Source organism: Streptomyces sp. NPDC088746, from assembly GCF_044751065.1.
Taxonomy (GTDB): Bacteria; Actinomycetota; Actinomycetes; order Streptomycetales; family Streptomycetaceae; genus Streptomyces.
In genome coordinates, this window is record NZ_JBIVLA010000008.1 from 338,575 (window position 1) to 384,238 (window position 45,664).

Below are 45,664 nucleotides of genomic sequence, written 5' to 3' on the forward strand. Positions count from 1 at the left end.
GCAATCTGACCCGCGCCTTCGCCGTGCACGCCCGCACGCTGGAGCTGCTCGACACGCGAGGTCTCGCCGACGCGCTGGTCGCGACCGGCACGCGTCTCAGCCGGATGCGGCTCTTCGGCAGACTCTCGCTCGACCTCACGCGGCTCCGCTCCCGCTTCCCCTTCCTCCTCATCACTCCGCAGTACGAGGTGGAAAACCTGCTGAGGGAGCGCGCGCTCAAGGCCGGCGTGGACTTCCGGTTCGGGACCGAGCTGCTCGGCCTGAACCACCCCGCCACCGGAGACACGGTCACCGCCGGGATACGCGACGCCGACGGCACCCGCTCCACCATCGAGGCCCGGTATCTCGTGGGCACGGACGGGGTGCGCAGCTCCGTTCGCCAGGCCCTCGGCCTGCCCTTCCCCGGCGAGGCCGTGATCAAGTCCATCGTCCTGGCCGATGTCCGGCTCAGCGAGGCACCCGCCGGGGTGCTCACGGTCAACGGCGCGGGCGACGCCTTCGCCTTCATCGCCCCCTTCGGCGACGGCTGGTACCGCGTCATGGGCTGGGACCGCACCCACCAGGCCGACGACAGCGACCCCGTGGAGCTCGACGAGCTGCGTGAGATCACGCGCACAGCGCTCGGCACCGACCACGGGATGCACGACGCCCGCTGGGTCTCACGGTTCCACAGCGACGAACGCCAGGTGCCCGCCTACCGCACCGGCCGGGTCTTCCTCGCCGGGGACGCCGCCCACGTCCATTCCCCGGCAGGGGGCCAGGGCATGAACACCGGACTCCAGGACGCGGCGAACCTCTCCTGGAAGCTCGCGGCCGTCCTGCGCGGGCACGCCACCGACCCGGAAGCACTGCTCGACAGCTACCACGCGGAGAGGCACCCGGTCGGCTCCCAGGTCCTGCGTGCCAGCGGCGCGATCATCCGTCTGGCCATGGCCAGGACCCCGTGGCAGCGGCTCCTGCGGACCGCCCTCACCAGGGCCCTCTCGGTCGCCCGCCCGGCCTCGGACCAGGTCATGGGAAGGATCTCCGGAGTCGGGATCTCCTACGGCGCACCGAAGGGCAGCCACCGCCTCGCGGGCACCCGCGCCCCCGACCTGCGGCTCACGGAAGGCCGTCTGGCGGAGCTCCTGCGCGAGGGCTCCTTCGTCCTGGTCACACCCCGCGACACCCCCGCCGCTCCGACCGGACCAGCCCCCCTCGTCCACGCTCACTGGGCGGGCGACCGCACGACCACGCTGCTCATCCGCCCCGACGGATACATCGCCTGGGCGGCCGAGCGCCCCGACTCCGACGCCCTGCGACGGGCCCTCGGCCGATGACCGGACCCGGACGGCCCGGCCCGCCCCCGCCCCGTCTCAGAAGGCGTACACGTCACCTGTGGAGAGGGCCAGCACCTCGTGCGTGTCGTTCCGCCGGTTCCGGTCGCTGGCGCCGCCGTTCCACAGCGTGTCCACCCGCACCACGACCTCGGCCGGCCGGCTCGCGAGGCGCAGGCCGAGGGCGGTGCGCCTGGCCTCCGCGGCCACGCGCAGCGGGCCGGTCCCGCACAGCACCGTCCGGCTGTCGCTGCGCAGACAGTTTTGGGGCAGCCTCTGCCAGGGCGCGAGCGGCACGGAGAAGCGCAGCCGGACGGTCGCGTCGTCGAGTGGCGACGGCCCCCGGTTCCCGGTCCGCAGCTGGATCCCGATCCGCTCCTCCTGGAGAGAGACCCGTCCGTGATGGGACACGTCCGCCTCCGGCGCGATCCCGCGCGGCGCCGGCTCGGCCACGGCGGAGAGCCCCGGCCCCAGCACCACAGCCGCCATCATCGCCGTCACGGCGGGCACGTTCAGCACTGCTCTACGCGTCAATCGCATCAGCCGAACATACCGACAGGACGCCAATCACCCCTATGTACGGACCCGTTCGCCGCGCTGCCCCACTCGCACGGCCCACCCTCACGGCCCGCTCACCGCCGCCCTCACGCACCGGCACCACCGGCCGGGCCTCCACCGCACACGGCCTCGCCCCCGCGTGACACGCTGGCCCCATGCTCGTCGCCCGTTCCGTAGCCCTCTTCGTCGTGGCCGCTCTCTTCGAGATCGGGGGCGCCTGGCTCGTCTGGCAGGGCGTGCGCGAGCACCGCGGCTGGATCTGGATCGGCGCGGGGGTCATCGCCCTGGGCGCCTACGGTTTCGTGGCCACACTCCAGCCGGACGGTGACTTCGGCCGGATCCTCGCGGCGTACGGCGGGGTGTTCGTCGCCGGTTCGATCGCCTGGGGCATGGTCGCCGACGGCTACCGCCCGGACCGCTGGGACGTGACCGGCGCGCTGATCTGCCTGGCCGGCATGGCGTTGATCATGTACGCCCCCCGCAACCACTGAACCCGCAAACCGCTGAAGCCGGGCCGGACGCCCACGCCTATCCTGGCCCCGTATCGATCAGCTGCCCGAGGAGTTCCCATGGCCGCCACCCCCATCGCCGTCATCACCGGCGCGAGCAGCGGCATCGGCGCCGCGACCGCCAGGCAGCTGGCCACGGCCGGATACCGCGTGGTGCTCACCGCACGCCGCAAGGACCGCATAGAGGCACTGGCCGCCGAGCTCACCGAAGCGGGCCACCAGGCGACGGCCTACACCCTGGACGTCACCGACCGCGCGGCGGTCGACGAGTTCGCCACCGCGTTCCGGTCCCTGGCCGTCCTGGTCAACAACGCCGGCGGAGCGCTGGGGGCCGACCCCGTCGCCACCGGCGACCCCGCCGACTGGCGCCAGATGTACGAGACCAATGTCATCGGCACGCTCAACGTCACCCAGGCCCTGCTCCCCGCCCTCACCGCGAGCGGCGACGGCACCGTCGTGATCCTCTCGTCGACGGCCGGGCTCTCCACGTACGAGGGCGGTGGCGGCTACGTCGCGGCCAAACACGGCGAGCACGTGCTGGCGGAGACCCTGCGGCTGGAGATCGTCGGCACCCCGGTCCGGGTGATCGAGGTCGCTCCCGGCATGGTCAAGACCGAGGAGTTCGCCACCACCCGCTTCCGGGGCGACACCGAGAAGGCCGCCAAGGTCTACGCGGGCGTCGACGCCCCGCTCTCCGCCGACGACGTGGCCGACACGATCACCTGGGCCGTCACCCGCCCCAGCCACGTCAACATCGACCTGCTGGTGGTCCGCCCCCGAGCCCAGGCCTCCAACTCCAAGGTGCACCGCACCCGCTGAACCCCCGGCGGGCCGGGGCCGGCGTCCGCTACCGGCGTCGGCCCCCGGCTCAGCCCTTCACGCACACGATCTGCTTGATCTTCGCGACGACCTCGACCAGGTCCCGCTGCTGGTCGATGACCTGCTCGATCGGCTTGTACGCCGCCGGGATCTCGTCCACCACACCGGAGTCCTTGCGGCACTCCACGCCCCGCGTCTGGTCCTCGAGGTCCTGCGTGGAGAACTTCCGCTTGGCGGCGTTCCTGCTCATCCGCCGGCCCGCACCGTGCGAGGCGGAGTTGAACGACTTCGCGTTCCCGAGCCCCTTCACGATGTACGAGCCGGTCCCCATGGAGCCGGGGATGATCCCGAACTCCCCCGAGCCCGCCCGGATCGCGCCCTTCCGGGTGACCAGCAGGTCCATGCCGTCGTACCGCTCCTCCGCCACGTAGTTGTGGTGGCAGGAGATGACCGGCTCGAAGGTGACCCTGGCCTTCTTGAATTCCTTCCGGACCACGTCCTGGAAGAGACCCATCATGATCGAGCGGTTGAACTTGGCGTACTCCTGCGCCCAGAACAGATCGTTACGGTACGCCGCCATCTGCGGGGTGTCGGCGATGAAGACCGCCAGGTCACGGTCGACCAGACCCTGGTTGTGCGGAAGCTTCTGGGCCTGCCCGATGTGGAAGTCGGCGAGCTCCTTGCCGATGTTCCGAGAGCCGGAGTGCAGCATCAGCCACACCGCTCCGGCCTCGTCGAGGCAGAACTCGATGAAATGATTACCTGATCCGAGCGTTCCCATCTGCTTTGTGGCGCGTTCCTGACGGAATTTGACCGCCTCGGCGATCCCGTCGAACCGCGACCAGAAGTCGTCCCAGCCGCTCGTCGGGAACCCGTGGAGCTTGCCCGGATCCACCGTGTCGTCGTGCATCCCCCGGCCGACCGGGATCGCCTGCTCGATCTTCGACCGCAGTCGCGAGAGGTCCCCCGGCAGGTCGTTGGCCGTCAGCGACGTCTTCACCGCCGACATCCCGCAGCCGATGTCCACACCCACCGCGGCCGGGCAGACCGCCCCGTGCATCGCGATCACCGAGCCGACGGTCGCGCCCTTGCCGAAGTGGACGTCCGGCATGACCGCGAGGCCCTTGATCCAGGGCAGCGTGGACACGTTCCGCAGCTGCTGCATCGCGACGTCCTCCACCGACGCCGGGTCCGCCCACATGCGGATGGGAACCTGCGCACCCGGTACCTCTACATACGACATAACTCCTCGATTCCCCCGAAAAGACTGAAAGCGCAAAACCGGTGCCTAGGTCGGCATACAGGTCGGCCGACCGGCATTCACAGCGGCGCGTGCGATACACATTGTGTCCATCGGCCGCTATCCAGCGGCAACCCGTTTTCGTACCGAAGGGAGCCTGGGACCGTGCGACACATGGCGTACGTACCCGGCGTCGCGCTTCTCGTGGCGCTCGTCGCCGGCTGCAGCGCCGGCTCCGACGCCGACGACCCCGCCGCCGACAGCAAGCCCGGCAGCCCGACGGTCACGGCCGCGCCTCCCGGGAAGTACCGGACGCTGCCCGAATCCTGCCGTGCCGTGCCGATCTCCACGCTCAAGGATCTGCTGCCCGGCGCCGCCGGACTGCCCGAGGACCAGCAGGAGAAGGTGTACGAGGGCACAGCCACCGTCACCTACGACACCGACCGCAAGGTCGGCTGCCGCTGGAAGTCGGACGCCCCGGACGCCTCCCGGAATCTGTCCATCGACTTCGAGCGCGTCGTGTCGTACGACCCCGCCGTGAGCGACGACGACCGCGCCCGGGACGTGTACGCGAAGAAGCAGGACGCCGCCGCCCTTCCCACCACCTCGACAGGTGCCACCCCCAGCGAGACTCCCAGCGGATCGGCCTCCGCGTCGGCCGGCGGCACACCGTCCGGCTCCCCGGGCGGCTCGTCGTCCGCCTCGCCCTCCGCCGACCCGTCGGGCAGCACCACCGACGCCGACCCCGACGAGGACCTCCGGCCGCGGCTGCTCGACGAGCTCGGGGACGCCGCGTTCCTGGACGACGCTCTCACCCGGGCCGGTTCCACCGCGCAGCTCCGCACCGTGAGCGTGGTATTCCGCACATCGAACGTCATCGTGACCGTCCACTACACGGAGCAGCCGGCCCGCGTCACCGAGGTTCCCGACAGCAGGGAACTGCAGGAGAAGGCCCAGGCCCTGGCCCGGAAACTGGACGAGGCCCTCAGCGACTGACCGGGCCCCGACGGCCTCCGGCCGGGGTTCGGTGCGCGCCCCCGGGCCTCCGGCCGAAGGCGGCATCAGGACGCAGTCCGTCGTACCGTGGCCCCCGACCGACGTACCGACCGACATAGCGCGAGACGCATCGCCGCCCGACCACCCGCACGACCGAGACCGCCGTGCCGTCCGAGTGAAGGAACCATGCACCGATCAGCCCCGCGACTGTCCCGCATACTCGCCTGCGCCGCCGTTCCGGTGATGCTCGTCGTCGCCGGCTGCTCGTCGGACTCCGACGACGCGAAGGGCTCCGCCTCCTCTGCCTCCCCGAGCGCGAAGAAGTCCGAGCCCACCGTCGAGCCCGCGAAGTTCTCCACGCTGCCCGACGCCTGCACCTCGATCGGGAAGAAGACGATCGAGGACCTGGTTCCGAAGGCCAAGACCAAGGGCGGCACCCCGGGCAAGTCCAGCGACACCGCGAGCCGTGGCGGCTGCTCCTGGAACGGCCTGGACGACAACGGCGTCAAGGGCTCGCAGTACCGCTGGCTCGACGTCGGCTTCACCCGCTTCGACTCGGACCAGTCCCTGGGCAGCGGCGCCAAGCGCGCGACGGACGAGTACACGAAGCAGGTCTCCAAGGCGCAGGCGACCGAAGGCGCCGAGAAGGCCTCGGCCAAGCCCGCCACCGGCCTCGGTGAGCAGGCCACCGCGGTCACGTACGGCCTGACCAAGTCGAAGGAAGACTTCGAGTACGCGACGATCGTCGCCCGCACGGGGAACGTCGTCGTCAGCGTCACCTACAACGGGGCCGGGTTCGCCGGCGCCAAGACGCCCTCCGCCGCCGACATCCTCAAGGACGCCCAGAAGGCAGCCAAGGAAGCCGTGGCCGCGGTCGGCGACGACGGTGAGGGGAAGTCCTCAGCCTCCCCCTCCGCCAAGGCGTCGTCCTCCCCGTCGTCCAAGTCGTCGGCGAAGGCGTCCGCGAAGTCGCCTTCCAAGTCGCCGTCGAAGTCGTCCTCCAAGGCCGTCGACAAGTCGTGACCTGAGCCGGGCAGGAGCGCCAACTCTCCTGCCCACAGGCGCTTTGACGTAGCCCGGTACTCCTGCGAGTACCGGGCTTCGGCCCCTCCCCACGCAACACGCCCGGCCGGCATGTGCCAGGCTGTGCGCGCGCCGGGTGCCGAAGTGGAACCGGTTCATCGAAGTCGGGAGGGGATTCGCGGGTGGCCGCCATGCAGCTGACACGCACACACCGCGTGCTCATCGGGGTCGTCGTCGCCGGGGCCGTGCTCATCGCCGCGATCGGTTTCGCGGGCTCGTACGCCGCGGTGCGCGAACTCGCGGAGGAGAAGGGCTTCGGAGAGTTCTCCGTCGTCTTCCCGATCGGCATCGACGCGGGCATCTGCGTCCTGCTCGCGCTGGACCTGCTGCTGACGTGGATGCGCATCCCCTTCCCGCTGCTGCGTCAGACCGCCTGGCTGCTGACCGCGGCGACGATCGCGTTCAACGGCGCCGCCGCCTGGCCCGACCCGCTGGGCACCGGCATGCACGCGGTGATTCCCATCCTGTTCGTCGTCGCCGTCGAGGCCGCGCGGCACGCGGTCGGCCGGATCGCGGACATCACGGCCGACAAGCACATGGAGGGCGTCCGCCTCACCCGCTGGCTGCTCTCCCCTGTCCCCACCTTCAAGTTGTGGCGCCGGATGAAGCTGTGGGAGCTGCGCAGTTACGAGCAGGTCATCAAGCTCGAACAGGACCGGCTGATCTACCAGGCCCGTCTCCAGGCCCGCTTCGGCCGCAACTGGCGGCGCAAGGCGCCCGTCGAGTCGATGATGCCGCTGCGTCTGGCGAAGTACGGCGTCCCGCTCGCCGAGACCGCCCCGGCCGGCCTCGCCGCCGCGGGCATCGAACCGGCCCTGCTGCCGCCCGCCCCGGCAGCCGTGGAGACCGAGCAGCAGCAACCCCAACTCCCGTACGCCCCGCAGCCGCAGGAGCAGCCGGCCCCGTACGACACGTACGACGCGTACGACCAGCAGCACCAGGAGCAGCACCAGCAAGCCCAGCAGCAGTACCCCCACGAGGACCCCGGTGCGCACGACAGCCCCTGGTTCGCGGCCTCCAGGGTCCTGGACGAGACGTACGAGGGTGCGTACGACCCGGAGTACGACGAGGGCATGGAGCCCGCCCCGGTCATGATCCCCTCGGGCGCCGGCAACCGGACCCGTCCGCTCGGCAACGTGGGCACGATCGGCGCGTTCCCACACCCCCGCTCCGCCGAGCCGGGCCCCGGACAGGAGCAGGAGCAGGACGTGGCCCAGGAGCCCGACCCGACCGAATGGGCCGAGGCCGAGGCCGAGTTCAGCAAGTTCGCGTACGAGGCGTACGCCGAGTACACGCACCAGCACCAGACCCACCCGAGTGCCGAGGCGCTCGACATAACCCTTTCGGACGTCCACAACGTCCACCACCCGCGCAGCGCCGCCCTGCTCCGCCGGCTGCTGCCCGGCTTCAAGCAGCGCTTCGACAGCGAGATGGCCGCGGACCACATCGCGTAGAAGCGGAAGCGGACAGAAGGAAACGGGCGGGCCGCTGAGCGGCCCGCCCGTTGTCGTATCCGTGGTGCTACGCGCCGAGCAGCGTCCGCACCCGGTCCGCGCCCACCGCCAGGAGGAGCGTGGGCAGGCGCGGCCCGGTGTCGCGGCCGACGAGCAGCCGGTACAGCAGCGCGAAGAAGGAGCGCTGGGCGACCTTCAGTTCGGGTGTCGGCTTGGCGTCCGGCTCCAGACCCTCCAGCACCTTCGGCACCCCGTAGACCAGCGTGGTCAGGCCGTCCAGCGACCAGTGCGAGTCGAGCCCTTCCAGCAGCAGCCGCAGCGACTCGCGGCCCTGCTCGTCCAGGGAGCCCAGCAGCTCCTTGTCCGGCTCGTCACGGACGATGGTGCGGGCCTCGGCCGGCACCTGGGTGGTGATCCAGTTCTCGGCGCGGTCGAGCCGGGGCCGCGCCTCGTCGAGCGAGGTCAGCGGGTTCTCCGGGTCGAGCTCGCTGAGGATGCGCAGCGTCTGGTCCTGCGCGCCGGCGGTGATGTCCGCGACCGAGGCGAGCGTGCGGTACGGCAGCGGGCGGGGGGTGCTGGGCAGCTCCCCGGCGGCCGTGCCGATGGCCCGGGCGTAGGCGGCGGCGTCGGCGGGCAGCACCGTGCCGTCGGCCACCTTGCGGGCCAGCGAGTCCCACTCGTCGTACAGCCGCTGGATCTCCTGGTCGAAGGCGATCTTGAAGGACTGGTTCGGCCTGCGGCGCGCGTACAGCCAGCGGAGCAGCGGCGCCTCCATGATCTTCAGCGCGTCGGCCGGGGTCGGCACGCCGCCCTTGCTGGAGGACATCTTCGCCATGCCGGAGATCCCGACGAACGCGTACATCGGCCCGATCGGCTGGACGCCGTCGAAGACCTCGCGCACGATCTGGCCGCCGACGACGAAGGAGGAGCCCGGCGAGGAGTGGTCCACGCCGCTGGGCTCGAAGATCACGCCCTCGTAGGCCCAGCGCATCGGCCAGTCGACCTTCCAGACCAGCTTGCCGCGGTTGAACTCGTTGAGCCGGACCGTCTCGGCGAAGCCGCAGGCCGAGCAGGTGTAGTTCAGCTCGGTCGTGTCGTCGTCGTAGGACGTGACGACGGTGAGGTCCTTCTCGCAGTTGCCGCAGTAGGGCTTGTACGGGAAGTAGCCGGCGGCGTTCGAGCTGCCGTCGTCCTCGTCCGCCGCGCCGGAGCCCTCGGCGGCCTCCAGCTCGGCCTCGTCGACCTTCTTCTGCTGCGGCTTCTTGCCGCCGCCCTTGGCGCCCGCCGCGCCGTCCTTCTTGGTGCGGTAGCGGTCCAGTACGGCGTCGATGTCGGCCCGGTGCTTCATCGCGTGCAGGACCTGCTCGCGATAGGTGCCCGCCGTGTACTGCTCGGTCTGGCTGATGCCGTCGTACTCCACGCCGAGCTCGTCCAGGGCCTGCGTCATCGCGGCCTTGAAGTGCTCGGCCCAGTTCGGGTACGCGGACCCGGCCGGGGCGGGCACCGAGGTCAGCGGCTTGCCGATGTGCGCCTGCCAGGAGTCGTCGACGCCCTCGACACCGTTCGGCACCTTGCGGTAGCGGTCGTAGTCGTCCCAGGAGATCAGGTGGCGCACGGTGTACCCGCGGCGGCGGATCTCGTCGGCGACCAGGTGCGGGGTCATGACCTCGCGGAGGTTGCCGAGGTGGATCGGGCCCGACGGGGAGAGCCCGGAGGCGACGACGACCGGTTTGCCAGGCGCACGTCGCTCCGATTCGGCGATGACATCGTCCGCGAAGCGGGAGACCCAGTCGGTCTCGGTGCTGCTCTGACTCGAAGCCACGGTCGGCACGTCCTTCTCTCGTGTAGGACTCGTAGGGGACGCCCACGGGGGGCACCCCCATTCTCCCAGGTACCACCCGCAGCGCGAAAACGGCTTTACACCCCGTGGGATACTGGACTGATCCTTTGTCTCCTACGGAAACGGCAGCCGGCTCATGGCTTCGGTCCATTCCCTCGCTTCCACGCTCCAGCAGCAGCTGGCGGACGCCCTGACGGCAGCACTGCCGGATGCCGGCACCGCGGACCCGCTGCTGCGCCGAAGTGACCGGGCCGACTTCCAGGCCAACGGGATCCTCGCGCTCGCCAAGAAGCTCAAGGGCAACCCGCGTGAGCTGGCCTCCCAGGTCACCGCGGCCCTCCCGGCGGGTGAGCTGATCAAGGACATCGAGGTGTCCGGCCCCGGCTTCCTCAACGTCACGCTCACCGACCGGGCGATCATCAGCACGCTCGCCGCGCGGGCCGCCGACGGCGACCGGCTCGGTGTGCCGCTGAAGTCCGCCCCCGGCACGACGGTGATCGACTACGCCCAGCCGAACGTGGCGAAGGAGATGCACGTCGGCCACCTGCGGTCGGCGGTCATCGGTGACGCGATGGTCCAGATCCTGGAGTTCACCGGCGAGAACGTCGTCCGGCGCCACCACATCGGCGACTGGGGCACCCAGTTCGGCATGCTCATCCAGTATCTCTTCGAGCACCCGGACGAGCTGAAGCACGAGGGTGACAAGGCGGACGGCGAGGCGGCGATGTCGTCGCTGAACCGGGTCTACAAGGCGTCGCGGGCCCTCTTCGACTCCGACGAGGAGTTCAAGGCGCGCGCCCGCGACCGGGTGGTGGCCCTCCAGGCCGGCGACCCGGAGACGCTGGCGCACTGGCAGCGCTTCGTCGACGAGTCGAAGATCTACTTCTACTCGGTCTTCAACAAGCTCGACATGGAGATCGACGACCCCGACATCGTCGGCGAGTCCGGTTACAACGACATGCTCGAGGAGACCTGCCGGATCCTGGAGGAGACGGGCGTCGCCGTCCGCTCCGAGGGTGCGCTGTGCGTGTTCTTCGACGACGTGAAGGGCCCGGACGGCAACCCGGTCCCGCTGATCGTCAAGAAGACCAACGGCGGCTACGGCTACGCGGCGACCGACCTCTCCGCGATCCGGGACCGCGTCCAGAACCTCAAGGCCGACAGCCTGGTCTACGTCGTGGACGCCCGGCAGTCCCTGCACTTCAAGATGGTCTTCGAGACGGCCCGCCGCGCCGGCTGGCTGAACGAGGACGTCAAGGCCCATCAGCTGGCCTTCGGCACGGTCCTCGGCAAGGACGGCAAGCCGTTCAAGACCCGTGAGGGCGTCACGGTCCGGCTGGAGGACCTGCTGGACGAGGCGGTCGAGCGGGCCACGGCCGTGGTCCGGGAGAAGGCCGAGAAGGTGGGCCTGTCCGAGGAGGAGATCGTCGAGAACGGCCGGTACGTCGGCGTGGGCGCCGTGAAGTACGCGGACCTGTCGACCTCCGCCGTACGGGACTACAAGTTCGACCTGGACCAGATGGTGTCGCTGAACGGCGACACGTCGGTGTACCTCCAGTACGCCTACGCCCGGATCCGCTCCATCCTGCGCAAGGCGGGCGAGGCCAGGCCCGCCGCGCACCCGGAGCTGGAGCTGGCCCCGGCGGAGCGTGCGCTGGGCCTGCACCTGGACCAGTTCGGTGAGGTCCTGGCCGAGGTGGCCGGGGGGTACGAGCCGCACAAGCTGGCCGCGTACCTCTACCAGCTGGCCTCACACCTCACGACGTTCTACGACCAGTGCCAGGTGCTCAGCGACGAGAACGCCCCGGAGGTCGTCGAGAACCGGCTGTTCCTCGTGGAGCTCACCGCCCGCACCCTGCACCAGGGCATGAAGCTGCTCGGCATCAGGACGCCCGAGCGCCTCTGACCCTCCGGCTGCCGCACGGGCCCGGCCGGGATCACTCGATCCCGGCCGGGCCCGTGCGCGTTCCCGCCGGTCAGCCGAACGCGGCGGCGAAGGCGCCGGGCTCGTAGGAGCCCCCCTTCTGGTGCGTGATCACGGCGAGCCGGTTGGCCGCGTTCATCAGGGCGACGAGGGAGATCAGCGCCGCGACCTGGTCGTCGTCGTAGTGCTTGCGCACCTGGGCCCAGGTCTCGTCGGACACGCCCGGCTGGGCGTCGGCGAGCCGCGTGCCCTCCTCGGCGAGCGCCAGCGCCGCCTGCTCGGCCTCGGTGAACACGGTGGACTCGCGCCAGGCGGCGACCAGGTGGAGCCGGACCGCGGTCTCACCGGCGGCCGCCGCCTCCTTGACGTGCATGTCGATGCAGTGCCCGCAGCCGTTGATCTGGCTGACGCGCAGCGACACCAGCTCCTGCGTGGCCTTCGGCAGCGCCGACTGCTGGACCACCAGGCCCGTGCCGGCGAACCGCTTGGCGAACTTCATACCGATCTCGTTCTCGAACAGGTTGAACCGTGCGTCCATGACGTCGTCCTCACTCGTTGTGGTCACTCGGACGAACACGAGATGCCGCCGGCACGCCCCCTGTGACGGGACACCTCTGTGACCTGCATCACCGCTCACCGATGTCACAGAGCGGCGGCGGCCGGCGTCTTGTGGGCGAGGCACCGTCGACAGCGAGCAGGCAGGAGCAGCCGGTGGAGAGCGAGCGAACGCACCCCAGGGACACGGCCGGGCAGCCGACCGGCGAGGGGCGCCCCGACCCCGCGACCGAGGCGTTCGTCGCCCACCGCAATCTGCTGTTCACCGTCGCCTACGAGATGCTCGGCTCGGCCGCCGACGCGGAGGACGCCCTCCAGGAGACCTGGCTGCGGTGGGCGGACGTCGACCTCGGCACGGTGCGCGACCCCCGGGCGTACCTCGTCAGGATCGCCACGCGGCAGGCACTGGGCCGGCTGCGCACGCTCGGCCGCCGCAAGGAGTCCTACGTCGGCACCTGGCTGCCCGAGCCCCTGCTCACCACGCCCGACGTGGCGGACGACGTCGAGCTGGCCGACAGCGTCTCGATGGCGATGCTGCTGGTGATGGAGACGCTCACACCGGCCGAGCGGGCGGTGTTCGTGCTGCGCGAGGTGTTCGCCCTCGATTACGAGGAGATCGCCGAAGCCGTGGGCAAGACCCCCGCCGCGGTCCGCCAGACCGCCCACCGGGCCCGGTCCCACGTCGCGGCGCGCCGCCCGCGCGGGACCGTCTCCCCCGCCGAGACCCGGGGCGCGCTCGACGCGTTCAGACGGGCCGTGGAAACGGGCGATCTGCAGGGCCTGCTCGACGTCCTCGCCCCGGACGCCGTCCTCCTCGGGGACGGCGGAGGAGTCAGGCAGGCCGTCCTCCGGCCCGTCGTGGGGGCCGACAAGGTGGCCCGCCTGCTGATCGGCGGGCTCGGCAAGGCCACCGCGCTGTCGCTGCGGACGGCGCACGTCAATGCCTGCCCGGCACTGGTCGTCAAGCTCGGCGGCGCGCTCGACACCGTGGTGACCGTACGCATCGACGACGGGCTCATCACCGGGCTCTACGCCGTGCGCAACCCCGAGAAGCTGTCACGCATGGAGCACGAGACCGTCCTGAGCCGCTGAGACCGCGGCCGGCCCGCCCCGTCACTGCCCTGCCATCACTGCCCTGCCGTCACTGGTCCTCCGGGCCCCACTCCTCCGGGACCCACTGCGCCGTGTCGGAACGGTAGTAGTACGACGGCCGGGCCTTGAGGCTGCTCGTACGGAAGGGCTTGCCCCCGTCGTCGATGCGCAGCATCCCGCTCCTGCCACCGCTGGTCCACTCCAGCTCCAGGTACCAGGTGACGTCGTGCCCCTCCACATGCGCGTCGAGGTGAAAGACCTCCACGTCGGTGGAGCTCACCCGGTACGGGAAGTCCTTCGCGGGGACGACCACGCCGGCGTCCTCGCCCGCGACGGGCTTCGTACGCGGCCGGCTGTCGTCCAGGTCGATGTCGAAGGTCTGCGGCGTGATGCCTCCTCCGCAGCCGTTCCCCATCGAGTACGCGCCCCAGGCGAGCGGCGCGTTGCGCCCCAGCACCCGTACGTGCAGCCCGTTCAGCACGACCGCCTCGCCGGACGTCCCCTGGAGGGTGAGTTCGAGCTTCATGTCACCCCCGTCCACACCGTCGAGGACCCGTGCCCAGCTACGGGTGTCCTGAGGCGGGGGCGCCGGCGGCAGGTCGTCGGGCGCCTGGTCGAACAAGTAGTACTGCCCGCAGGGCGATTCCCAGTTGTACGAACTGATGGTCGCGTGCACGGGTACGCCACCGCCGCTCTGCGTCCGGCGTGAGGACGGCGAAGGCGTGGCGCTCTTCCCGCCGGCCGTCGGCGAGGAGGCGGTCCGGCTGGCCCCGGCGGACGGACCGGCGCTCTTGCTGGGCTTCACGCTCCCGCTCACCCTGCCCGTGGGGACGACCGGCGCGAGGCTGAGCCCCGCGTCCACCCGTTTGTCGTCCGAGGGCTCATCGCTCCCGAGGCCGCGGACGGCGAAGGCGGCGGAAACGGTGAGTGCCACGACCGCCACCGCGGTGAACAGGACGCGCAGCTTCCTGCTGGTGCGACGGCGCGGAGCGGGTACGCCGTCAGGGTGTGGCCCCTGGGGCGTCACGTCCTCCGACACTGATTCCGGTTCGGGCCGCGACGGCGGTTCCGCTTCCGCCTGGGGAGCGGTGCCGTCGGCACGTGCGGGTCCGGAGGCCGCCGGCTCGGACGCGGCGGGCTCGGAATCCGCGAGCGCGGGAGCGGACGCGTCGGACGCGTCGGGCACGTCGGTCTTGTCAGGGGACCCCCCGGCGGCCCCGGCCGCTTGCGGCTTCCGAGGCACCCGCCGCTTCGCCTCGTCGGCCAGGATCCATTTCCGGTGAAGGGCCATCAACTCGTCGGAGGACGCCCGGCACACCCGCGCGAAGCGCTCGACGGGCGCGTAGTCATGAGGAACGGCGTCGCCGTTGCAGTACCGGTGCACGGTCGAGGTGCTCATGTGCAGCTTCTGGGCGAGCGCCCCGTAACTGAGCCCGGACCTCTCCTTCAGCTCCCTGAGCAGCGCCGCGAAGTCCTGGATCTCTGTGCCCACCTCGACCGTTCCCCTTCCGTGCGTTCCCGGAGCGCGTTCCAGGGACGTGGTGTATGCGCAGGTCAGAGTACGTGCAGACGTTCCAGCGTCCCGCGTGCCCCGCCAGCCGTTGCAGCGGGAATCCGGGCCTGGACAAGATGTGGACACACCGCGGCGTTCCCCGCGATCCGTACATCCCACCCTCGTCCGTCCCGGGAGCCGCCATGCGTACTCGACCTGCGCTCAGCCTGACCGACGCAGTCGCCGCAGCGGTGCTGATCGTCTGCATCGCAGTCGTCATCGCACTCCTGCAGAACCTCTGATCACGCGTCACCGACCAGTAGACCCGCCCGCACATCAGGGTGCCAAACGGCGCCCCGGGCACATGCCACCTTCGAACGGGGAGAACCACTCATGCGCAACCTTCACTTCCGCCGTGCCGCCCGTGCCTCCGTCCTGGGTACCGCGGCGCTGATCGCCGCCCTGTCCCTGACGGCCTGCCAGAGCGACAGCGCGGCCCCGGCGGCGTACGACGCCGAGGCCCCGGCGCCCCAGAAGCCGGCCGACGGCGCTTCGGCGGCCCCGGCATCGGACACGGCCCCCGCATCCGACACGGCCGACGGCAAGGAGACGGCCGGAGACGCCGGCACCTCTGGTTCCGGTTCCGGTTCCGAGAGCGCCAAGGGTTCCGGTTCCACCGCGGAGCAGCAGCGCAGCAGCACGTCCCTGCCCACCTGCACCGGCGAGAACACCAAGCTCACGATCACCAGCGTCCAGCGTCCGGTCAACCACATGCTGCTCACCGTGACCAACACGGGCTCGAAGGCGTGCAACGCCTTCTACTACCCGGTCCTGCGCTTCGGTGAGGCGCAGTCCGTCCCCCCGGTCGTCGAGGACAGCAAGCCGCAGGCCGTCGTCACCGTCGCGCCCGGCCAGTCCGCCTACGCCGGCGTCATGACCTCGTCCGCCAACGGCAGCGGCAGCGGCACGGGTGGCTACTCCACCCAGGACCTGAGCGTCGGCTTCCTGGACGCGGAGTCGGAGTCCGCGGGCGCCATGGTGAACGTCCCGCTGTCCAAGGACGTGTACGTCGACAGCACGCTGACCGTCACCTACTGGCAGACCGAGATGGACGACGCCCTCACCTACTGACCGTTCCCGCACCGAGGCTCCGCGGCCTCCGACGACGGGCGTGACACCGCAGCATCGGTGTCACGCCCGTTCGCCCGTGTCAGGGGCGTTCGGGCCGCTACGGTCCACGGATGCGTATGTATCTTTCGTCCTTCCGGACAGGGGACCACCCGGAGCAGATGCTGGCACTGCTGCACCGCCCACCCGCCTCCGAGATCACGGTCGCGGTCATAGCCAACGCGGTCGACGCACTGCCGGCCGACGAGCGCGAGGCGGCGGTCGAGCGGGAGCTCGGAGCGCTTTCCGGGCTCGGGCTGCGGCCGGTCGAGCTCGACCTGCGTACGTTCTTCGATCGCCCCGGGGCGCGGATCGCGGCCGCTCTCGCCCGGTTCCCCCTGATCTGGGTCCGCGGCGGCAATGTGTTCGTCCTGCGCCAGGCCATGGCCCGCAGCGGAGCCGACCGGGCCCTGGTGGACCTGCTGGGGCAGGACGCCTTCGTCTACGCGGGCTACAGCGCCGGCGCCTGCGTCCTGGCCCCCGCTCTGCGGGGCCTGGAGGAGTGCGACGCCCCGGAGGCGGTGGGCACCGCGTACGGCGACGAGGCCCGCTGGGACGGGCTGGCCCTTCTCGACTACGTCGTGGTGCCCCACATCGATTCGCCTGGGCACCCGGAGACGGAGATCCTCGGCACCGTGGCCGGCCGCTACCGGGCCGAGGGCATCCGCCACCGGACCCTGCGCGACGGCCAGGCCCTCGTGGTCGACGGTCGTGTCACCCGCGTCTACTGACCGGACGAGTCCGGTTTGGTGTGGAGGACGTCACGGGCCTGGTCGGCGGCGCGCATGATGTTCTCGGTGACGAACGCCATGAAGCGGGCGATGTTCTCGAGGCGGGTGGCGGCCGGGGTCCCGGCGCCGAGGATGCCGACACCCTGCTCCGCGGTCTCCACTATCTGGGCGCTGGACCGGGCGCTGGCGACCATCGACTGGTACCAGACGTCGTTGTCGACGATGTAGCGATCGCGGCGGCGTTCGTCCCGTTCCCTGCGGATGAAGGCCTGCTCCTCCAGGTAGGCGATCGCCTTGGAGACGGACGCCGGGCTGACCTGGAGGCGTTGGGCGAGTTCGGACGCGGTGAGGGTGCCCGTGTCGGTGACGATGAGGCAGACGAGCACCCTGGACATCATCTTGGGCATGCCCGACTGCACGAGGACGGTGGTGAACACCTCCTCGAACGCGAGCACCTCCCCGGCGTCGCGCCCCCCGGCCTGCCGGGGTTCTTGCATCCCCCGGCGCGCGGCCTGGCTCCGCCGGGCGGCCCGGTGCCCGGTGGCGCGGTGGGCGACATCGGCGCGGTAGGCGGTGGGCCCTCCGTTACGCATCACCTCCCGCGTGATCGTCGAGGTCGGACGGTCGAGGCCTCTCGCGATCTCCGCGTAGGCGAGGCCGTCGGCCAGTCCCAGCGCGATCTGCTGGCGTTCCTGCTGGGTGAGTCTGCCTCCGGGCATCGCGATGTCCCCTTCATGGTCCGTGAGAACGCCAGCATAGCGTTCACTTCCACTCCATTGCAACGCAACGAGGGCAGCCCGTTGCATTAGGCTTAAGCCCATTGCAATGAAATCCCCTAATCTACCTGCAATGACAAGGGGGATGAGCAACAAGGCCGTTGCCAGTGCAGTGAACGCAACGTAGCGTTTCTCTCATCGGAAACACGAACCGAAGGAGCGCACCATGCAGACGTTCACCACTCCCGCCCCGGTCGCGGCCATCCTCGACATCCCCGCGGGCCGCATCCAGTTCATCGCTGCGGACCGGGCCGACACCACGGTCGAGATCCTGCCCGCGAACGCCTCGAAGAGCCGCGACGTGAAGGCCGCGGAGCAGACCGAAGTCGCCTACAGCGACGGAGTCCTGCGCATCGAGGCCCCGGCAGCCACGAACCGGGTCCTCGGCAGCTCCGGATTCGTCGAGATCACCGTCCAACTGCCCGCCGGCTCCCGCATCGAGGCGAAGTCGGCCAGCGCCGACGTCCGGGGCGTCGGACGGCTCGGCGACGTCACCCTCGAGAGCGCGCAGGGCTCGGTCAAGCTCGACGAGACCGAAGGCGCCCGCCTCTCCCTCCAGGCGGGCGACATCTCCGTCGGCCGTCTGGGCGGCCCGGCACAGATCAGCACCGTGAAGGGTGACCTCCGCATCACCGAGGCCGTACGCGGCGCGGTCACACTGCGCACCGAGTACGGGGAGATCTCGGTCGGCGCCGCCCGCGGTGTCTCCGCCTCCCTCGACGCAGGCACCAGCCACGGCCGGATCCACAACACGCTCATGAACTCGGACGGCGCCGCCGCCGCCCTGAACATCCACGCGACCACCGCCCACGGCGACATCACCGCACGCAGCCTCTAAGGAGCCTCCTCATGACCAACTCGGCCATCGCAGCACACGGGCTGCGCAAGTCCTACGGCGACAAGACCGTCCTCGACGGCATCGACCTGGTCGTCCCCGCAGGGTCGGTGTTCGCACTGCTCGGTCCGAACGGCGCGGGCAAGACCACCGCCGTGAAGATCCTCTCCACGCTCATCACCGCCGGCCCGGGCACCGGCGCCGTCCACATCGGCGGCCACGACCTGGCCACCGCACCCCAGGCGGTCCGTGCCGCGATCGGTGTCACCGGGCAGTTCTCCGCCGTCGACGGCCTGATCACCGGCGAGGAGAACATGCTCCTCATGGCCGACCTGCACCACCTCTCCCGCAGCGAGGGAAGACGCGTCGCCGCCGAACTCCTGGAGCGCTTCGACCTGGTCGAGGCCGCGAAGAAGCCGGCGCAGAGCTACTCCGGCGGCATGAAGCGCCGCCTGGACATCGCCATGACGCTGGTCGGGGGCCCGAGGATCATCTTCCTCGACGAACCGACCACCGGCCTGGACCCGCGCAGCCGCCACAACATGTGGAACATCATCCGCGAACTCGTCTCCGACGGCGTCACCGTCTTCCTCACCACCCAGTACCTGGAGGAAGCCGACGAACTCGCCGACCGCATAGCGGTGCTGAACGACGGAAAGATCGCCGCCCAGGGCACCGCCGAAGAACTCAAGCGGATGATCCCCGGCGGACACGTCCGGCTCCGCTTCACCGACCCCGACACCTACCGCTCCGCCGCCTCTTCCCTGGGCGAGGTCACCAGGGACGACGAGGCACTCGCCCTGCAGATCCCGAGCGACGGAAGCCAGCGTGCACTGCGCTCCATCCTCGACCGGCTGGACTCGGCCGGCATCGAGGCGGACGAACTCACCGTCCACACCCCCGACCTCGACGACGTCTTCTTCGCCCTCACCGCAGGCACCGCCATCCCCGACCAGCCCAAGGAGAACGTCCGATGAGCACCCTCTCCCTCGCCGTGCGCGACTCGTCCACCATGCTGCGCCGCAACCTGCTGCACGCGAGGCGCTACCCCTCCCTCACCCTGAACCTGCTGCTCACCCCGGTCATGCTCCTGCTGCTCTTCGTCTACATCTTCGGGGACACGATGAGCGCCGGCATCGGCGGCGGGGACCGCTCGGCCTACATCGCCTACATCGTGCCCGGCATCCTGCTCATGACCATCGGCTCCACCGTGGTCGGCACCGCCGTATCGGTCTCCACCGACATGTCCGAGGGCATCATCGCCCGCTTCCGGACCATGGCCATCCACCGTGGCTCCGTCCTTTTCGGACACGTCGCCGGCAGCGTCCTGCAAGCCATCGGGAGCGTCGTCCTCGTCGGCGCCGTCGGCGTCGCCATGGGCTTCCGCTCCACCGACGCCACCCTCCTGGAATGGCTCGCCGCCATCGGGCTCCTCGCCCTGGTCTCCCTGGCCTTCACCTGGATCGCCGTCGGCATGGGCATGGGCAGCCCCAACGCGGAGGCAGCCAGCAACAACGCCATGCCGCTGATCCTCCTGCCCCTCATCTCCAGCGCCTTCACCCCGGTCGAATCCATGCCGGGCTGGTTCCAGCCCATCGCCGAGTACCAGCCCTTCACCCCCGCCATCGAGACCCTGCGAGGACTCCTCCTCGGCACCGAGATCGGCCACAACGGGTGGCTCTCGGTCGGATGGTGCCTGGCGCTCACGGTCCTCGGTTACCGCTGGTCCAAGGCCCAGTACGACCGCGACCCCAAGTAACCGTCGTGACCGCGCGGGCCATGCCCCGCACCGCGACCCGCCCAAGGCGGCGTACACCGGCAACACGCCGGAGTACGCCGCCTGTTCGTCTGTCAGCGCTCGGAGGAGGAGAGCTGTTCGCGGAGCCACGCGTGGTCAGGGTTGACGTGCGGCCGGCCCGCCACGAACACGGTCGGCACGGTCTCGTTGCCGTTGTTGACCTCTCGCACCGCTGCCGCGCCGGCCGGGTCACGCCAGATGTCGACCCAGTGCAACTGACGGGCCCTGCGGCCCAACCGGAAGCGCAACCGCATGCAGTACTTACAGCCGGCCCGCCAGTAGATGACCGGCTTGCCGTCGACCGCGCTGCGGCGTTGAGCTTCCAGCGCACTCATGGACCCGGGGAAGAACAAAGGTGAGTTCACGCCCGCGAGCAGCACGAACGCCAGGAGGAACACCGCGGCTTGGACAGGACTCCCCTGAAAGATCAGGCCGGTCGCAACGACCGAGCCACACAGCACCAGCAGTATCGGCAGTATCCACGCGCGTGTCATGAAGACGCAGGTTATCCGTGCTCAGGTGCCGGGGTGACCGCTGTGATGTGCGCACGCATCGAAGAGTGTCACTCTCTGTGTATATCCTCATGCGTTGAGTGAACCCGTACGGATTTCTTGTACGGGTCGCGCATGCGTGAACTACGTACGAGGGCGGGGAGTTCGACCGTATGCACCCCAGGAAACGGCAACGCAAGAACGCGTCCGCCATGAAGCTCGTCGGCAAGCTGGTCGGCCTGTTCCGCGTCGCAGCGGGCCTGACCCAGGTCCAGCTGGCCGACCGAGCAACCGTGCAACTGGAGACGATCGCCTCCATCGAGCAGGGCCGCCGCGCCCTCCTGCCCGACCTGGCCCGTCGCTTGGATCAACTCCTCGACACGAAGGGCGCGCTGGAGACGGCGGTGGACAACATGCCGGAAGTGGACCTGATCCCGGCGTGGGCGGAGCAGTACATGGACCTGGAGCGGGAGGCGTTGGCTCTGTCGTGGTACGAGAACCAGGTACTGCCGGGCCTGCTCCAGACGGAGAATTACGCGAAGGCCGTGTTCCGCTGCAAGGTTCCCGTCATCAGCACGGACGAGATCGATGCCCAGGTAGCGACGCGCACCGACCGCCAGAGCATCTTGTATCGCCCTGTGCCCCCGACCGTCAGCTTCATCGTCTCGGAGGCGATCCTCCGCGACCGCATCGGCGGCGATGCGGTGTACGCCGAGACGCTGCGCCACCTCCTCAGGTGCGCCGATCTGCCCGGCATCACGCTCCAGGTCATGCCGTTCGGCCGCCACTCGCACGCAGGCCTCGCAGGCCCATTCATCCTGCTCGAAACGCCGGACTACCAACGCCTCGGCTACACGGAAACCCAACGCGGAAGCCAGCTCGTCTCCGACCCCGACGAGGTCAGCATCCTGTCGCAGAATATGCGATGCTGCGCACGCAAGCCCTCAACACCGAGGACACGAAAGGTCTGTTGGACCGGCTGCTAGGAGAGTCATGAGCACCGCACACGCGTGGTTCAAATCGAGCTACAGCAGCGACGAGGGCGGCGCCTGCCTCGAAGTCGCCTACGACTGGCGCAAGTCCAGCTACAGCGGCTGCGAAGGCGGCCAGTGCGTGGAGGTCGCCACGCACCCCTCCGCAGTCCACGTCCGCGACTCCAAGAACACCGAAGGCCCCACCCTCACCGTCTCCCCCACCACCTGGTCGGCCTTCGCCGCCTTCGCCGCCCGGAGCTGACCGGGACCATCCAGCAGCCGCCGTCAGCCCTTGACGGTCACGCGCTCGGCACCGGGTATCCCCTTGTCCCACCAGTGCCCGTAACGCCCGTAGACCGCCGGATCGCGGTCGGCGACCAGCGCCGACAGCCTCTCCGCCTCCTCGGTCAGGCCCTGCCACGCCGCCCTGCTGAGCGCACGGAAGGCGGTCAGTTCCAGGCCGCCGCCCCCGGCCGCGCGCCACACACCGGCGACCTGACCGTCGACGAGGAGACAGGGCAGGACGTCGCCGTTGCGCCGGACGACCAGCGGCCGGTACTCCTCGGGTACGACGCGGCCCGCACCGGCGTGTGACAGCAGCGTGCTGTCCCACATCGGCAGCAGTCTCGGCGGCGCCGGGGTGTCCTCGGCGGGCACGGTGGCGCCCGCCAGGTCGTACAGGACGACACGGCCGGGGCCGGGCACCGGCACCACCTGGCCGTCGAGCCCGTTCAGCGCCTGCGTGATCGGCGGACGGTCCAGCATGGTGAACCGGGCGAAGTCCTGGGCCGAGGCCGGCCCGAACGCCCGCAGGTAGGAGAGGAGCAACCGCCGCACCCCGGCGGCCGCTTCCTGTGGCCCGCCCTCCGGGGCGGCGAGGTAGCTGTTGCGCTGCGCGAAGGACCACGGGCCACCGGCCGGCGCATGGTGCACGGGCCCGTACGTGCGCAGCGCCCACCACACGCGGTGCGCGTGCTCGCCGAACCGCCCCGTGAGCTCCTCCTCCACCTCGGCGGCGGTGCGGGGCCGGTCCAGGAACCCGGCGAGCTCCGGGAGCAGCGCGTCGGCATCGGTGTCCGCCAGTCCGGTCGAGGTGAAGCGGCGGTCGTAGAGCCGCGACGACCGCAGACGGCTCACCATCGCGGCGTGGTACGGCGCGTAGTCCTCGGCGTGGACGGCGTGCAGGGTGATCCGCATGAGGGACGCCTTCACGACCCGGCGGTCCGCGAACGCCGCGTCGAGGTCCTCGGGCACGAAGTCCCGCACGCGGTTCCACAGCGCGAGGTACGGCGACGCAGGGGACTGGGCCTGGAGCGCGCAGACCCGGCGCACCGCCTCCGCGACGTCGAGGTGCCGTCGTTCGAGCAGGAGCTGCCGGTCCAAGGTGGCCAGAGCGAGCTGGCGGGCGGTGAGGCTCATGGCCCGGGATTATGCCTCCGGCCCCCGGCCCCCGGCCCCAGGCCCCGGCACGGCTGAGTACGAGCGCTCATGTGCGGCTCCGACTGACGGAGTTGACTCGTACGCATGTCGGAAGACCTTCATAACCCCCGCTCCCCGCGCGCCTGGGCCGGACCGCTGATCTCCACGGTCGTCACGCTGCCCGCGGCGGCGCTCGCACTGTTCTTCGGCGGCCTGTCCCTCATGGCGTGCGACTCCTGCGACGGCGCACAGGCCGACCGCTTCACCGCCTCCTTCGACGCGGCATGGGCCGTGCTCTGCACCGGTCTCGTGCTGTCCCTGATCGTCCTCGTGGCGAGCTGGTCCCTGCCCTGGCGTCAGCGGCAGGCCGCGGCCCGGGTGCTCCTCTCCCTGGCCGCACCCGCCGTCGTCCTCACCGCCTACGTGGCGTTCACGGCCCTGGTCGACTGGCCCTGACCAGGCGGCCGGACGGCTCGGTGTCCGATCCGTTCAAGACGACGGCGCCCGGACTGGGTAGCGTCGCAGCCATGAGCACTTCGGACACCGGAACCCGTCACCTCAGCATCCGCATCGACCGCCCCGCCGACGAGGTCTACGACTACGCGTCGGACCCGGCCCACCTGCCCGAGTGGGCGGCGGGCCTGGGCAGGTCGATCGAGAGGACCGACAGCGGCTGGATCGCCGACTCGCCCATGGGGCGGGTCGTGGTCGACTTCGCGCCCAGGAACGACTACGGCGTGCTCGACCACCACGTCACCCTGCCGTCGGGCGAGACCGTCCACAACCCGGTGCGGGTGATCGCCGACGGCGCCGGGTGCGAGGTCGTGTTCACCCTGCGCCGCCGGCCGGACGTGAGCGCCGACGAGTTCCGGCGCGACGAGGCCGCGGTGACAGCCGACCTCGCGACACTCGCACGCCTCATGGAAGAGCGCTGACGCAGCGGCCTCGCCGCCTGGTCAGAGGAAGCGTGAACTGGTCACCGGGCCCGGTGACCGGAGTCCTGCCCGGTCTCCCCGGAGCCAGGTGCCGCGCACGGCCGAGACGAAGTCCGTCAGCTTCTCGACGGGGTCGGCGGGCGTCTCCCCGTCCCCGCCGTCCGGCGTCGGATCGGCGCCCACGATGTCGGCGGCGATCTCCGCCTCCGGCCTCCCGTCGGCCTCCCCGCGCTCCGCCTCGCCGTCGTCGCCCAACCGAAGGGTCTCCCCCCACGGGGGCACGACCGACTGATGAAGCAGCGTGACACTGTCGGCGGCGACGCCGGGCGGGTCGGTCCAGCAGCTCGCGTGCTCGTGCAGCACCTGGCCCGGCACCCGGTGGAGGAGCTGCCGGATCACCTCGGGTCCCTGGGCGGCGCGCGCGGTGTCGCCGAGGTCGTAGGCGATGACGACGGTGTCCTCCCGTCCGGCCGCGAAGGGCTCCGCCGGCAGGCCCAGCACCTCGGCCGCCGCCAGGCCCAGGATCCTGCTCCCCCGGTCCGGCAGCAGGGACACCGAGGCCGGCCGCGCCCCGGCGGCCCCCAGCACCGCCTTGAGCCGCAACAGGCCCTGAAGGCACTGGTCGTGGGAGTCCTGGAACCAGGCGTACCGGCCGGTCATCCCGGCGTCGTAACCGTGCGGGGACAGCGTGCCCAGCACGGTGCCGCCCATGACGTACTGCCAGCCGCGGAGGTCCGAGTGGTCCAGCGGACTCACCGGCCCCGCGGTCGCGGCACGCTCCAGCACCCGGTTCTGCCGGTCCCGCGCGCCGAGCCAGACATCCTCGTCCGGGCCGGGCAGACGGGCGTGCTGACGGCGGGCCAGCTCCAGGTCTCCGGCCAGGACGGCGTTGAAGACCAGGAGGTAGCGATCGGGCCAGTCGGCGAGGCCGCCCTCGTGTGCGAGCAGTGCGTCGGCCGCCTCGCGGTGCCGGCCCTCGTCCTCGTACGCCGAGACCAGTTCCCGCAGCGTGCCGGAGGAACCCGGCGCCAGGCGCAGCGCCTCCCGCAGCGCGGGTATCGCCAGGTAGGGCACGCCGCGCTCCACGCACGCGTACCCGTAGTCGTGGAGGAGCCGCACCCGGTCGGGGTGCGCGGCCAGCGCGACGGCAGCCCGCCGGAGGTCGTCGAACCCGGCCGCCCCGGCCGCCCCGGCGGCCCGGCCGACCACGGCGGCGACCTCCCCCAGCGGCGCCGACGGGGTCTGCCGCAGTCGGCGCAGCGCGCCCGGTACGTCACCTCCGTCGAGGCACTCCCAGGCCGCGGCGAGTTCGGGGGACGTGGGGCGGCGATTCCTGCGCGAGAACATGCGGGCGATCCTCCCCCTAGCAGGGAACGCCCTCAACCGAATTGATCGCCCCGCGGTGCCTGTCCCCCGTGCGAGCTACGCGCAGGTGTCCACCGTGAGGTGACGATCTCGGACCGCCCGATCCGTAGCGTTCGAGGCGCCGCGGCACCCCGGCCGCGGATCCGTCGGAGGAGCGTTCATGAGATTCGTATGGCAACTGCTGGCTGTCGTGCTGGTCACCGCGATCGGCGGTCAGGCCGTCGCCGCCGTGGAGGACAGTCCGTGGCTGCAGCTCGCCCTGGGGCTCCTGACCGCCGTGGCCGCCGTACTCGTCTACGGATGGGTGGTACGCAGGACGGAGCACCGCCCGCCCACCGAGGTGGCCCGCAAGGGTGCCGGGGCCGCGTTCGGCAGGGGTCTGCTGATCGGCGTCGCGATGTTCGGCGCCGTCATCACGAACATCTACTTCAACGCGCACTACGAGATCAACGGCCTGGGCTCCCTCACCGGCGCCGTCGGACTGGCCGGCTTCATGGCGGCCGCCGCCGCGACCGAGGAAGTGATGTTCCGTGGCGTCCTGTTCCGGATCATCGAGGAGCGCACCGGCACCTGGATCGCGCTGACCCTGACCGGAGTCCTGTTCGGCGCCTCGCACCTGCTGAACCCCCACGCCGACCTCTGGGGCGCCGTCGCCATCGCGATCGAGGCCGGCGGGATGCTCGCCGCCGCCTACGCCGCGACCCGCAACCTGTGGGTACCGATCGGCCTGCACTTCGGCTGGAACTTCGCGGCGGCCGGCATCTTCAGCACCGAGGTCTCCGGCAACGACACCCCGCAGGGACTGCTGGACACCGTCACCTCGGGCCCGGAATGGGTCACCGGCGGCGCCTTCGGACCGGAAGGCAGCGTGTACTCGGTGGTGTTCGGAGCCCTCATCACCGCCGCGTTCCTGTGGCTGGCCCACCGCCGCGGCAACCTGGTGCCCCGCCGCGGCGCCGACAAGACCGCCGCCGCCACTACACTCCCCCGATGACCGGACTCCCGCGCATCCCGGAACGGTGGCGCCGGCCGGACGCCGCACTCTGGTACGCCCCGCTGGCGCTGCTGCTCCTCACCGCCTCGTTCCTGCCGGGTTTCCGCAACAACGGTACGGAGCTCGGCGGCCTGCCGAACCGCCCCTTCGACACCCTGGCCGTCGTGGCGATCGCCCTCCAGTGCCTCCCGCTCGCCGGGCGCCGGCGGTGGCCGGTCATCTGCTTCAGCGCGGTGTCGCTCGGCTTCGCCCTCGACCAGCTCCGCGGCTACCACACGCTCGCGGGCACCGCGCTGCCGATCGCGCTGATCAGCGTGGCGTCCCTCGTGGAACACCACCGGCGGGCCACCGCGATCGTCTTCTCCGCGGCGTACGTCCCGCTCGCGGTCGCGCTCCACCGGCTCGGGCCGGGCGACCCGCCGAGCGAGTTCGTGACGTTCTACCTGGCCGTGGCACTCGCCTGGGGCGTCGGGGTATGGCTGCGCAACACCCGGGCCGTGGAGGCCGAGCGCCGCCGCCGCGTCGCCGAGGACACCCGCGCCGCCGAACGGGCGCGCATCGCCCGCGAACTCCACGACGTCGTGACCCACCACGTGACGGCGATGGTCGTACAGGCCGAGGCGGCCCGCTATCTGACCGCCGCACCCGACCGCCTCGACCAGAGCCTGACGGCCGTCACGGACACCGGCCGACGGGCCATCACCGACCTGCGGCACCTGCTCGACCTGCTCAACCCCGACCACGGCACCCGGCCCACACCGCCGCCCGTCGGCAGACTCCTCACACTCGTCGAACAGACGCGCCGGGCGGGGCAGCCGGTGGAGTTCACGGAGGAGGGCGCACCCGCCGAGTCGACCGGCAGCGCCGACCTCGTCGCCTACCGGGTGGTGCAGGAGTCCCTGACGAACGCCCTCAAGTACGCTCATGGCAGCGCCACTTCGGTCAGGGTGCGCCACAGCGAGAAGGAGATCTCCGTGGAGGTCAGCACGGACGGCTCCAGCTCGAAGACCGCACCCACCGGCGGCAGCGGGCGGGGCCTGGCCGGTCTCCGCGAGCGCGTCGACGTGCTGGGCGGCGACTTCAGCGCGGGCCGCCGGCCGGACGGCGGCTTCGTCGTCCGGGTCCGCATACCCGCCGGGAGCCCCTCGTGACCGAGCCGGTCCGTGTCCTGATCTGCGACGACCAGGTACTGATCCGCACCGGACTGGCGACGATCATCGACGCGCAGCCCGACCTGGAGGTCGCAGGCGAGTGCGGGGACGGGCGGACGGCGGTCGACCTCGCAGAGAGACTGCGCCCGGACGTCGTGGTCATGGACATCCGCATGCCGGTGCTCGACGGCATCGCGGCCACCCGCCTGCTGGCCGGCGCCGGAGTGCCCCGCCCCGTCAAGGTGCTCGTGGTGACGACGTTCAACCTGGACGAGTACGTCTACGAGGCACTGCGCGCCGGCGCGAGCGGATTCCTCCTCAAGGACGCCCCGCCGGACCGGCTGCTCCACGGCATCCGCACCGTGGCAGCGGGCGCTGCACTCCTGGACCCCGAGGTGACACGCCAGCTGGTGGGCCGGTACGCCGCCCGGATCCGGCCCACCGAGGACAAGGGCCACGACATCCCGCTGACCCCCCGCGAACTGGAGGTCCTGCGCCTCATCGCGGACGGCCTCTCCAACAACGAGATCGCCGCGTCCCTCGTGATCAGCCGGGAGACGGTCAAGACCTTCGTCTCACGCATCCTCACCAAACTCGGGCTCCGCGACCGCGTCCAGGCGGTCGTCTACGCCTACCGCCAGGGCCTGGTGTCCTGAACGGGCCCGGCCCGCTTCAGCGCCTCAGCTTCCGCGCGACCTCCGTCGCCCAGTACGTCAGGATCATCCGCGCACCCGCGCGACGGATACCCGTCAGGCTCTCCAGGATCGCCGCGTCCCGGTCGATCCAGCCCTTCTCCGCGGCGGCCTCGATCATCGCGTACTCGCCGCTGATCTGGTACGCCGCGACCGGCACGTCCACCGCGTCGGCGACCTTGGCGAGGACGTCCAGGTAAGGACCGGCCGGCTTGACCATGACCATGTCGGCGCCCTCCTCCAGGTCCAGCGCCAGCTCGCGCAGCGACTCCCGGAGATTCGCCGGGTCCTGCTGGTACGTCTTGCGGTCCCCCCGGAGCGAGGAGCCCACCGCCTCACGGAACGGACCGTAGAACGCCGAGGAGTACTTCGCGGTGTAGGCCAGGATCGACACGTCCTCGTACCCGGTCTGGTCCAGGGCGTCCCGGACCACACCGACCTGGCCGTCCATCATGCCGCTGGGGCCCACCACGTGCGCACCCGCGTCGGCCTGGACCTGGGCCATCTCGGCGTACCGCTCCAGCGTGGCGTCGTTGTCGACGCGGCCGTCCTCGGTCACCACCCCGCAGTGGCCGTGGTCGGTGTACTCGTCCAGACAGAGGTCGGACATGATCACCAGGTCGTCCCCGACCTCTTCCCGCACCGCCCGCAGGCCGACCTGGAGAATGCCCTCCGGATCGGTCCCCGCCGTGCCCCGCGCGTCCTTCTTCTCGTCCAGCGGGACGCCGAAGAGCATGATCCCCGAGACACCGGCCGCGACCGCGTCGACGGCGGCCTTCCGCAGCGTGTCCACGGTGTGCTGCTGCACGCCGGGCATGGCCGAGATGGCGACCGGGGCGTCGATGCCCTCGCGTACGAACGCGGGCAGGATCAGATTCGCCGGGTCGAGCCGGGTCTCGGCGACCATGCGCCGCATGACGGGGGTCGTCCGCAGCCGGCGGGGCCGCGAGCCGGGGAAGTTTCCGTAATCGGTCATCCTCCGAGACTAGACCCGTACACATCACCGATTTACCGACACCCGAGCCGGAAAAAGCGTGCCCTCGGAAGGTGGAACGGGACCGGCCGGATTCGAACCGGCGTCCTCCTACATGCCGTGAAGGCGCGACGACCACTGCGCTACGAGCCCCGTCCCGCCCGGGATCGTACGCGACGCGCGGACCCACCGGCCGGCGGGCAGGGAACAGGACGGGCCCGGCCGCTCCGCGAGGAAGCAGCCGGGCCCACACACCCGTTCCGGCCTGTCAGGTCGTCGTCCGGCGCCGGCGCGCGCCCGGACGCCGTTCGCTCGGCCGGGTCACCGGGTCACCGGCCTCCTTCGCCGCGTCCCGGCGCTGCGCGCCGAAGTCCGCCAGCGCCTGGGCCAGCTTGTGGACCGACGGCTCCGGGGACAGCACGTCGACCCGCAGGCCGTGCTCCTCGGCGGTCTTCGCCGTGGCCGGGCCGATGCACGCGATCACCGTGACGTTGTGCGGCTTGCCCGCGATACCGACCAGGTTGCGGACGGTCGAGGACGAGGTGAAGAGCACCGCGTCGAAACCGCCGCCCTTGATCGCCTCACGGGTGTCCGCCGGCGGCGGCGAGGCGCGGACCGTGCGGTACGCGGTGACGTCGTCGACCTCCCAGCCCAGCTCGATGAGCCCGGCCACCAGGGTCTCCGTCGCGATGTCGGCACGCGGCAGGAACACCCGGTCGATCGGGTCGAAGACCGGGTCGTACGGCGGCCAGTCCTCCAGCAGACCGGCTGCGGACTGCTCACCGGAGGGCACGAGATCCGGCTTCACACCGAAGTCGACCAGCGCGGCGGCGGTCTGCTCACCGACGGCCGCGACCTTGATCCCGGCGAAGGCACGGGCGTCGAGCCCGTACTCCTCGAACTTCTCCCGCACGGCCTTCACCGCGTTGACCGAGGTGAAGGCGATCCACTCGTAGCGGCCCGTGACCAGGCCCTTGACCGCGCGCTCCATCTGCTGGGGCGTACGCGGCGGCTCGACGGCGATCGTCGGGACCTCGTGCGGCACGGCACCGTACGAACGCAGCTGGTCGGAGAGCGACGCCGCCTGCTCCTTCGTACGCGGCACGAGCACCTTCCAGCCGAACAGCGGCTTGGACTCGAACCACGCGAGCTGGTCGCGCTGTGCGGCGGAGCTGCGCTCCCCGACCACGGCTATGACGGGCAGGTGCCCGTCCGGCGACGGGAGGACCTTGGCCTGCTTCAGGACCTGGGCGATCGTCCCGAGGGTCGCCGTCCACGTCCGCTGGCGCGTCGTCGTCCCGGCGATCGTGACCGTGAGCGGGGTGTCGGGCTTGCGGCCCGCCGAGACCAGCTCACCGGCGGCCGCGGCCACCGAGTCGAGCGACGCGGACACGACGGCCGTCGCGTCGCTCGCGCCGACCTCGGACCAGCAGCGGTCCGACGCGGTACGGGCGTCGACGAAGCGGACGTCGGCGCCCTGCGCGTCACGCAGCGGAACACCGGCGTACGCGGGCACACCGACCGCGTTCGCGATGCCGGGCACGACCTCGAAAGGCACACCCGCGGCAGCGCAGGCGAGCATCTCGGCACCCGTGTTGCCGTCCAGGCCGGGATCGCCCGTGACGGCACGCACCACCCGCCTGCCGCCCTTCGCTGCCTCCATGACAAGATTGGCGGCGTCCCTGAGGACGGGTACTCCGGCGGGTGTTGACGCCATGTCAACAACCGCCATCTCAGGCGTGCTTACCCCTGCCCGTGCGTGGCAGCGAACGACGTCGAGGACGTCCGGTTCGGCTACAAGGACGTCCGCGCTCGCGAGCGCCTCGACAGCGCGCAGAGTCAGCAGTCCCGGGTCGCCGGGACCGGCGCCGAGGAAGGTGACGTGCCCTGAGGACAGGACAGGGAAGTCGGATACGACAGGGCCGGTGGGGCTCAAAGTGCTCGCTCCCCCATAAGACCGGCCGCACCCTTGGCAAGCATCTCGGCCGCGAGCTCGCGACCGAGGGCCGCCGCGTCGTCGTGCGACGTGGGGACGGGACCGGTGATGGACAGCTGCACCAGGGAAGTGCCGTCGGTTGAACCGACGACACCGCGCAGGCGCAGTTCGTTGACAACCTGCCCGTCGGCCAGGAGGTCGGCGAGCGCACCCACAGGTGCGGAACAGCCGGCTTCCAGGGCGTTGAGCAGGGCGCGCTCGGCGGTCACGGCGACCCGGGTGTACGGGTCGTCGAGCTCGGCGAGCGCTGCGGCGAGGTCCGCGCTGCTTTCAGCGCATTCGATCGCCAGTGCTCCCTGGCCGGGAGCGGGAAGGACGGTGTCGACCGGCAGGAAGCCGGTGACCTCGTCCGTGCGTCCGAGGCGGCTGAGCCCGGCGGCGGCGAGTACCACCGCGTCCAGCTCCCCGCTTCGTACAAAACCGATGCGCGTATCGACGTTGCCGCGGATGGCGACGGTCTCTATGTCGAGACCGTGCGAGCGGGCGTACGCGTTGAGCTGCGCCATGCGCCGCGGCGAACCGGTGCCGACGCGGGCGCCGGCCGGCAGCTGCTCGAAGGACAGCCCGTCCCGCGCCACCAGCGCGTCGCGGGGGTCCTCGCGCACCGGCACGGCGGCCAGCACGAGGCCCTCCGGCTGCGTGGTCGGCAGGTCCTTGAGCGAGTGGACGGCGAAGTCCACCTCGCCGCTCAGCACCGCTTCACGCAGAGCCGCGACGAACACGCCCGTCCCGCCGATCTGCGCCAGGTGCTCCCGGGAGACATCCCCGTACGTGGTGATCTCGACGAGCTCGACGGCACGCCCGGTCACCTCGCGGACCGCATCAGCGACCATGCCGGACTGCGCCATGGCGAGCTTGCTGCGCCGGGTGCCTAGCCGGAGCGGTGTTGTGGTCTCCCCGCCCAGGAGTGAGTTGTCGGTCATGACCGCCCTCTATTCGGGTCGTTCAGGTCTGCCCGGGAGACGGCGGCCACCGTCTGCGGGTCGAGGTCGAAGAGTTCCCGCAGCGCATCGGCGTACCCGGCGCCGCCGGGCTCGCTGGCGAGCTGCTTGACCCGCACGGTGGGCGCGTGCAGGAGTTTGTCGACGACGCGGCGCACGGTCTGCGTGATCTCGGCGCGCTGCTTCTCGTCCAGGTCGGGGAGGCGTCCGTCGAGCCGCGCGATCTCGCCGGCCACCACATCGGCGGCCATGGTGCGCAGGGCGACGACGGTCGGGGTGATGTGCGCGGCGCGCTGGGCGGCTCCGAAGGCGGCGACCTCGTCGGCGACGATGGTGCGCACCTGGTCCACATCGGCGGCCATCGGGGCATCCGCGGACGCCTCGGCGAGCGACTCGATGTCGACGAGGCGCACACCGGCGACGCGGTGCGCCGCTCCGTCGATGTCGCGCGGCATCGCGAGGTCGAGCAGGTGGAGCCGGGCGGGGCCGGTGGAGGCGGGACGTACGGGGACCCGGCGCACGGCCCGGTCCTGGGCGGCAGCGGTGGCGGAACCGTTCTCCACCCACGCGGCGTGCTGGTCCAGCTCGTCGGCCACGGCGGCGGGGGCCTCGGCCGCCCGCTCCGCGGTGTCGAACTCGACGCCGAGGGCACCGGCGACGGCCTCCGCGGTCAGCACGAGACCGGTCGCACCCGTACAGGAGACGACGACATCGGCACGTGTCAGTTCACCCGCGACGCCGTCCATCTCCACGGCGCGCGCCGTCGGGACACCGGCCTGGCCGAGGATCTCGACGAGGCGGTCGGCACGCGCCCGGGTCCGGTTGGCGACGACGATCTCGTCGACGCCCGCACGGGCCAGGGTCGCGGCGGCGAGCGAGGACATCGAGCCCGCGCCTATCACCAGGGCGCGCTTGCCGGCCGCCCACTCGGTGACCTCGGCGCCGTCGGCCAGCTGCTCGAGACCGAAGGTGACGAGCGACTGCCCGGCACGGTCGATCCCCGTCTCGCTGTGGGCGCGCTTGCCGACCCGCAGGGCCTGCTGGAAGAGGTCGTTCAGCAGACGGCCGGCGGTGTGGAGCTCCTGCCCCAGCGCGAGCGCGTCCTTGATCTGCCCGAGGATCTGGCCCTCGCCGACGACCATCGAGTCCAGTCCGCACGCCACCGAGAAGAGGTGGTGGACGGCGCGGTCCTCGTAGTGCACATAAAGATAGGGAGTGAGCTCGTCCAGCCCGACCCCGCTGTGCTGCGCGAGAAGGGTGGACAGCTCGGCGACACCCGCGTGGAACTTGTCCACGTCCGCGTACAGCTCGATGCGGTTGCAGGTGGCCAGGACCGCGGCCTCGGTCGCGGGCTCTGCGGCGAGGGTGTCCTGAAGCAGCTTCGTCTGGGCCTCGGCCGCCAGGGACGCCCGCTCCAGCACGGAGACGGGGGCACTGCGGTGACTCAGCCCTACGACCAGGAGACTCATGCCGGCATCACGGCGGGCATGTCCCCGTCAGGTCCCTTCCGGCCGGAGGGCGTGGCACGCATCGGCGGCGCCTCGTCGGCTTCCTCGTCGCCCGCCCTGCCGTCGGCAACGGCCTCCTCGCCGGCCTTGCGCTGCTCGTGGAAGGCGAGGATCTGCAGCTCGATCGAGAGATCGACCTTGCGCACGTCGACACCGTCGGGCACGGAGAGCACCGTCGGCGCGAAGTTCAGGATGGAGGTCACACCCGCGGCGACGAGCCGGTCGCAGACCTGCTGGGCCGCGCCGGGCGGAGTGGTGATGACGCCGATGGACACACCGTTGTCACTGATGATCCGGTCCAGGTCGTCGGTGTGCTGGACGGCGATCCCGGCCACGGGCGTACCCGCCATGGCGGGGTCGGCGTCGATCAGCGCGGCGACCCGGAACCCGCGGGAGGCGAAACCGCCGTAGTTGGCGAGCGCGGCGCCGAGGTTACCGATGCCGACGATCGCGACCGGCCAGTCCTGGGTGAGCCCCAGCTCACGCGAGATCTGGTAGACGAGGTACTCGACGTCGTACCCGACACCACGCGTGCCGTAGGAGCCCAGGTAGCTGAAGTCCTTGCGCAGCTTCGCGGAATTGACTCCCGCCGCCGCGGCGAGTTCCTCGGACGAGACCGTGGGGACCGAGCGCTCGGAGAGCGCTGTCAGTGCGCGGAGATACAGCGGAAGCCGGGCGACGGTGGCCTCGGGAATTCCTCGGCTACGGGTCGCCGGTCGGTGAGTTCGGCCAGTTGCCACGGTGCTCCTGCGGGATGAGCGGGGCTGCAGGCGGCCGTATGTCCTATGACCGCCCCGTCGACAGCAGGCTATGTCTTTGTGAACGCGTGCACAAAGATAGTGTCCGTTTTGTCCGGTCAAAGTGACCGGGGTCACGCACATTCCCTGCGCGGCCCCGGAACCCGGGACGGCATCAGTCCGTTGCAGGCCCGAAGGGGGCAAGACGGTACACACTCCTCATGTCCACGCCCCCGAGACCACTCAAAACGCCCATGATGTTAACCGGGTTTCGCCCAGGAAGCCCCCTCACGTACGCAGTGCGGTGCGCAGCCGCGCCGGATCCACCCGCCAGAAGGTGTGCTGTTCGTCATCGATCAGGACCACCGGGATCTGCTCCCAGTACTCCTTGTACAGCGCCTCGTCCCGGGTGATGTCCTTCTCCACCCAGGACGCGCCGGTCTCCTCGCAGACCTCACTCACCACCAGCCGCGCATCGTCACAGAGATGACAGCCGGGCTTCCCCACCAGGGTCACCACCCGGTCCGCGGGCTTCTTCCTCGTACGACGCAGCAGAGCACTCATACCTTCATTCTGCTCCCCCCGGCGAACCCTTCCGGGCCTCCCGCGGACGCGGAATCACCCGTTTAACGCTCCGGCCCCGGAGAGTTCACACCGCCGCATCCCACCAGGTCGGGAAGAGCCGAACAGAATGGCTATGCTCACGACATGGCCGCTCTTGGATGGCTCACCCCCCGCAGGCGCCCCGCCACGGCACGCAGCGTGCTCGCAGGCGAGGCCGCAGCCGAGGCCGCGCAGAAGTCGGCACTGCCGGCCGGCGCCGAAGAGCTGCTCATCACCCCCGAAGAGGCCCGGGAGCCCGTCTTCCCGGTGGCCGGGGACACCCGCGCCGCGGCCTTCTTCGACCTGGACAACACCGTCATGCAGGGCGCCGCGATCTTCCACTTCGGCCGCGGCCTGTACAAGCGGAAGTTCTTCCAGCGGCGCGAACTCACCAGGTTCGCCTGGCAGCAGGCCTGGTTCCGGCTGGCGGGCGTCGAGGACCCGGAGCACATGCAGGACGCCCGCGACAGCGCCCTGTCCATCGTCAAGGGCCACCGCGTCTCCGAGCTGATGTCCATCGGCGAGGAGATCTACGACGAGTACATGGCCGACCGCATCTGGCCCGGCACCCGCGCCCTGGCCCAGGCCCATCTCGACGCGGGCCAGAAGGTCTGGCTGGTCACCGCCGCCCCGGTGGAGACCGCCACGATCATCGCCCGCCGCCTCGGACTCACCGGCGCCCTGGGCACGGTCGCCGAGTCGGTCGACGGCGTCTACACCGGCCGGCTGGTCGGCGAGCCCCTCCACGGCCCGGCGAAGGCCGAAGCGGTACGCGCGCTGGCGGCCGCCGAGGGCTTGGACCTGGAGCGCTGCGCCGCGTACAGCGACTCGCACAACGACATCCCCATGCTGTCCCTGGTCGGCCACCCGTACGCGATCAACCCGGACTCCAAACTGCGCAAGCACGCCCGCTCCCTGGACTGGCGGCTGCGCGACTACCGCACCGGCCGCAAGGCGGCCAAGGTCGGCATCCCCGCCGCGGCGGGTGTCGGCGCGCTGGCCGGCGGCACGGCCGCCGCCGTGGCGATCCACCGCCGCCGCCGCTGACCCCCTCTTCACGACGGCCTCCTGCGCGGAGGCCGCTCCCCTGCGGCACCCTTCTCGGCCGCGCAGCGGCACGCCCGGGTGCGTACGCCCGATCGGGAGCGGAACAGCGGCGCGGACACCCATCGCTCCGGCCAGTCGCGTTACGTACGGGCGACCACAACCCGTCGCCGCCGTAGGCAGATCCCGAAGCTATTCGATCAATAACCGGTCACGATGTGCCACTTGAACCGTCACTTAGAGGTTACGGAAGCGACCTAATCGGTGATTTGAGCAACTGGGTGTAGCACGGCCTGTACGAAGCGTTATTCTCCTCAGACGCACAAGGAACCCGTCACCCACTACCACGAGTGACGGTTTTCAACTGCACGTGATGGAAGCTCTGCCTCTGGGAGTCCCGTGTACCCACACGTCGGGGTTGACACCTCGGGCCTGGCTACGCTGCGCGCAACGGTCCTCGACCGCTTGCGCGGCTTCGTCCCCACCGCGTACGCCGTCCCCCAATTTGCCACCCCTGTACCTGCCGGCCCTTGCTATGCGCTGGCCGAACGCAGCGCGGCCGTCGGAAGACGAAGCAACCGCGGCGCTGCGGCTGCCGCGTCGTCGGCTCCCGTCCGCCGTCCGACAGCCGACAGCGACAGCGCGCGCATGATGGATCTCGTCGAGCGCGCGCAGGCCGGTGAGGCCGAGGCCTTCGGCCGCCTGTACGACCAGTACAGCGACACCGTGTACCGGTACATCTACTACCGCGTGGGAGGCAAGGCGACAGCGGAGGACCTCACCAGCGAGACGTTCCTGCGCGCACTCCGCCGCATCTCCACCTTCACCTGGCAGGGCCGTGATTTCGGCGCCTGGCTGGTCACGATCGCTCGGAACCTGGTCGCCGACCACTTCAAATCCAGTCGTTTCCGACTGGAAGTGACCACCGGCGAAATGCTCGACGCCAACGAGGTCGCACGGAGCCCGGAGGACTCCGTCCTGGAATCCCTCTCCAACGCCGCACTGCTGCAAGCCGTACGCCGGCTCAACCCGCAACAGCAGGAGTGCGTGACCCTGAGATTCCTGCAAGGTCTCTCGGTCGCCGAGACCGCCCGGGTCATGGGAAAGAACGAGGGCGCGATCAAAACCTTGCAGTACCGAGCCGTGCGTACGCTCGCACGACTACTGCCGGACGACGCCCGCTGACGTCACCATCCGTGACGTGTTCGTGACACACCGATCGGATCATCCGCTGTCCGTAACCCAACTGCCGCGCCACTCGTTGTGCCGGATGCAGGCCCCCTGTCGCCACACCTGACCGTTTCCACTCGCTCGTTCGTGTGGAATCGGCTCCGGTGGGCAACCTTCCGGACCCTCAGGGGAGTCGACCGTCATGACGAGAGGAGGTGCCGCCAGTGATCGCAAACGTTTCGGCACACCGGCGGGCGAACGCCTTCGCCCAGGCCCTGGAGGATCAGTCCCCCCAGGGTGCGGCGGCCGTACAGCCCGAGGACCCGGCCCAACCGGCCGACCACGGAACGCTGTTGGCCCTGGCGAACGGCCTCGGTGAGCTACCGGCGCCGGAATTCGATCCCGAGGTCAAAGTGGTGCAGCGAGCCCAGCTCCTCGCGGCCATGGAGACCATGTTCGCCGAAGGCGGTGCGTCCACGGGCCCTACAGTCCCCGAACAACGGAGCAAGGGAGCCCACCGGGCCTCCCCGATCCGGAAGCTGCGTCCCCGCTCCCGCTGGGCGAAGGGCCTCACCGCCGGCGGACTCACCGTCGGTGTGGCCGCGGGAGCCTTCGGCGGAGTGGCCGCTGCCAGTTCCGACGCCCTGCCGGGTGACTCCCTCTATCCGCTCAAGCGCGGCATGGAGGACATCAGCCTCGGTATGGCCAGCGGCGACGCCGACCGGGGGGAGGCCTACCTCGACCAGGCGTCCACCCGCCTCGGCGAAGCCCGCCGGCTGATGGAGCGGGCACGCTCCGGCGAGATGGACCACGAGTCGATCGGAGACGTCAGGCGCGCGCTCGACGGCATGACGCACGACGCCACCGAGGGCCACCGCCTGCTCCACACCGCCTACGAGCGCGACGGCGCCATCGGGCCCATCCAGACGCTGGACTCCTTCTCCCGCTCGCACCGCGCGAGCTGGAGCAGCCTCCGCGACCGGCTGCCCGTCCAGCTGACCGACATCCGCGACAAGGTCAGCTCCGTCTTCGCGGCCATGGACCAGGAAGTCGCACCCCTGAAGTCCCTGCTGCCCCGCACACCGGGCACCGAAGAGGACGCGCCCCCCGCCGGAGCCACGCAGGAGGGCCGGGACTCCAGGGCTCCGGAGAAGGCTCCTTCCTCCTCCGCGGCCCCGGACGACAGCGCGTCCACCAGCAGCACCCGGCCGAAGCCCTCGGGCTCGGGCTCCACCCCTGCCGACGGCCTGCTCGGCGGCGGCTCCGACGGCCTGCTGGACGACCTCCCGACGGACGGCACCACCCCGTCGTCCCCGGGTGGAGCGCCCGGCGCGTCCCCCGCGCCCGACGTCACCCTGCCGCCGCTGCTCCCGGGCCTGCTGCCCGGCCTGGGCATCGACAGCGAGGACGTCGAGCCGTAGGGACCACCGCATGTGAGGAGGGCGCCGTCCGGACCGGACGGCGCCCTCCTCACGCGCGCGCCCTGCGGCCGCGTGGCCGACGTACGGTCAGAAGAAGACCGACCGGCGCTGCACCAGCAGCTTGTAGAGCGTGTGCTGGATCTGCTCCCGCACCTGGTCCGTCAGGTTGAACATCAGCATCGGGTCCTCCGCGGCCTCCGGCGGATACCCGTCCGTGGGGATCGGCTCCCCGAACTGGATCGTCCACTTCGTCGGCAACGGCACCGCACCGAGCGGTCCCAGCCACGGAAAGGTCGGCGTGATCGGAAAGTACGGGACCCCCAGGACCCGTGCCAGCGTCTTGGAGTTGCCGATCATCGGGTAGATCTCCTCGGCGCCCACGATCGAGCACGGCACGATCGGCACCCCGGCGCGCAGCGCCGTCGACACGAAGCCGCCCCGCCCGAAGCGCTGGAGCTTGTAGCGCTCACCGAACGGCTTCCCGATGCCCTTGAAGCCCTCCGGCATCACCCCGACGACCTCACCGCTCTGCAGCAGCCGCTCCGCGTCCTCCGCGCACGCGAGGGTGTGCCCGGCCTTCCTCGCCAGCTCGTTGACCACCGGGAGCATGAAGACCAGATCGGCCGCGAGCAGCCGCAGATGCCGCTCGGCCGGGTGGTTGTCGTGGACCGCGACCTGGAGCATCAGTCCGTCCAGCGGCAGCGTCCCGGAGTGGTTGGCCACGATGAGCGCCCCGCCGTCGGACGGGATGTTCTCGATGCCCTTCACCTCGACCCGGAAGTACTTGTCCGCGAGGGGCCGCAGCATCGACATGAGGACCTGGTCGGTCAGCTCCTTGTCGTAGCCGAACTCGTCGACCTCGTAATCCCCCGTGAGCCGGCGCCGCAGAAAGGCGAGCCCGCCCGCGATCCGCCGGTCCCAGCCGCTCCCGGGGCCCTCCCCGCCGTCCGGGGAGGCGGCACCCGTGGCCTCAGCGGCCCCTTCAGGCACCTGACCGCCCGGCAGGGCGCTCACGGGCGCGGGACCGGCCGACGCGGGCTGCTGGGCCCTTCCGGCTCCCGGCAGTGCTCCTCTGCGCCGCCCCGCGCCGGAGCGCGAACGGTCGTCGTCGAAGGGAATGACCTTGGCGTCCGCCATCGTCGGTCGCGCTCCTCTACCTGGCGACGTGAGTCGAATGTGTGCTGCCTGCCCGTCCGCCGCCGAGCTGCAGCTCGGCCAGCCTCCCGACCGCCCTGCCCACCCGCTCGGGAGGCAGCAGCCCCGGTCCCCGGCTCCGGGCGAACTCCGCGAACGTCTCGGCCGTGGTGAACCTCGGCCGGAAACCCAGCGTCTCGCGCATCTGGACGGTCGAGACCACCCGGCCGTGCGTGAGGAGCCGGATCTGTTCCGGCGAGAAGTCCGTCATGCCGATCGTACGGAGCGCCGACCCCACCCAGGTGACGGCCGGCAGCAGCACCGGGACGGTCGGCCGCCCCAGCCTGCGCGAGCACTGCGAGAGCAGCAGCACCCCGGCGCCCGCGATGTTGAACGTGCCGCTGTTCAGCGTGCCGCGCCGGGGTTCGCGGGCCGCGATCTCCAGTACGTCGACGACGTCGTCCTCGTGCACGAACTGCAGCCGGGGGTCGTACCCCAGGACCGTCGGCAGGACCGGCAGCGCCAGGTAGTCGGCGAGCGGCGAGTCAGGCTCGGGGCCCAGGATGTTCGCGAACCTCAGCACGCACACGGCCACGTCCGGCCTGCGGCGCGCGAAGCCGCGGACATAGCCCTCGACCTCCACCGCGTCCTTGGCGAAGCCGCCGCTGGGCAGGGACTTGGGGGGCGTCGTCTCGGTGAAGACCGCGGGGTCGCGCGGGGCGGAGCCGTACACGTTGGTGCTGGACTTGACCACGAGCCGCTGGACGGTCGGGGACTTCTGACAGGCACCGAGCAGCTGCATCGTGCCGATGACGTTGGTCTCCTTGACCGTCGTCCGGCCGCCCGCGCCGAGCGCCTTCGCGGACACATCCAGATGGACGACCGTGTCGACGGAATGCTCCGCGAGGACCCTGGCGATCGCCGACTGCCGGATGTCCGCCAGGACGAATTCGGCGTCGCCCAGCTCATGTCCCGGCGCGACCGCGTCCACGGCGATCACCCGGTCCACACCGGGATCCCGCTGGACGCGCCGCACGAAACGGCCCCCCAGCTGCCGGGCCGCGCCTGTGACGAGCACGATCTTCCCCAAGATCAGCGCCTTCCGTCGATCGTTCACCGAGCGGGGTCTTCCCCTGGCCGTCACCGTAGTCGGTGGATGTTGCCCTGTGATGACCCCGGGCGGGCTTTACCGAAGCTGTGGCGGGAATACCACCGGATCCGCCGCACACGACCGGGCCCGGAACACCCGCCCGGAAACGCGCCGAGGCCCTCCCGCCAGGACGGCGGGAGGGCCTCGGACTCACGAACCGCGTTCGCTTACTTCTTGTTGCGACGCTGAACGCGCGTGCGCTTGAGCAGCTTGCGGTGCTTCTTCTTGGCCATCCGCTTACGCCGCTTCTTGATAACAGAGCCCACGACTACCCTCGCTCACTTCTTCTTCACTGGTGCGGGGCGTCTGGGCCCACACGACCTACGTCGGCCTAGCCTACCCGCCACAGAGTGAGGGGCGTAATCCGAGGGCGACGTCAGGCCGACTCCACCCCCACGAAGGACTCTCGGAGATACTCGTGAACCGCTTGCTCCGGGACCCGGAAGGACCTTCCCACCCTGATCGCCGGCAGATGACCACTGTGCACCAAGCGGTACACGGTCATCTTCGACACCCTCATGACCGAGGCGACTTCCGCCACGGTCAGAAACTTGACCTCGTTGAGAGGCCTCTCGCTGCCAGCAGCCATGACCCACCTGTACCTTCCGCACGAGACGCGCACCGGCTTCCCCTCCGGTGACTCTTCGTCGTTGTGCGCTCACTCCCCAGATTAGGGGCGGGTGATGCGAGTGGGGAAGAGGTGAGACGATCGGCCGCCTACTGTGACAGACACGCCCGATTGAGCACATACCGAGTAAGAGGCCGGTAGTAGTCCGACCGCACGCCGTCATCAACCGGAACGGCGACGGACACCCGCCCCTCCGCCTCACCCACGAACAGCGCGGGGTCGTCCGTATCCGCCAGCCCGATGGCCTCGATGCCCAGCTGACCTGCCCCGCAGACCCATCCGTGGTCCCCGACCACCAGCTCGGGCAGCGCTCCCCGGGCGTTCACGGCCTCCTCCAGCACGGCCCGAACCGGCAGCGGCGAATGGGTGTGTGCGCCGGTGGCACTCCCCGGAGCCCGCACGCCCGGTTCGCGCACCAGCGCGACGCCTTGTACGTAGTCGAGGTTGTACGTGCGTACGCCGAACCGGGTCGTTATGTCGACACATCGGCCCTGCGCGGGAGTGAGTACCGCGCACCCCGCCGCCGACAAAGCGTCTGCCAGTCCGGCGTAGAACCCGAGCAGCCGGTGCGGATGCCCGGTGCCCAACAGCACCGGAGCCCGTCTCTCCGCAGCCCGGGCGAGCCGTTCCGCGAACGCGTCCAGCGCGGCCAGGGTCCGCTCGGGATCGATGACGTCCTGACCTGACACATGATCAGGATCGTCCGAGACCCCGCACTTGTCGGCCATCAGCCGTAGCAGGTCACGCTCACCCCACGCCCGGTCCGGATCGAGCCCGAGCAGCACACGAGGGTCTCTCGCCGCGAAGAGCCGATAGCTCCGCAGACTCGTCTCCCGCGGCGTGGCCACGGGCCCGGCGAGCCGGGCCGCCAGCAGATGAGCGCGAAGCGCTCCGGTGCTCAACACCCTCCCGATGCTCCCGCACCGCGAGCACTCCCGGGCCGGAACCCGGATACCGCACCACAGTTGGCGTAACGACCTCGCGGACGGTCCCGTGACCCTCCCTCAGGCCAGCAGCCCCCGCAGCGGGAACGCCGACCGCCGTGTCGCCAGCACCGCCTGGTCCAGCCGGTCCGCCGGGTCGTACCCGTCCTCCCAGGGCTTCCACGACGGCGTACGGCCGTCCGTCATCCGGGCCGGGCCCAACTGCCGCGTGCGGGCGTAGACCTCGTCCCTCCACGACGACGGGATGACCGACTCCGGTGCCACCGGCGCGTGGGCGGCGATCGCCACGAGATGGGTCCAGGAGCGCGGCACCACATCCACCACCGCGTAACCACCCCCGCCCAGCGCCACCCAGCGCCCGTCCTCCGCGTAGGTGTGGGCGAGATCGTGACAGGCCTCCATGACGGCTCGCTGGGCGTCCAGCGACACCGCGAGGTGAGCCAGCGGGTCCTCGAAGTGCGTGTCCGCCCCGTGCTGGGTCACCAGCACCTGCGGCCGGAAGTCCTCCAGCAGCTCGGGCACCACCGCGTGGAAGGCGCGCAGCCACCCCGCGTCCCCCGTACCCGCCGGCAGCGCCACATTCACCGCACCGCCCTCACCCGCCCCGGAACCGGTCTCCTCCGGCCAGCCGGTCTGCGGGAACAGCGTGCGCGGATGCTCGTGGAGCGACACGGTCAGCACCCTGGGGTCCTCCCAGAACGCCGCCTGCACCCCGTCCCCGTGGTGGACGTCCACATCCACGTAGGCCACCCGCTCCGCACCCAGCTCCAGCAGCCGGGCGATGGCGAGCGCCGGATCGTTGTACACGCAGAAGCCCGAAGCCGCCCCCGGCATCGCGTGGTGCAGCCCGCCGGTGAAGTTCACGGCGTGCGCGGTCTCCCCGCGCCAGACGGCCTCCGCGGCTCCCACCGAGAGCCCGGCGATCAGCGCGGACGCCTCGTGCATCCCCGCGAAGGCGGGATCGTCGGTCGTCCCGAGCCCGTACGCCTGATCGGCGGCCCTCGGATCCGCGGACGCCGCCCGTACGGCCGCCACGTAGTCCTCACGGTGCACGAGCCGCAACGTGGAGTCCCCGGCCGGCTTGGCCGCCCTGACATCCACCGACCCGTCCAGTCCGAACGCCCGCACCAGTCCCATCGTCAGGGCGAGTCTGACCGGGTCCATGGGGTGACTGGACCCGAAGTCGTATCCCGTTACTGCCTCATCCCACATCAGCCGCGCGCGCCCGCTCATGCCCGCCACCGTATCGGGCGGGCTCCGCGCCGAACGACCGGGCGTACACGAGCGTCGCGAGGACCAGGACCATGGGCACGAGCATCGCGCCGCGGTAGCTCCACGCGTCGCCGAGCGCGCCCACGAGAGGCGAGCCGACGAGGAAACCCACGTAGTTGAAGACGTTCAGCCGGGCGACGGCCACATCACTCGCCCCGGGGAACATCCTCCCCGCCGCCGCGAAGGTCTGCGGCACGATCACACAGAGCCCCAGCCCCAGCAGCGTGAAGCCGAGCATCCCCCACCAGGCACCGGGCGCCACCGCCACCACCGCGAAGCCGACGGCGGCCAGCACACTGCCGCCCCGCACCACGGCCGCCGCCCCGAACCGCCGCACCCCGAGGTCCCCGACGGCCCGCCCCAGCAGCGTCGTCACCATGTAGACGTTGTACGGAACCGTCGCCAGCTGCTCCGAGCTGCCCAGCACGTCCTGCAGATACTTCGCGCTCCAGTTGGAGACCGTCGAGTCCCCGATGTACGCGAACGCCATCACCAGACAGAGCGGCAGCAGCAGCCTGAACGGCACGGCGCCGCCCTGCCCGGGCTTCACCCCCGCCGGGTCTCCGCCGGTCCCGCCCTCCGCGTACCACCTGCTGCCGATCAGAGCCGCGGGCAGGAGGACGACCACCACGGGCAGGTAGGACACGAGCAGTGACAGGTCCCAGTGCGCACCCGCCCAGGCCAACGACGCCCCGGCGATGCCGCCCAGGCTGTACGCCGCGTGGAAGCCCAGCATGATGCTGCGCCCGTAGGCCCGTTGAAGACTGACGCCCATCATGTTCATCGAGGCGTCCAGCGCCCCGACCGCCAGCCCGAAGACACCGAGCGCGACGACCGCATGCCAGACCTCGCTGCCGGCGCCCACGCCGAGCAGGGCGAGCAGCACGACGGGCTGCGCCCACCTGAGCACGACCCCGGGCCGTACCCGCGCGACCACCTTCTCCGTGGCCACGCTGGCGACCCCCGCCAGGACAGGCACCGCGGCCAGGAAGGCGGGCAGCAGCCCGTCGGATATCCCGTACCGGTCCTGGATGGCGGGGATGCGCGTCACGAGCAGGGCGAAGGCCACCCCCTGCACCAGGAAGCTGAGCGCCAGGGAGGCTCTGCCGTACCGCAACCGCGCATCCGTCATGGCCGCGAGCGTAGAGCCCCGGTCTACCGCTGGGTAGATCGGTCAGGCGAGCAGTTTCGGCAGCTGCGACATGTCGGAGAAGTGCCCGGTGACCCCGACGAGCCGGTCCGCCGGCATCATCGAGGTGAACCCGTACACCTCCATCCCGGCCGCGCGGGCCGCCTCGACGCCGAGCGGGCTGTCCTCGATCACGACACACCGCTCGGGGGCGACGCCCATCCGTTCGGCGGCGTGGAGGAACAGGTCCGGGGCCGGCTTCCCCCGCCCCACGTCCTCGGAGCTGAAGATCCACTCCTCCTCGAACCACTGGTCGAGCCCGGCCTTACGGTGCCCGGCCGCGATCTTCTGGTGGCTTCCGGACGAGGCGACGCAGTACGCCACCCCGTCGGCGACGAGCTCGCCGAGCAGTTCCTGGACCCCGTCCACCGCTGTCAGTTGCTCCGCCTCGAACGCGGCGAGGGTGCGGCGGTGCAGCTCCTCGTCGAACTCCGCGGGGAGCTTCTGGCTCGTCCGCTCGTCCACGAGGTCGTGGACCCGGTGGATGGCGGCCCCCATGTAGTCGCGGAGGGACTCCTCGTACGAGGTGGGGTGGCCGAGCTCCGTGAGGTAGCCGGCCAGGACCGTGTTGGAGATCGGCTCACTGTCGACGAGCACGCCGTCGTTGTCGAAGATGACCAGTTCGTAGCGCATGGTTCGACCCTAGACGCTCAGAACGCAGAAAAGCCCCGTGCCACAAGGGCACGGGGCTTTCCCGGAATAATTGTTCGGCGGCGTCCTACTCTCCCACAGGGTCCCCCCTGCAGTA

General features: G+C 70.8%; 45 protein-coding genes, 1 tRNA gene and 1 pseudogene (1 of these 47 cut by a window edge). 23 read left to right on the forward strand and 24 right to left on the reverse strand.

Annotation, left to right across the window (positions count from 1 at the left end; all coding sequences use genetic code 11):
* Window positions 1-1,319, forward strand: the 3' portion of a protein-coding gene (locus ACIP63_RS31195; protein WP_401522327.1) for an FAD-dependent oxidoreductase. 169 nt of this gene lie to the left of the window's left edge; only the last 1,319 of its 1,488 coding nucleotides appear in the window; its start codon lies beyond the left edge, outside the window; its stop codon occupies window positions 1,317-1,319.
* A 36-nt stretch (window positions 1,320-1,355) separates the two neighbouring features.
* Here ACIP63_RS31195 and ACIP63_RS31200 read toward each other — a convergent pair whose 3' ends face one another.
* Window positions 1,356-1,856 carry a hypothetical protein gene (locus ACIP63_RS31200; protein ID WP_401522330.1) on the reverse strand — a complete coding sequence of 167 codons (501 nt, stop codon included), beginning with the start codon at window positions 1,854-1,856 and terminating at the stop codon, window positions 1,356-1,358.
* 173 nt (window positions 1,857-2,029) lie between these two features.
* On the opposite strand from ACIP63_RS31200, the gene ACIP63_RS31205 reads away from it, so the two are divergent.
* Complete coding sequence (locus ACIP63_RS31205; RefSeq protein WP_099177679.1) at window positions 2,030-2,365, forward strand: YnfA family protein; 336 nt, start codon at window positions 2,030-2,032, stop codon at window positions 2,363-2,365.
* Between the two features lie 78 nt (window positions 2,366-2,443).
* Window positions 2,444-3,202 carry an SDR family NAD(P)-dependent oxidoreductase gene (locus ACIP63_RS31210; protein ID WP_401522332.1) on the forward strand — a complete coding sequence of 253 codons (759 nt, stop codon included), beginning with the start codon at window positions 2,444-2,446 and terminating at the stop codon, window positions 3,200-3,202.
* A gap of 49 nt (window positions 3,203-3,251) precedes the next feature.
* On the opposite strand, the gene ACIP63_RS31215 is transcribed toward ACIP63_RS31210, so the two are convergent.
* Window positions 3,252-4,445 carry an RtcB family protein gene (locus ACIP63_RS31215; RefSeq protein ID WP_401522335.1) on the reverse strand — a complete coding sequence of 398 codons (1,194 nt, stop codon included), beginning with the start codon at window positions 4,443-4,445 and terminating at the stop codon, window positions 3,252-3,254.
* Between the two features lie 171 nt (window positions 4,446-4,616).
* Here ACIP63_RS31215 and ACIP63_RS31220 point away from each other — a divergent pair, with 171 nt between their 5' ends.
* The 3 genes from ACIP63_RS31220 to ACIP63_RS31230 all read left to right on the forward strand — a co-directional run bounded on the left by ACIP63_RS31220 (window position 4,617) and on the right by ACIP63_RS31230 (window position 7,975).
* Window positions 4,617-5,438 (forward strand): DUF3558 domain-containing protein, encoded by an 822-nt coding sequence (locus ACIP63_RS31220; protein ID WP_401522337.1) that lies wholly within the window; start codon window positions 4,617-4,619, stop codon window positions 5,436-5,438.
* 186 nt (window positions 5,439-5,624) lie between these two features.
* Entirely contained in the window at window positions 5,625-6,461 is an 837-nt protein-coding gene (locus ACIP63_RS31225; RefSeq protein ID WP_401522339.1) for a DUF3558 domain-containing protein, read from the forward strand.
* Between the two features lie 182 nt (window positions 6,462-6,643).
* Window positions 6,644-7,975 (forward strand): DUF2637 domain-containing protein, encoded by a 1,332-nt coding sequence (locus ACIP63_RS31230; RefSeq protein WP_401522342.1) that lies wholly within the window; start codon window positions 6,644-6,646, stop codon window positions 7,973-7,975.
* Window positions 7,976-8,042: 67 nt separating this feature from the next.
* On the opposite strand, the gene lysS is transcribed toward ACIP63_RS31230, so the two are convergent.
* A complete protein-coding gene (gene lysS / locus ACIP63_RS31235) occupies window positions 8,043-9,806 on the reverse strand; it encodes a lysine--tRNA ligase (RefSeq protein WP_401522346.1) in 1,764 nt (587 codons plus the stop codon).
* A gap of 145 nt (window positions 9,807-9,951) precedes the next feature.
* Here lysS and argS point away from each other — a divergent pair, with 145 nt between their 5' ends.
* Window positions 9,952-11,721: an arginine--tRNA ligase gene (argS, locus tag ACIP63_RS31240; protein ID WP_401522348.1), complete on the forward strand. Its 1,770-nt coding sequence runs from the start codon at window positions 9,952-9,954 to the stop codon at window positions 11,719-11,721.
* A 70-nt stretch (window positions 11,722-11,791) separates the two neighbouring features.
* On the opposite strand, the gene ACIP63_RS31245 is transcribed toward argS, so the two are convergent.
* Window positions 11,792-12,277 (reverse strand): carboxymuconolactone decarboxylase family protein, encoded by a 486-nt coding sequence (locus ACIP63_RS31245; protein WP_401522351.1) that lies wholly within the window; start codon window positions 12,275-12,277, stop codon window positions 11,792-11,794.
* A gap of 173 nt (window positions 12,278-12,450) precedes the next feature.
* Here ACIP63_RS31245 and ACIP63_RS31250 point away from each other — a divergent pair, with 173 nt between their 5' ends.
* Window positions 12,451-13,386, forward strand: coding sequence for an RNA polymerase sigma-70 factor (locus ACIP63_RS31250; RefSeq protein ID WP_401522354.1), 936 nt, complete (start codon window positions 12,451-12,453; stop codon window positions 13,384-13,386).
* A 49-nt stretch (window positions 13,387-13,435) separates the two neighbouring features.
* Here the strand turns inward: ACIP63_RS31250 and ACIP63_RS31255 are convergent, their stop codons facing one another.
* Window positions 13,436-14,878, reverse strand: a complete 1,443-nt coding sequence (locus ACIP63_RS31255; protein ID WP_401522357.1) for a helix-turn-helix domain-containing protein — start codon at window positions 14,876-14,878, stop codon at window positions 13,436-13,438.
* A gap of 393 nt (window positions 14,879-15,271) precedes the next feature.
* Here ACIP63_RS31255 and ACIP63_RS31260 point away from each other — a divergent pair, with 393 nt between their 5' ends.
* Both ACIP63_RS31260 and ACIP63_RS31265 read left to right on the forward strand, forming a co-directional pair.
* Window positions 15,272-16,009 carry a DUF4232 domain-containing protein gene (locus ACIP63_RS31260; protein WP_401522359.1) on the forward strand — a complete coding sequence of 246 codons (738 nt, stop codon included), beginning with the start codon at window positions 15,272-15,274 and terminating at the stop codon, window positions 16,007-16,009.
* A 110-nt stretch (window positions 16,010-16,119) separates the two neighbouring features.
* A complete protein-coding gene (locus ACIP63_RS31265; RefSeq protein WP_401522362.1) occupies window positions 16,120-16,776 on the forward strand; it encodes a Type 1 glutamine amidotransferase-like domain-containing protein in 657 nt (218 codons plus the stop codon).
* Here the strand turns inward: ACIP63_RS31265 and ACIP63_RS31270 are convergent.
* Complete coding sequence (locus ACIP63_RS31270) at window positions 16,770-17,495, reverse strand: helix-turn-helix domain-containing protein (RefSeq protein WP_401522365.1); 726 nt, start codon at window positions 17,493-17,495, stop codon at window positions 16,770-16,772. The genes ACIP63_RS31265 and ACIP63_RS31270 overlap by 7 nt on opposite strands.
* A 223-nt stretch (window positions 17,496-17,718) precedes the next feature.
* Here ACIP63_RS31270 and ACIP63_RS31275 point away from each other — a divergent pair, with 223 nt between their 5' ends.
* From ACIP63_RS31275 to ACIP63_RS31285, 3 genes are read left to right on the forward strand one after another with little or no spacing between them, the layout of a single operon-like run.
* Window positions 17,719-18,390 (forward strand): DUF4097 family beta strand repeat-containing protein, encoded by a 672-nt coding sequence (locus ACIP63_RS31275; RefSeq protein WP_401522368.1) that lies wholly within the window; start codon window positions 17,719-17,721, stop codon window positions 18,388-18,390.
* 11 nt (window positions 18,391-18,401) lie between these two features.
* A complete protein-coding gene (locus tag ACIP63_RS31280; RefSeq protein WP_401522371.1) occupies window positions 18,402-19,364 on the forward strand; it encodes an ATP-binding cassette domain-containing protein in 963 nt (320 codons plus the stop codon).
* Window positions 19,361-20,146: an ABC transporter permease gene (locus tag ACIP63_RS31285; RefSeq protein WP_401522374.1), complete on the forward strand. Its 786-nt coding sequence runs from the start codon at window positions 19,361-19,363 to the stop codon at window positions 20,144-20,146. Before ACIP63_RS31280 ends, ACIP63_RS31285 begins: the two co-directional genes overlap by 4 nt.
* 92 nt (window positions 20,147-20,238) lie before the next feature.
* Here ACIP63_RS31285 and ACIP63_RS31290 read toward each other — a convergent pair whose 3' ends face one another.
* A complete protein-coding gene (locus ACIP63_RS31290; RefSeq protein WP_401522377.1) occupies window positions 20,239-20,679 on the reverse strand; it encodes a glutaredoxin domain-containing protein in 441 nt (146 codons plus the stop codon).
* A gap of 209 nt (window positions 20,680-20,888) precedes the next feature.
* On the opposite strand from ACIP63_RS31290, the pseudogene ACIP63_RS31295 reads away from it, so the two are divergent.
* Window positions 20,889-21,673 (forward strand): annotated as a pseudogene (locus ACIP63_RS31295) (Scr1 family TA system antitoxin-like transcriptional regulator).
* The gene (locus tag ACIP63_RS31300) at window positions 21,670-21,912 is read left to right on the forward strand and encodes a DUF397 domain-containing protein (RefSeq protein ID WP_401522379.1); all 243 of its coding nucleotides are present in this window, start codon (window positions 21,670-21,672) and stop codon (window positions 21,910-21,912) included. The pseudogene ACIP63_RS31295 and the gene ACIP63_RS31300 overlap by 4 nt, the downstream one beginning before the upstream one ends.
* A 23-nt stretch (window positions 21,913-21,935) precedes the next feature.
* Here ACIP63_RS31300 and ACIP63_RS31305 read toward each other — a convergent pair whose 3' ends face one another.
* Window positions 21,936-23,069 carry a winged helix DNA-binding domain-containing protein gene (locus ACIP63_RS31305; protein WP_401522381.1) on the reverse strand — a complete coding sequence of 378 codons (1,134 nt, stop codon included), beginning with the start codon at window positions 23,067-23,069 and terminating at the stop codon, window positions 21,936-21,938.
* Between the two features lie 105 nt (window positions 23,070-23,174).
* Here ACIP63_RS31305 and ACIP63_RS31310 point away from each other — a divergent pair, with 105 nt between their 5' ends.
* Together ACIP63_RS31310 and ACIP63_RS31315 are read left to right on the forward strand one after the other, a co-directional pair.
* A complete protein-coding gene (locus ACIP63_RS31310) occupies window positions 23,175-23,525 on the forward strand; it encodes a hypothetical protein (RefSeq protein ID WP_401522383.1) in 351 nt (116 codons plus the stop codon).
* A 71-nt stretch (window positions 23,526-23,596) separates the two neighbouring features.
* Window positions 23,597-24,004 (forward strand): SRPBCC family protein, encoded by a 408-nt coding sequence (locus ACIP63_RS31315; RefSeq protein ID WP_401522389.1) that lies wholly within the window; start codon window positions 23,597-23,599, stop codon window positions 24,002-24,004.
* Window positions 24,005-24,025: 21 nt separating this feature from the next.
* On the opposite strand, the gene ACIP63_RS31320 is transcribed toward ACIP63_RS31315, so the two are convergent.
* On the reverse strand, window positions 24,026-25,351 hold the full coding sequence (locus ACIP63_RS31320; protein WP_401522392.1) for a hypothetical protein: 1,326 nt from the start codon (window positions 25,349-25,351) through the stop codon (window positions 24,026-24,028).
* Window positions 25,352-25,529: 178 nt separating this feature from the next.
* On the opposite strand from ACIP63_RS31320, the gene ACIP63_RS31325 reads away from it, so the two are divergent.
* From ACIP63_RS31325 to ACIP63_RS31335, 3 genes are read left to right on the forward strand one after another with little or no spacing between them, the layout of a single operon-like run.
* Window positions 25,530-26,363 carry a lysostaphin resistance A-like protein gene (locus tag ACIP63_RS31325; RefSeq protein WP_401522395.1) on the forward strand — a complete coding sequence of 278 codons (834 nt, stop codon included), beginning with the start codon at window positions 25,530-25,532 and terminating at the stop codon, window positions 26,361-26,363.
* The gene (locus ACIP63_RS31330; RefSeq protein ID WP_401522398.1) at window positions 26,360-27,514 is read left to right on the forward strand and encodes a sensor histidine kinase; all 1,155 of its coding nucleotides are present in this window, start codon (window positions 26,360-26,362) and stop codon (window positions 27,512-27,514) included. The genes ACIP63_RS31325 and ACIP63_RS31330 overlap by 4 nt, the downstream gene beginning before the upstream one ends.
* Entirely contained in the window at window positions 27,511-28,170 is a 660-nt protein-coding gene (locus tag ACIP63_RS31335; RefSeq protein ID WP_401522401.1) for a response regulator, read from the forward strand. Before ACIP63_RS31330 ends, ACIP63_RS31335 begins: the two co-directional genes overlap by 4 nt.
* Before the next feature lie 16 nt (window positions 28,171-28,186).
* Here the strand turns inward: ACIP63_RS31335 and hemB are convergent, their stop codons facing one another.
* From hemB to ACIP63_RS31370, 7 genes are all read right to left on the reverse strand, one after another.
* Entirely contained in the window at window positions 28,187-29,182 is a 996-nt protein-coding gene (gene hemB, locus ACIP63_RS31340; protein ID WP_401522403.1) for a porphobilinogen synthase, read from the reverse strand.
* A 77-nt stretch (window positions 29,183-29,259) separates the two neighbouring features.
* Window positions 29,260-29,333: transfer RNA gene (locus ACIP63_RS31345), tRNA-Ala, on the reverse strand.
* 114 nt (window positions 29,334-29,447) lie between these two features.
* Window positions 29,448-31,115, reverse strand: coding sequence for a uroporphyrinogen-III synthase (locus ACIP63_RS31350; protein WP_401522406.1), 1,668 nt, complete (start codon window positions 31,113-31,115; stop codon window positions 29,448-29,450).
* A complete protein-coding gene (hemC, locus tag ACIP63_RS31355) occupies window positions 31,112-32,098 on the reverse strand; it encodes a hydroxymethylbilane synthase (protein ID WP_401522409.1) in 987 nt (328 codons plus the stop codon). The genes ACIP63_RS31350 and hemC overlap by 4 nt, the downstream gene beginning before the upstream one ends.
* Window positions 32,095-33,585 (reverse strand): glutamyl-tRNA reductase, encoded by a 1,491-nt coding sequence (locus ACIP63_RS31360; RefSeq protein ID WP_401522412.1) that lies wholly within the window; start codon window positions 33,583-33,585, stop codon window positions 32,095-32,097. The genes hemC and ACIP63_RS31360 overlap by 4 nt, the downstream gene beginning before the upstream one ends.
* The gene (locus tag ACIP63_RS31365; RefSeq protein ID WP_401522415.1) at window positions 33,582-34,364 is read right to left on the reverse strand and encodes a redox-sensing transcriptional repressor Rex; all 783 of its coding nucleotides are present in this window, start codon (window positions 34,362-34,364) and stop codon (window positions 33,582-33,584) included. The genes ACIP63_RS31360 and ACIP63_RS31365 overlap by 4 nt, the downstream gene beginning before the upstream one ends.
* 285 nt (window positions 34,365-34,649) lie before the next feature.
* The gene (locus ACIP63_RS31370; RefSeq protein WP_401522417.1) at window positions 34,650-34,925 is read right to left on the reverse strand and encodes a glutaredoxin family protein; all 276 of its coding nucleotides are present in this window, start codon (window positions 34,923-34,925) and stop codon (window positions 34,650-34,652) included.
* 144 nt (window positions 34,926-35,069) lie between these two features.
* Between ACIP63_RS31370 and ACIP63_RS31375 the strand changes: the two genes are divergently transcribed.
* The 3 genes from ACIP63_RS31375 (at window position 35,070) to ACIP63_RS31385 (ending at window position 38,599) form a co-directional block, all read left to right on the forward strand.
* Window positions 35,070-36,011 carry an HAD family hydrolase gene (locus tag ACIP63_RS31375; protein ID WP_401522420.1) on the forward strand — a complete coding sequence of 314 codons (942 nt, stop codon included), beginning with the start codon at window positions 35,070-35,072 and terminating at the stop codon, window positions 36,009-36,011.
* A 396-nt stretch (window positions 36,012-36,407) separates the two neighbouring features.
* Window positions 36,408-37,193 carry an ECF subfamily RNA polymerase sigma factor, BldN family gene (locus tag ACIP63_RS31380; RefSeq protein ID WP_401522423.1) on the forward strand — a complete coding sequence of 262 codons (786 nt, stop codon included), beginning with the start codon at window positions 36,408-36,410 and terminating at the stop codon, window positions 37,191-37,193.
* A gap of 209 nt (window positions 37,194-37,402) precedes the next feature.
* Window positions 37,403-38,599 carry a DUF5667 domain-containing protein gene (locus ACIP63_RS31385; RefSeq protein WP_401522426.1) on the forward strand — a complete coding sequence of 399 codons (1,197 nt, stop codon included), beginning with the start codon at window positions 37,403-37,405 and terminating at the stop codon, window positions 38,597-38,599.
* Between the two features lie 87 nt (window positions 38,600-38,686).
* On the opposite strand, the gene ACIP63_RS31390 is transcribed toward ACIP63_RS31385, so the two are convergent.
* The 8 genes from ACIP63_RS31390 to ACIP63_RS31425 all read right to left on the reverse strand — a co-directional run bounded on the left by ACIP63_RS31390 (window position 38,687) and on the right by ACIP63_RS31425 (window position 45,549).
* Entirely contained in the window at window positions 38,687-39,736 is a 1,050-nt protein-coding gene (locus tag ACIP63_RS31390) for a lysophospholipid acyltransferase family protein (protein ID WP_401522429.1), read from the reverse strand.
* Window positions 39,737-39,752: 16 nt separating this feature from the next.
* On the reverse strand, window positions 39,753-40,823 hold the full coding sequence (locus ACIP63_RS31395; protein WP_401522502.1) for an NAD-dependent epimerase/dehydratase family protein: 1,071 nt from the start codon (window positions 40,821-40,823) through the stop codon (window positions 39,753-39,755).
* 227 nt (window positions 40,824-41,050) lie between these two features.
* Complete coding sequence (locus ACIP63_RS31400) at window positions 41,051-41,149, reverse strand: 30S ribosomal protein bS22 (protein WP_003948845.1); 99 nt, start codon at window positions 41,147-41,149, stop codon at window positions 41,051-41,053.
* A gap of 110 nt (window positions 41,150-41,259) precedes the next feature.
* On the reverse strand, window positions 41,260-41,472 hold the full coding sequence (locus tag ACIP63_RS31405; RefSeq protein WP_014046653.1) for a helix-turn-helix domain-containing protein: 213 nt from the start codon (window positions 41,470-41,472) through the stop codon (window positions 41,260-41,262).
* Window positions 41,473-41,600: 128 nt separating this feature from the next.
* Window positions 41,601-42,416 carry a phosphatase gene (locus ACIP63_RS31410; RefSeq protein WP_401522432.1) on the reverse strand — a complete coding sequence of 272 codons (816 nt, stop codon included), beginning with the start codon at window positions 42,414-42,416 and terminating at the stop codon, window positions 41,601-41,603.
* A 99-nt stretch (window positions 42,417-42,515) separates the two neighbouring features.
* Complete coding sequence (locus tag ACIP63_RS31415; protein ID WP_401522435.1) at window positions 42,516-43,688, reverse strand: acetoin utilization protein AcuC; 1,173 nt, start codon at window positions 43,686-43,688, stop codon at window positions 42,516-42,518.
* Window positions 43,657-44,859 carry an MFS transporter gene (locus ACIP63_RS31420; protein WP_401522438.1) on the reverse strand — a complete coding sequence of 401 codons (1,203 nt, stop codon included), beginning with the start codon at window positions 44,857-44,859 and terminating at the stop codon, window positions 43,657-43,659. Before ACIP63_RS31420 ends, ACIP63_RS31415 begins: the two co-directional genes overlap by 32 nt.
* A gap of 42 nt (window positions 44,860-44,901) precedes the next feature.
* Window positions 44,902-45,549 (reverse strand): HAD family hydrolase, encoded by a 648-nt coding sequence (locus ACIP63_RS31425; protein WP_401522441.1) that lies wholly within the window; start codon window positions 45,547-45,549, stop codon window positions 44,902-44,904.
* Window positions 45,550-45,664: the final 115 nt, after the last annotated feature.

Coding starts and splice junctions, on each gene's coding strand:
- ACIP63_RS31420 (WP_401522438.1), bottom strand. CDS start 44,859: ATGACGGATGCGCGGTTGCGGTACGGCAGAGCCTCCCTGGCGCTCAGC.
- ACIP63_RS31265 (WP_401522362.1), top strand. CDS start 16,120: ATGCGTATGTATCTTTCGTCCTTCCGGACAGGGGACCACCCGGAGCAG.
- ACIP63_RS31315 (WP_401522389.1), top strand. CDS start 23,597: ATGAGCACTTCGGACACCGGAACCCGTCACCTCAGCATCCGCATCGAC.
- ACIP63_RS31260 (WP_401522359.1), top strand. CDS start 15,272: ATGCGCAACCTTCACTTCCGCCGTGCCGCCCGTGCCTCCGTCCTGGGT.
- argS (WP_401522348.1), top strand. CDS start 9,952: ATGGCTTCGGTCCATTCCCTCGCTTCCACGCTCCAGCAGCAGCTGGCG.
- ACIP63_RS31305 (WP_401522381.1), bottom strand. CDS start 23,069: ATGAGCCTCACCGCCCGCCAGCTCGCTCTGGCCACCTTGGACCGGCAG.
- ACIP63_RS31370 (WP_401522417.1), bottom strand. CDS start 34,925: ATGAGTGCTCTGCTGCGTCGTACGAGGAAGAAGCCCGCGGACCGGGTG.
- ACIP63_RS31425 (WP_401522441.1), bottom strand. CDS start 45,549: ATGCGCTACGAACTGGTCATCTTCGACAACGACGGCGTGCTCGTCGAC.
- ACIP63_RS31200 (WP_401522330.1), bottom strand. CDS start 1,856: ATGCGATTGACGCGTAGAGCAGTGCTGAACGTGCCCGCCGTGACGGCG.
- ACIP63_RS31300 (WP_401522379.1), top strand. CDS start 21,670: ATGAGCACCGCACACGCGTGGTTCAAATCGAGCTACAGCAGCGACGAG.
- ACIP63_RS31290 (WP_401522377.1), bottom strand. CDS start 20,679: ATGACACGCGCGTGGATACTGCCGATACTGCTGGTGCTGTGTGGCTCG.
- ACIP63_RS31330 (WP_401522398.1), top strand. CDS start 26,360: ATGACCGGACTCCCGCGCATCCCGGAACGGTGGCGCCGGCCGGACGCC.
- hemC (WP_401522409.1), bottom strand. CDS start 32,098: ATGACCGACAACTCACTCCTGGGCGGGGAGACCACAACACCGCTCCGG.
- ACIP63_RS31285 (WP_401522374.1), top strand. CDS start 19,361: ATGAGCACCCTCTCCCTCGCCGTGCGCGACTCGTCCACCATGCTGCGC.
- ACIP63_RS31245 (WP_401522351.1), bottom strand. CDS start 12,277: ATGGACGCACGGTTCAACCTGTTCGAGAACGAGATCGGTATGAAGTTC.
- hemB (WP_401522403.1), bottom strand. CDS start 29,182: ATGACCGATTACGGAAACTTCCCCGGCTCGCGGCCCCGCCGGCTGCGG.
- ACIP63_RS31415 (WP_401522435.1), bottom strand. CDS start 43,688: ATGAGCGGGCGCGCGCGGCTGATGTGGGATGAGGCAGTAACGGGATAC.
- ACIP63_RS31310 (WP_401522383.1), top strand. CDS start 23,175: ATGTCGGAAGACCTTCATAACCCCCGCTCCCCGCGCGCCTGGGCCGGA.
- ACIP63_RS31275 (WP_401522368.1), top strand. CDS start 17,719: ATGCAGACGTTCACCACTCCCGCCCCGGTCGCGGCCATCCTCGACATC.
- ACIP63_RS31210 (WP_401522332.1), top strand. CDS start 2,444: ATGGCCGCCACCCCCATCGCCGTCATCACCGGCGCGAGCAGCGGCATC.
- ACIP63_RS31220 (WP_401522337.1), top strand. CDS start 4,617: ATGGCGTACGTACCCGGCGTCGCGCTTCTCGTGGCGCTCGTCGCCGGC.
- ACIP63_RS31360 (WP_401522412.1), bottom strand. CDS start 33,585: ATGAGTCTCCTGGTCGTAGGGCTGAGTCACCGCAGTGCCCCCGTCTCC.
- ACIP63_RS31320 (WP_401522392.1), bottom strand. CDS start 25,351: ATGTTCTCGCGCAGGAATCGCCGCCCCACGTCCCCCGAACTCGCCGCG.
- ACIP63_RS31405 (WP_014046653.1), bottom strand. CDS start 41,472: ATGGCTGCTGGCAGCGAGAGGCCTCTCAACGAGGTCAAGTTTCTGACC.
- ACIP63_RS31225 (WP_401522339.1), top strand. CDS start 5,625: ATGCACCGATCAGCCCCGCGACTGTCCCGCATACTCGCCTGCGCCGCC.
- ACIP63_RS31270 (WP_401522365.1), bottom strand. CDS start 17,495: ATGCCCGGAGGCAGACTCACCCAGCAGGAACGCCAGCAGATCGCGCTG.
- ACIP63_RS31215 (WP_401522335.1), bottom strand. CDS start 4,445: ATGTCGTATGTAGAGGTACCGGGTGCGCAGGTTCCCATCCGCATGTGG.
- ACIP63_RS31280 (WP_401522371.1), top strand. CDS start 18,402: ATGACCAACTCGGCCATCGCAGCACACGGGCTGCGCAAGTCCTACGGC.
- ACIP63_RS31390 (WP_401522429.1), bottom strand. CDS start 39,736: ATGGCGGACGCCAAGGTCATTCCCTTCGACGACGACCGTTCGCGCTCC.
- ACIP63_RS31375 (WP_401522420.1), top strand. CDS start 35,070: ATGGCCGCTCTTGGATGGCTCACCCCCCGCAGGCGCCCCGCCACGGCA.
- ACIP63_RS31205 (WP_099177679.1), top strand. CDS start 2,030: ATGCTCGTCGCCCGTTCCGTAGCCCTCTTCGTCGTGGCCGCTCTCTTC.
- ACIP63_RS31325 (WP_401522395.1), top strand. CDS start 25,530: ATGAGATTCGTATGGCAACTGCTGGCTGTCGTGCTGGTCACCGCGATC.